This window comes from Ruegeria sp. BB9 (assembly GCF_056539345.1).
Genome location: NZ_JBQFUU010000003.1, coordinates 556,565 through 612,714, shown reverse-complemented (window position 1 = coordinate 612,714; position 56,150 = coordinate 556,565). Strand labels below are relative to the sequence as shown.

Below are 56,150 nucleotides of genomic sequence, written 5' to 3'. Positions count from 1 at the left end.
GCTTGCCCAGCGCGCCGCGGACCGCAGACGGCATGGACGGGATCAGGATCGAGGTGGAGTCGCGCAAGATCTCGGTCAGAACCCCGCCCGCCCCAAGGGTCAGGACATAACCATGCGCCGAGTCGCGGGTGACGCCGATCAACAGCTCGACCACCCCGGCCGGGGCCATTTCCTCGATCAGGACCTCATCGGTGCCGAATGATATCGCGATCTCGGGCAAACCCTGCGCGGAAACGCCCAGTCGCACCGCGCCATGTTCGGATTTGTGCGCCAGACCAACGCCTTTCACCGCGAAGGGTCCGCTCAGACCGTCCACCGCCTTTTCCGCCCGATCCGCCCGCGCGACGACCGAGCGGGGAACCGGCACGCCGAAAGCGGCCAGGTCGGCCTTGGCCTGGGCCTCGGTAAGTATGGTTGTGGCCTCAACGGGGGCGGGCAGCAGAACCGGCTCCTGCGGCTCGGGACGCGGGCGTGCTGCAGCGCGTGTCGCCGCCAGCGCCTCGCGCAGCCCGCCAAAGGGCACGACACCGCCCGCCATCAACCGCTTGGCCACGCCCTCGGGCATCAGTTCCGGCAAGGTCGCGGCCACGGCAAAGGGACGGCCGGTTTCGCGGGCGCAAGTCAACGCCGCGCGGGTGGCGCAGTCCCAATCGGTGGCATCGGTGTGAGGGTAATCGACGATCGAGATCGTCATCGCCACATGCGGCCCCGTCATCGCCGACCACGCCCGTGCCATCGCGTCAGCGTCGCGCCAGATATAGGTGTGGTAGTCCAGTGGATTGGCCAGCGCCACCATCGGCCCCAGCGCCGCGCGCAGGCCCGAAACCTGATCTACGGTGAGCGGCGGAAAGTGCAGGCCGGTTCCTTCGGCCATGTCGGCGGCCAAGCTGGCCTCGCCACCGGAACAGCTGATCGTCGCCACTCCGGTCCCGTCCAGCGGCCCGGTGACATGCAACAGTTTCAGTATTTCCAGAAACTCGGGCACGTCGTTCAGCCGCGCGATTCCCAGCCGGTCCAGAAACGCCTGCGCCCCGGCATCACTTCCCGCCAGCGACGCAGTGTGCGAAATGGTCGCCGCCTGCGCCTGTGCTGACCGCCCCACCTTGAGGGCCACGATCGGTACGCCCCGGTCACGCGCCTTGGCCGCCAGCGCTTCCCATTTGCGTAGGTCGCCGAAGCCCTCGACATGCAGGCCGATGGCGGTGATCCGGTCATCCTCCAGCAGCGCCATCGCGATTTCGGCCTGATGGGTCTGCGCCTGATTCCCGCAGGTCAGCATAAAGGCCAGCGGCAGCGCCCGGCGCTGCATGGTCATGTTGATGGCGATGTTCGAGCTTTGCGTCAGTATCGCGACGCCCCGGTCCACCGGGCGCATCCCGTGCTGGTCGGGCCAGATCGCCACCCGGTCCAACCCGTTGACGAAGCCGTAACAGTTGGGACCGAGGATCGGCATGTCCCCCGCTGCAGCCACAAGCTGCGCCTGCAGATCGGCCCCGTCGGCGTCCTCGGCCAGCGCTTCGGTAAAGCCCGAGGCGAAACACACCGCGCCGCCCGCGCCGATGCGGGACAGAGCCTCGACCGCCTCGATGGTGGCGCGGCGATTGATGCCGACAAAGGCCGCGTCGGGCGCTTGGGGCAGGTCTTCGACCCTGGCAAAGACGCGCTCGCCCGCCACCTCGTCGGCCTTGGGATGCACCGGCCAGACAGGGCCGGTGAACCCTAGTTTTCGCACCTGGCGGATGACCTCGGCGCACCATGCGCCCCCGCCAATCACCGCCAGCGAGCGGAACCCCAGCATCCGCCTCAGCGCGGCGAGCTTTCCCGGCGCGAGCGCACCCGCCGCGCCGCTGAGGCCCGGCGTCATGTTCACGCCCCCAACGCGCGCAGCAGGTCGCGGCTGATGATGTGGCGCTGGATCTCGCTGGTGCCGTCCCAGATTCGCTCGACCCGGGCATCGCGCCAGAAGCGTTCCAGCGGATAGTCATCCATCAGACCCATTCCGCCATGCACCTGGATCGCCGCATCGGTCACCCGCGCCAGCATTTCCGAGGCATAGAGCTTGGCCGAGGCGATCTCGCGATTGGCGGGCAGGCCCTTGTCCAGCCGGTCGGCGGCGGCCAGGGTCAGCAGGTCGGCGGCGTCGATCTCGGTGATCATGTCGGCGATCTGAAAGCTGACGCCCTGAAACTTGCCGATCTTCTGGCCAAACTGTTCGCGGGTGGCGGCATAGTCCAGCGCATAGTCGAAGGCCCGGCGGGCGCGGCCCACGCACATGGCCGCCACGGTGATGCGAGTGGCATACAGCCAGGTGTTCATCACCTCGAACCCGCCATCGACCTCGCCCAGCACCTGCGCGTCGGGCAGGCGGCAGTCGTCGAAATCTAGCACCATGTTCTTGTAACCGCGATGACTGACCGATTTGTAGCCGTCGCGGATGGTGAAGCCCGGCGTGCCGCGATCGACCAGAAAGGCGGTGATGCGCTTCTTGGGACCTTTCGGCGTCTGATCCTCGCCCGTGGCAATGAAAACGATGATGAAATCGGCATGTTCCGCGCCCGAGATGAAATGCTTGGTGCCGTTCACCACCCAATCGCCGCCATCGCGCGCGGCCGAGCATTTCATGCCCCGCACGTCCGAACCCGCGCCCGGTTCTGTCATCGCCAGCGCGTCCATCTTTTCGCCACGCACGGCGGGCATCAGATAGCGTTCGATCTGATCCCCCTGACAGGCCATCAGGATGTTCTGCGGCCGCCCGAAGAAGTGGTTCAGTGCCATCGACCCGCGCCCCAACTCGCGCTCGACCAGCGCGAATTCCAAGTGGTTCAACCCGGCACAGCCAACGCTTTCGGGGAAGTTGCAGGCATAGAAGCCCAGCTCGATCGTCTTGCGCTTGATCTCGTCAGCGATCTCTTTCGGCACCTCGCCGGTGCGTTCAACCAGCTCTTCGTGGGGATAGATTTCCTTTTCCACAAAGCTGCGGACGGTCGAGACGATCATCTCCTGCTCGTCGGTCAGGCCATATTGCATCGCGGGTCTCCGGTTTCTGGGCGTGCGATAATCCTGACGCGGCTTGAGGTCTCAATAATGCAGAACTAGACTTCGATCATGCAGAAATGGAGCAAATCACCCGCCGCACCGCAGCGATTCGGGGTACTTCTGTTCGACGGGTTCTCGAACCATTGCCTGGCCAACACGGTCGAGCCGCTGCGCGCGGCCAACACGCTGTCGGGGCAGCGACTGTATGACTGGCAATTCCTGTCACTGGATCCGAGGCCGGTCACGTCATCCTCAGGGTTGCAGGTGGCGCCCCACGCGGCGCTTACGGATGCGGATGGGGATATGCTGTTGGTGATGCCCTCCTACGGGTTTCAGGCACATGGAGGTTGGCGCACCCAGGCGGGGTTGCGTGCGGCGACGCGGCGCTTTCGCACCCTCGCCGGGCTGGACACCGGCAGTTGGCTGCTGGCCCAGGCCGGATTGCTGAACGGCCACCGCGCCACGATCCATTGGGAGGAGCTGACCGCGTTCACCGAGCGATTCCCCGAAGTCGAGACCTGCCGCGAGCGATATGTCATCGACGGTGACCGCATCACCTGCTCGGGCGCGATGGCCGCCTTCGATCTGGTGATGCACCTGATCGGGCAGGATCACGGTCAGGCGCTGGCACTGGAAGTCGCGCAGCTGTTCATGACCCGCGACTCCGCCCGGTCACATTCCGGCGGCGCTGGCTCGGCCAGTTCGCATGTCAACAAAGCGCTGGCACTGATGCAGGAAAATCTCGAGACCCCTCTGCCGATCCCCGAGATTGCCCGACGCGTGGGACGGTCGCAAAAAGCGCTGGAATCCCGAATGCGGGCGGACCTGGGGGCCGGGCCGGCCAAGGTCTATCGTCGGATGCGTTTGAACCTTGCGCGCAAGCTGGCCGCGGAAACCGACCTGAGTGTTGCCGAAATCGCTCTGCGCGCGGGTTATGAGGACCCCAGCGCGCTGACCCGCGCCTTTCGGGCCGAGTTCGGTCTCAGTCCACGAGCCCTGCGCAGCCGGGCCCGCTAGGTATACATCTGTTTCTTGTAGGCCCGCGTCCGCGTCGTCGCCTCGGCCGATCCGTCATGGTAGGTGCCGAACCATTTGTCGAACGGAATCTCGGACGTGCCGTAGTTGCACTCGAAATACCGGTGGTGCAGCTGGTGAAAGAAATCGCCGGCCCGCGCGGCGTCCGTATCCCCCGCTTTCAGCTTCTCGAACCCCGAATGGGACAGGACCGGGCTGATCTGCTGGAAATAGACATGGAACAGCAGGTGCAGCGGGTTTGAGGGCACGATCAGGTGGATGAAATAGGTCGTGAAGTACAGCAGGTTCTCGTACCAGTGGTTCGAGATGCCCGACCACGGCCCAACATTGACGTTGCGGTGATGTACCGCGTGCACATGCTTGTACAGTTTCGGATGATGCTCCAGCCGGTGCACCCAATAGAAATGCAGACCCGACCACATCGGGATGAACAGCATCCAGATCACGCACCAGACCGGCGCGCTGGTCCAAGTGACTGTTGGCGCATACCCGTTGGCCATTGCCCAGTAGATCACCCATTGATAGACGGTCGCCACCGTCATGGCGCTGCCCAGCGTCCACCAGATGTTGTCCCAGACCTGATTGCGGAAGGTGAAGGTTCCGTTGTCGCGGGTCAGGTCGCGGCGATCGAACTTTTTGTACATACCCTGCCCCTTGCGCATGTACAGCCACCAGTGCAGCCCGCCCGCGACAAGGATCTGAGGCACCATGTTCAGCAGCCAGACGCGGAACATCCAGCCCGGCGCAAAGCTTTGCATCGCATCGAGCGGCGGCAGGAACAACACATAAGCCGCCAGCGCCAGCACCAGGCACAGGGTCAGCGCGGTGATCTGCAACCATGCACCGCCGTACCATTTCACAACCGCCATCGGTCTGGGCGGCCAGCTGAACAAAGGGTTCAACGCCACAGGGTCAGACGGCCGATAGTGCCAACGGGCGGCTTCGGGATCATGCGATGCATCGGTCATGACAAAACCCTCTAGGTGGCGTAGTCCGAGCCTTCGGAGTCCAGAACGGCCTTGATCTCGCGCAGATGCGCAGCGGCCTGATCGGGATAGTCGTCCAGTTCCTGCGCGGTCTTTTCCGCGATTTCATCCGACAGCACCCGCAATGGCAGGCCCGTCTGAAGGGCGCGGATATAGGTCTCGGCGGCGCGCTCGAAATAATAGAGTCTATTAAAGGCATCGGCCGCATCGCTGCCGATCACCAGCACCCCGTGGTTGCCCATGATCATGACCTTCTTTTTCGGGTCCTGCAGCATTCCAGCGCAACGCTCACCCTCGCTTTCAAAGGCCAAACCGCCGAATTCGTCATCAATGACATAGCGGTTGAAAAAGGTCGCAGTGTTCTGGTCGATCGGCGGCAAGTTGCTGTCGGCCAGCGAGGCCAGGACGGTGGCAAAGATCGAATGCACATGCATCACGCAACGCGCATTGGGGCATTTGCGGTGAATCGAGCCATGCAGACCCCATGCGGTGGGGTCCGGTGCGCCGGGCTTGCTCATTGTGTCGGGATCGTTGGCATCAAGCAGCAGCAGGTCCGAGGCACGGATGCGCGCGAAATGCATCTGGTTCGGGTTCATCAGGAACTGCGTGCCATCCTCGTTCACGGCAAGGCTGAAGTGATTGGCGACCGCTTCGTGCATGTTCAACCGCTCGGTCCAGCGGAAGGCGGCGGCCATGTCCACGCGCTCCTGCCAATGGTCGATATTCCGTTTCAGACTGGTGACGCTCATCCGGGGGGCTCCATTCGGCTTGGACAGGTGGCTGGTGAAAACCGTGCCGGGCCGGGGCGCAATTGACCAACGAAAAAATCGCCGCTTTGGCATAAGCCCAGCTTATGGCAGGGTTATGCGATGAGAAACCCGCTCCCCCCCCTCGGTTGGCTGCGCACGTTCGAGGCCGCGGCCCGCCACCTGTCGTTCACCGGCGCAGCGCGTGATCTGAACATGACGCAAAGCGCCGTCAGCCAGCAGATCAAATCGCTCGAAGGCTATCTGGGCCAACCTCTGTTTCACCGGCGCCCCCGCGCATTGGGGCTGACCGAGGCCGGAATCACCTATCTGCCCGTCGTACGCGAGGCGTTCCGGACGCTGGTGCGTGGCACCCAGGCCGTGACCGGGCAGCAGGAAAATACCGTTCAGGTGCAGTGCAACATCACCTTCTCGGTGAACTGGCTGGCCCCCCGCCTGCCCGCCTTCCGCGTGCTGCACCCCGATGTCCGCCTGAACATCTTCACCGAGTTGTGGGAGCCGCGCGAGATGGCCGAAGGCGCGGCGGTGGAAATCCGTTATTCCCTGCGCCCGGCCGACACGGTCCGAACCGAGCTTTTGCGCAGCGATCACTATTACCCGGTCTGCGCCCCCGGTTTCCCGGTCACGCTGGAGACCCTTCAGCGGCAACCGCTCTACGATTGCTCAAACCTGCTGTCGAACTGGGCCAGTTGGGCCGAAGATCAGGGTCTAAACTGGGAGAATCCGCCGATTACCTATGCCACGACCTATATGGTCGGCCTGTCCGTCGCGATGGCCGGAGGCGGGCTGTGTCTGGCCCATGACACGATCGCCAGACGCCTTCTGGACGATGGCCGCCTAATCGCGCCGTTCGAGCATCGCGCACCGATGCCCGAGGCCTATTACCTGCTGCTGTCGCCCCAGGCCGAGGAGACCCCGGGTGCCGTGGCCTTTGCCGAGTGGATCAGGGCGGAAATCGCGGCCGAGCAACACCGCGCCTGACTTTCAACCGTCCTTGGGGCGGCTGGCGACCCAGGCATAGCCGTTCTCGCACAGGATATAGGTCTCGCGCAGGCCATGGGGCTTGTCGGTCGGCTCCTGCAGGACGACTGCACCAGCGGACCTGGCGCGCTCCGCCGCCTCGTCCGGGTCGGTGTCGTACAGGTGGATCTCGATCCCGCCACCGCGTGGGGGCGTTTCGGGAACCAGCCCCAGCAGCGGGTTGGAATGATAGGTGCCGTCCGAATGCAACTGAAACACCTGAGCGCCATAGGTGACGATGGCGAAATCCGCCGTCACCTGATGGGATTTCAGGCCAAAAACAGTCTCTAAAAATGCGCATTCCGCCGGGACATCGCGCACCAGCAGGTTCAGCCCGATCCCGCGCAGGCTGCGGCCGAAACTGTCGGCATCCATGGTTTCGTAATCCATGTCCCTACCAGACCCCGCATCGCGGCGCGGATCAAGCATTTGCTGCCCCGCAATCGGTCGGATGACGGTTTCATGAAGGTGGCACGGCAGGGGTTGCACCTTCCGATGCATTCGGGAAAGTTGTGCCATGGAATACGCACCCTTCCCATCCTGGCCCGACGTCGCCCCCCGCCTGATCGCCGTTGCCGCCGGCCGCGAAGCCGCCGACATGGTCATTCGCGGCGGGATCTGGATCAACGTGCACAGCCGCGAGGCGCTGCCCGATCACTCCATCGCCATCGCCGAAGGTCGCATCGCCTATGTCGGCCCCGACGCTGGCCATTGCATCGGCCCCGACACGCAGATCATCGAAGCCAAGGGCCGCTACATGATCCCCGGCCTGTGCGACGCGCATATGCACATCGAATCCGGCATGCTGACCCCGGCCGAATTCGCCCGCGCGGTGATCCCGCATGGCACCACGTCGATGTTCACCGACCCGCATGAGATCGCCAACGTACTGGGGCTGGACGGCGTGCGGATGATGCATGACGAGGCGCTTATGCAGCCAGTCAACATCTTCACCCAGATGCCGTCCTGCGCGCCCTCGGCGCCGGGGCTGGAAACCACCGGCTATGAGATCACCGCCGAAGACGTGGCCGAGGCGATGACCTGGCCCGGCATCATCGGGCTGGGCGAGATGATGAACTTTCCCGGTGTGATCAACGCAGACCCCAAGATGCTGGCTGAGATCGCCGCCACCCAGCGCGCGGGCAAGACGGTGGGCGGACACTATGCATCCCCTGATTTAGGGCCTGATTTTGCAGCCTATGTCGCCGGCGGCCCGGCGGATGACCACGAAGGCACCTGCGAGGCCGACGCCATTGCCCGCGTGCGGCAGGGGATGCGGTCGATGATGCGGCTGGGCTCGGCCTGGTATGACGTGGAAAGCCAGATCACCGCCGTCACCGAAAAGGGGCTGGACCCGCGCAACTTCATCCTGTGCACCGATGACTGCCACTCGGGCACGCTGGTGAACGAGGGTCACATGAACCGCGTCGTGCGCCATGCCATCGCCTGTGGCTGCGACCCGCTGATCGCCCTGCAGATGGCCACGATCAACACCGCCACCCATTTCGGGCTTGAGCGCGAGATCGGCTCGATCACGCCGGGCCGCCGGGCGGACGTGATCCTCAGTTCGAACCTGACTGAACTGCCGATCGAGATGGTCGTAGCGCGCGGACAGGTGGTGGCCGAAAATGGCGCGATCACGGTGGATTGCCCGCATTACGACTGGCCCGACCGGGCACGCAACACGGTGCATCTGGGCCATGCCATGACCGCCGCCGATTTCGAGATCCCCGCGCCAAACGGCGCCAACCGCGTTTGCGCCAACGTGATCGGCGTGGTCGAGAACCAGGCCCCTACCCAGGCGCTGAAGGCCGAGCTGCCGATCATCGGCGGGCTGGTCGAGGGCGAAGGTGACGTCTGCCAGATCGCGCTGGTCGAACGGCACCGGGGCACGGGCGGCGTCACCAACGCATTCGTGTCGGGCTTTGGCTATCAGGGCCGAATGGCCATGGCCTCGACCGTGGCGCATGACAGCCACCACATGATCGTGGTCGGCACCGACCGCGAGCAAATGGCGCTGGCCGCCAATCGTCTGGCCGAAGTGGGCGGCGGCATCACCATCTTCCGTGATGGCGAAGAGCTGGCGCTGGTCGAACTGCCCATTGCGGGCCTGATGTCCGACAGCCCTGCCGCGGACGTCGCGGCCAAGGCGCAGAAAATGGTCGAGGCGATGCAGGCCTGCGGCTGTCAGTTGAACAACGCCTATATGCAGCACTCGCTGCTGGCCCTTGTCGTCATCCCCGAACTGCGGATATCCGATCTGGGACTGGTGGATGTCCGAACATTCGAAAAAATTGACCTTCTGGAACCCCTCGCATGACAAAAATAACAACTCCCGACCCACGGGACCCCGAGATTTTCACCGATGCCGCCGCAGCCGTTGCCCGGCTGGAAGAGCTGTATAACGAGGCCACCGCCTTTCTGTGCGAAAGCTTTGCCGAGGCGATGGAAAGCGGCGCGCCCAAGGTCCGGTACAGAGCCTATTACCCGGAAATCCGTATCCGTACGGCGTCTTACGCGCATGTGGACAGCCGCCTGAGCTTTGGTCACGTGTCCGAGCCGGGGGTTCACGCCACTACCGTGACCCGGCCGGATCTGTTCCGGTCCTACCTCACGCAGCAGATCGCGCTGCTGATCAAGAACCACAACCAGCCGGTGACCATCGGCCCTTCGACCACACCGATGCCGGTGCATTTCGCCGTGGCCGGCAACCCCGATCTGGTGGTGCCGCATCAGGGTGCGGCCGGGTTCACCCTGCGCGACGTGTTCGACGTGCCCGACCTGACCACCACCAATGACGACATCGTCAACGGTGTGCACGAACCGCAGGATGGCGTCGGCCCGCTGGCCTTGTTCACCGCGCAGCGCATCGACTATTCGCTGGCCCGGCTAGCCCACTATACCGCCACCGATCCGGACCATTTCCAGAACCACGTTCTGTTCACCAACTACCAGTTCTATGTCTCGGAATTCGAGAACTACGCCCGCGCGCAACTGGCCGACCCGAACAGCGGCTATACCAGTTTCGTCTCGACCGGGAATGTCGAGATCACCGACCCCGACGCGCCGCTGGAACAGCCGCTGAAACTGCCGCAAATGCCGACCTATCACCTGAAACGCGCCGACGGGTCGGGGATCACGCTGGTCAATATCGGCGTCGGCCCATCCAACGCCAAAACCGCCACCGATCACATCGCGGTGCTGCGACCACACGCCTGGCTGATGGTCGGCCACTGTGCGGGGCTGCGCAACACGCAGGCTCTGGGGGATTTCGTGCTGGCCCATGCCTATCTGCGCGAAGACAAGGTGCTGGACGACGATCTGCCCGTCTGGGTCCCGATCCCGCCGCTGGCCGAAGTTCAGGTCGCGCTGGAACGCGCCGTGGCAGAAGTGACCGAGCTGGAAGGCTATGAGCTGAAGCGGATCATGCGCACCGGCACGGTGGCTTCGGTCGACAACCGAAACTGGGAACTGCGCGACCAATCCGGCCCGGTGCAACGGTTGAGCCAGTCGCGCGCGATCGCGCTGGACATGGAAAGCGCCACGATCGCCGCAAACGGCTATCGCTTCCGCGTTCCCTACGGCACTTTGCTGTGCGTATCCGACAAGCCCCTGCATGGAGAATTGAAGTTGCCCGGCATGGCGTCCGAGTTCTATACAACCCAGGTCAGCCGCCATCTGGCGATCGGAATCCGCGCGATGGAACACCTGCGAGGCATGCCGCTGGAACGTTTGCACAGCCGGAAATTGCGCTCGTTCGACGAAACGGCCTTCCTCTGACGCAAAAAAGCAACGAAATCCCCATATTTTTTGGGGTTTCGGTGCTACTATTCGTTGTGTTCGCCCACAATATCCCGTTACAGTTACGCGGTGAGGCCCAATAGATCGGGCACGTTAAGGAGACCAAGAAATGGCAAAGCCTATGACGAAGACTCAGCTGGTTGCTGCTCTCGCTGAGGAAATGGGAACCGACAAGAAATCCGCGAACGCGGCGCTGGAGGCGATCACTGGCCTGATCACCCGCGAAGTTTCGGCCGGAGGCGCTGTGACCCTGCCGGGCGTCGGCAAGATCTACTGCCGCGAGCGCCCCGAGCGTCAGGTGCGCAACCCGGCCACTGGTGAGACCTTCACCAAAGAAGCCGACAAGGTTGTGAAGATGACCATCGCCAAGGCCCTGAAGGACAGCGTCAACAGCTGATCCGCGCCTTAGGCAAAACGATCAAGGGCCGCGATTTCGCGGCCCTTTTTCTTTGGTATTTGTTTACCGGGTCCGTTGGACCAGACCCGGTGTTCTCGTGGGTCGAGGTCAGTGAACAGTCTCGACCTTGTGGAAATCCAAGTCCCGATCTTCGGGCATCGAGTCGATGCTCATCACCTCTTTGCGCTTGGCGATCAGGATATAGACCACGCAGGCGAGGTAGAGGCCAACCACCACGGCGCCAATCCACTGAATCTGCAGCCACTGGCTCTGGAACAGAAGCGTCAGCACAAACAGAAGCACCACATTGCCGGCAACATAGGCCGTCTTGCCGAAGCGTTCGACCGTCATGTTCAGGTTGTCGGTATAGAGCCTGATCAGCGAGTCCAGTGAGTTGATCACGAATGTCACGCCGACGATCACCATCGCGATGTTGGTGATGCCTGCGGTGCTGATGCCGTTCAGGTGATAGTAGTAAAGCACGCTGAACCAGATCGCCAAGGGGATCGACGGAAAGATCAGCAGCGCCGCCAGCAATTGCCAGGTGGTCAGCCCTCCGACAAAGCGCGAGGTGAACTGACCGATCATGATCGACCAGGCAAACCACCAGAACAGGTAGAAGGCGTGATAGTCGGTCAGAGGCAGTACGAACTTGTGGATATTGGCGAAATACGCCCCGATATTGCTGCTGGTTTCCACGAAACCCGCAACGCCCATACCGGCCGCGGCCCACATGCCAAGGATCAGTGCCAGGAACAGAAACGTCGAGCCGACAGAAAGAATCCGCACGTATTTCAGGTCAGTCGAGGAATAGGCCGCGGCCAGAATGACGACAAATACGATGATGTAAAACGTGGTCACCACGGACTCGCCATCACCAACTTCGGGCAGGTATCCGGGCAGGTAGATCAGGAACAGGCTGGCGGTGAAAGCGCAGGTCCCGATGATCACCACATTGTTGATCAGCTTGACCACCGGGATCTCAAAGAACTGCACTCGGGGCTCGATGACGCAGAAATAGAAGGCCGTCAGGAAATAGAAGGCCCAGATCAGGAAACCCCAGAACCCGAACTCGACCGCCAGCGGGTTTGCGAACGCATAGGCCGGATCTTCGGCATAGCCTCCGAATTCGGTGAGCGGGAACATGATCAGCCCGACATCCAGACCGGATGTGAACAGGATCGCGATGAAAGTGAACAGATGTACAGGTGTCACGCCCACGCACCGCAGGTTCCACCATTTCACGACGAAGAACGCTACCAGCCCAAGAGCAAGCAGAACCCCGAATGACAGGATGTATTCCAGTAGCACCGACAAACCTCCCTTTAGATGTCAGATCAACGAGCGGATATCTTTAATTGGCTAGTCAATCAATAAAACCGACACCCAGGAAAAACTTGCGCGCACCATGTGTCTTTTTTGACGCTCGGGCGCTTGTGGCCTGCGGGAAAATCGGAAACAGTCGCCGCACATTCAAACAGGAGCGGTCATGGATCTGCGCGCCATCGCCATGGGGCTGGCCTTTGCCTTCATCTGGTCGTCGGCCTTTACCTCGGCGCGGATCATCGTCGCGGATGCTTCGCCGCTGTTTTCACTGGCGGTTCGCTTCCTGATTTCCGGCATCCTGGGTGTCGCCATCGCCGCGGCCATGGGCCAGAGCTGGCGCCTGACGCGGTCGCAATGGTACGCGACCATCCTATTCGGAATCTGCCAGAATGCCCTGTATTTGGGTCTGAATTTCTATGCCATGCAAACGGTCGAGGCCTCGGTCGCGGCGATCATCGCCTCGACCATGCCATTGCTGGTGGCTCTGGCCGGTTGGCTGCTGTTCGGGGAACGGTTGCGCCCGCTGGGTGTTCTGGGTCTGCTGGCCGGGTTCGCCGGCGTGGCCCTGATCATGAGCAGCCGGATCAGCGCCGGGATCGACCTGTTCGGCGTTGCCCTCTGCGGGCTGGGCGCGCTGGCGCTGACCTTCGCCACGCTGGCCGTACGCGGGGCGACCTCAGGCGGGAATTTCATGATGGTCGTCGGTCTGCAGATGTTCGTCGGCTCGGCGGTTCTGTTCGTCGCCGCCCCGTTGTTCGAGACGATCTATGTCCGTCCAACCTGGCCGCTGGCGCTGGCCTTCACCTACACGACCCTGTTCCCCGGCCTGCTGGCCACGTTGATCTGGTTCTTGCTGCTCAACCGGATCGGGCCGATCCGCGCGGCGACCTTCCATTTCCTCAACCCGGTGTTCGGGGTCACGATCGCCGCGATTCTGCTGGGTGAACGGTTGGGCGCAATGGACGCCGTTGGTGTTGCGGTCACCACGCTGGGCATTCTGGCCGTGCAGTTGTCACGCCAGCCGGTTCAGCGCAGCAGCGCCTCGACCTGACGGCGCAGCTTGCGGGAGTCAGGCCGTGTCGTCGACCCAAAGGTCGCCACGACCTCGCCATCGGGGCTCAACAGGATCTTGTTGAAATTCCAGTTGGGCACAAACCCGGTTTCAGCCGCGACCGCCTTGTAGAACGGGTGCGCCTGCGGACCGGTGACGGGGGTGATGTCGGTCATGGGCAGGGTCAGGTCATAGTTCAGCTCACAGAACTGCTTGACCTCACTGGCGGTTTCCAGTTCCTGGTTGAAGGAATCCGACGGGACCGCCAGAACCACCAAACCTTCGGGTCCATAGGTGTCCTGCAGCTTTTGCAGCCCGGAATACTGCCCGGTAAACCCGCATTGCGAGGCCGTGTTGACCACCAGAACCGGCTGGCCGCGCCAGTCCGACAGCGACAGCGTGCCGCCATCGATCGAAGGGAACTCTCCGGACACGGGCGCGGCCTGCACCGTTCGACCGATCAACAACAAGGCAGACAACAGCAACATTCTGAACATGGCGTGACCTCCTCTTTGGTAATGATACGCTCGAAACACGGCGGCAGATCACCTGCACGATCGCGCGAGCCGGATGAAACAGGGCTTTGCTTTTGTCGCGGCGCACCCCAAATATCTCGGCAACGTATGCAATGCCGGAGGACCCATGCCCAAATATACCAAAGATCCATCGGTTGTCGCTTCCCTGTCGCCCGAGGAATTCCACGTCACCCAGCGCAACGGGACCGAACGCCCCGGCACCGGAAAACACCTGAACAACAAGGAACCCGGCATCTACGTGGATATCGTATCGGGCGAGCCGCTGTTCGCCTCGACCCACAAATACGAGTCGGGCTGCGGCTGGCCCAGTTTCACCAAACCCATCGTGCATGACCACGTCACCGAGCTTGAGGACCGCTCGCTGGGGATGATCCGGACCGAGGTCCGCTCGAAACACGGCGACAGTCACCTGGGCCATGTGTTTCCCGATGGTCCGCTGGATCAGGGTGGGCTACGCTATTGCATCAACTCCGCCGCGCTGCGGTTCATCCATCGTGACGACATGGAGGCCGAGGGCTATGGCGAATACCTCGATCAAGTGGAGGACCCGAAATGACCGAACAACGCGCCGTTCTGGCCGGAGGCTGCTTCTGGGGCATGCAGGACCTGATCCGCAAGCTGCCCGGCGTTCTGCGCACCCGCGTCGGATATACCGGCGGCGACGTGCCCAACGCGACCTATCGCAACCACGGCACCCATGCCGAAGGGATCGAGATCTGGTTCGACCCCGCAAAGATCACCTATCGCGATCTGCTCGAGTTCTTTTTCCAGATCCACGACCCGACCACCGTGAACCGTCAGGGCAATGACATCGGGATGAGCTATCGCTCGGCCATCTATTACTGCGACGAAACGCAGAAACAGATCGCGCTGGACACGATCGCCGATGTGGATGCCAGCGGGCTGTGGCCCGGCAAGGTCGTGACCGAGGTCGAACCCGTCGGCGATTTCTGGGAGGCCGAGCCCGAGCATCAGGACTACCTTCAGCGTATCCCCAACGGCTATACCTGCCACTTTCCGCGCCCGGACTGGGTTCTGCCCAAACGCAGCAGCGCTGCCGAATAAAGTTCAGCCGACGGCCACCCGCGGGCGGCCGCTGGCTTCGACGGTCAGCATCGCCTCGACGAAGACATCCTTGCCTTCGATCCGGGCGGTGCGGATGTCGCGGTTGACGATCACGCGGATATCCTCGGCCCCGGCCTCGCGCACGGCGCTTTCGGTCTCGCGCCGCAGTTCGGCCTCCAGCAGGGCCAGCGCGGGTTCGGGTGTGGGGAAATCCTGCGGACCTTCATTCAGATGCACGCGGTACCGGCCTTCGGACGGAGCGGTCACCGTGCCCGCCCGCCGCATGGTCAACCGCCCCACGACGGCCCCGATCGCGTTGGCCACCCCGGCATGGTCGGGCAGCACCATCGCACAGCGCAGACGCTCACCGACCGCCGGGTAATAGCTCGGCGCCGAGGCACCCAGCCCGACCACATCCACGTTCAGCGTCGTATCCAACGCCAGCAGACCGCGATGCCCGCGCAAGCCCCGCCGGGTCAGCACATGGCGCGCCAGATCCTCGGGCGGCAGGCCGAACGCCTCGGCCTCTTCCGCAAAAGCAGTCTCTAACAAGGTCAAAACGGTCTGTTCGGTCAACTGATCCACGATCATACCGGCCAGTTCGTCGGCCGAGCCCGCCAGCCGGTCGCCCGACCCCACACGTCGGCGCGCAATCAGCTCCAGCGCCTTGCGCGCGGCACCCTTATCCCAATCGGACAGGCGCCCCAGAACGTGGCTGGCATCAGACGGCGTCACCCCCGAGACCTGAACGATCCCGCGATCCACCAACCGGGTCAGAGCGCCGTTTTCCATCCGCGTGCGCAGCAGGGCGCTCAGGGGCAGAACCCTGTCCCCCAGCCGCTCCAGCAGCCCCGCCTCGCGCGGTCCCAGACCCTCGGCGTGGATGCCGGGCACGCGGCGGGCGAAACGGGTGTCGTGCTCGCCCACCGTGGTCGCGCGCAACTGCTCGTCCAGCGCGGCATGGACCACTTCGGGCGCCTCAGACGCGATCAGCGACACCGGCAGCACCCGGCGCGGACCCAGGAAAACGCCGCCGCGCAGGCCTTCGGTCACCACATGCACCTGGCTGTCACCGCCCAGACCATGCGTGCGCATCGCCACCGCCTCGACCATGGTGCGGAACCCGCCGACCCGTGCGCCCGCCGGGTCGATCGCCGGCTTTCCGTCGCGGATCAGAGCCACATCGGTCGTCGTCCCTCCGATATCCGACACCAGTGCGTCCTGAACTCCGGTCAGCCAGCGCGCCCCCACGATCGAGGCCGCCGGACCGCTGAGAATCGTTTCGATCGGCCGCTCCCGCGCCTGCTCGGCGCTCATCAAGGCGCCATCCCCGCGCACCACCATCATCGGCGCGTCGATGCCCAGCTCGAGCAGAACATCCTGCGCCCGGCCGATCAGACGGTCGATCATTCCGATCAGACGTGCATTCAGCACCGCCGTCACCGCACGTTTCGGCCCATTCAGCTTGGCCGACAACTGATGCGAGCAGGTCACCGGCGCGCCGGTCTTTGCGGCGATGATCCGCGCGACCTCAAGCTCATGCACGGGGTTCCGCGTGGCGAACTGGGCCGCAACCGCAAACCCGGAAATCCCGGACTGCTGGTCCAGAAATTCGCGCAACGCCCCTGTATCCAAAGGCGCGGCCTCGGCCCCGGCATGGCTGTGCCCGCCCGCGATCACCAGCGCCGGGTCACCCTTCAGCGCATCGCGCAGCCCATGCCTGTCCAGATCGCCGTCCCGAAATCCGACATAGATCAGCGCGACGCGCCCGCCCTGCCCCTCGACCAGCGCGTTCGTGGCCAGCGTCGTCGACAGCGACGCCATCGAGATCTGAACGGGCGCGACCTGCGCCTGGTCCAGCACCGCCCGGATCGCCCGCCCGACGCCGATCGCCAGATCCTCGCGTGTGGTCAGTGACTTGGCCGAGGCGATCACCTCTTCCTCGTCCCGGATCAGCACCGCATCGGTGTAGGTTCCACCGGTATCCACGCCCAAAGCCAACGCCATCGGGATCTCCATCCTGTTCGCAGTCACGGGTGTAGCGGTTTGAACCGACGCGTCCAGCCTGTTTGCGGCATTCACGACAGTTGTTCGACCGCCCAGCGCGCCGCGTCCGCGACCGTGGGGTCGGGATCCTCGGTCAGCGCCTGCGCGACCGGGATCAACGCCGACGACCCGGAATTGCCGATGGCATACAGAACGTTGCGCACGAACCGGTCCCGCCCGATCCGCTTGATCGGTGAGCCCGAGAATCTGGCCCGGAACGCCGCATCGTCCAACCCGGCCAGTTCCGCCAGCGGCGGCGCCATCAGGTCTTGGCGCGCGGCATAGCGGATGTCGCTGGCCGCCACCGCGAACTTGTTCCACGGGCAGGCGGCAAGGCAATCATCACAACCGTAGATGCGGTTGCCCAGCTTGCCGCGCAACTCCTGATCCACCGGCCCCTTGTGCTCGATGGTCAGATAAGAAATGCAACGCCGTGCATCCAGCTGATAGGGCGCCGGGAAGGCATCCGTGGGGCAGGCATCCAGACAGGCCCGACACGACCCGCAATGATCCACTTCCGGCGGATCCGTCGGCAAGTCCAGGGTGGTGAAAACAGACCCTAAAAAGGCCCAATTGCCCCATTCCCGGCTGACCAGATTGGTGTGTTTGCCCTGCCAGCCCAACCCGGCCGCATGGCCCAAAGCCTTCTCGGGCACCGGCGCGGTATCGACGAACACCTTCACCTCGCCCCCGGCCTCGGCGATCAGCCACCGGGCCAGCCGCTTCAGCCGCTTCTTGACCAGATCGTGGTAATCCCTGTTCTGCGCATAGACCGAGATCGCCCCGCGATCGGGTCGCCCCAGAACCTCGGTCGGATCATGATCCGGCGTGTAACTCTCGGCCAGCATGATGACCGAGCGCGCCTCGGGCCACAGCTGCGCCGGATCGCCCCGCCAATGGGCCCGCTCGGCCATCCAACCCATCTGCCCGTGATAATCCGCCGCCAGAAAGGCGGCCAACCGCGCAGGCACCTCGGGCACGTCCCAGGGTCGGCAGATCCGGCACGACACGAACCCCTCGGCCCGGGCCTGCGCCACCAACCTGTCCTTCAATGCCGTCGCGCTGTTCATCTGGCCCAAAATATCCTCTGGGGTGAATTGGCCCAACGGGCCAAGAGGGGGCAGACAGCCCCCTGCCCCAACCTATCAGAAATCCAGGTCGGCGTAATGGGCGGGCGGGCGGAAGCCCGGCACCTGATCCGCCAGGATCGACCGGAAGGCCGGGCGCGACTTGATCTTGGCGTACCAGTCCTTGACCACCTGGCTGCGATTCCAGTCCACGTCCGAAATATAGTCCAGCGCCGACAGATGCGCGGCAGCCGCGAAATCGGCCAATGTCATCTGATCTCCGGCCAGCCAGCGCCGCTGATCCAGCAGCCAGGCCATGTAATCCAGGTGGAATTTGATCGCCCGCGCGCCTTCCTTGACGTTCTTGCTGTCGGGATAGCCCTGACCGGTCACTTTCTTGTTCACTCGCTCGTACAGCAGCTTGGATGTCACCTCGTGGTGGAATTTGTCATCAAACCAACTGACCAGTCGGCGCACCTCAAACCGGGCTTCCGGAGTTTTCGGCATCAATGCGGGTTCCGGCCGCGTCTCTTCGATGTATTCGCAGATCGCTGCGCTTTCTGACATCACCCGGCCATCCAGCCGCAGAACCGGGACCTTGGCCGCAGGGTTTCTGCGCAAGAAGTCCGGGGATTTTTCCCAGTACTTTTCCTCGACCAATTCGACTTCGATCTTCTTTTCCGCCAGTGACAGGCGGACTTTTCGACAAAAGGGGGACAGGGGAACGTGAAACAAACGCGCCATGTGGATCCATTCGAACCAATTGAGTACCGCTCAGCAATAGCCGCTGACGGGCAGAAGTTTCAATCCTCGAAGCAATCTGCGCGACCATCTGCGCGGATGGTGGCCGCTCCATCGCGGATCGCGGCGGCTCGTCTGCGGGTGTAAACCGACGGGTCCGTGACCGAACGGTTGCGCGGTGACGGAAGGATTGCCGCCAGACGCGCCGCCTGCACCGGGCTGAGTTGGGCGGAACTGACACCAAAATTCTTCCGGGCGGCCGCCTCGATCCCGAACAGGCCCTCACCGGTCTCAGCCACGTTCAGATACACCTCGAGTATGCGCTTCTTGCTCCAGAAGATTTCGACGACCGGGGTCATGGAGGTCTCAAGCGCCTTGCGCACCCAACTGCGCCCCTGCCACAGAAAGACATTCTTGACCACCTGCTGAGAAATGGTCGACGCCCCGCGGTTGCCACCATCTTCAAGCGCATCGCGGATCGCGTTCACGTCAAAACCCCAATGCAGGCAGAAATTCGCATCCTCGGCCGCAACGACCGACCGGGCCATGTGCGGAGACATATCCTCGATCGCGACCCATTCCCGGTCCACCTTGCCCAGGCGGCGCCACTCGGACCAGATCGTATGGGTGATCGGCGGGTTGACCACGGTGTAAAGCAATACAAGCGCCACGAACGCCGCGGCCAGGGCACCGATGACACGCAGTACCCACCGCCGAATCCGAACGATGAGCGTTTCCGTTTTCCGAGACCGGGTTGCCTTTTTGGACTTACCGCGGGATTTGCGCGCTGCTTTCTTCGCCATGTTCCTGCTATACGCCGCAGCACCGGTATTTGGAACGGAATTATGACGCGATCAGCCGCCCTTCGCGCGGGCGCACCACCGGACGAGCGGTTTTCGGACCACCATCTTCCACCACTCCCAATTGCGGGAACAGGCGCAACAGCTCGGCTTGGGTTTCCCGGTCAGACCGCGTAGCGGCGTGACCGGGATAGTAGCTTTCGCTTTTGGCGCCGTTGGCGATGACGATCTCGTGCTGGTCGAACAACAGGTGGAAATACTCGATCTCGCCGCCTTCGACCGGGGTCACCGTCGTGCCATTGACCAGGGAATGTGCGGCAATCAAAACCTCGGGGTGGCCGTAGAAATAAGCCGCGCGCCAATCGTCGATCAGCATCCGGTGCTGCGGCGAGAACAGAGTGTCACGGTCCAGTCCCAGAACCCCTGCGGCAAAGCGGATGGGTGCGGCGTTGCCCTCGGCCGCAACGGTGGTTCTGCCGACCCAGATCAGAGCCTGCGCGCCTTTGTCGACCGTCGTGACCAGGTCACCGGGCTGCAGATCCTCGACGCGGCGCAACCCATCCGGAGTCTTTATCATCGTTCCGGCGGTAAAACACGGCGGCCCAAGCTCACCCGGAACCACAAGGGGACCCTCGGTATTGACGAAAGTCGTCGAGACAAGCGTCCCCTCTTGCAGCACCTGACCGTCCGTCGGGGTGAATACCCTACTGCCATCAGCCAGATAGAATGTGATTCCCGTGTAGGTGACGTTGCCCACACCGGACACGTTGATCGTCACCGTATCGCCCGGCCAGGATCGGGTAACATCGATGCCGTTGACAGAGTCATTGTCGGAACTGTCGATATCGCCATCGTCGTTCTGGTCGACCAGATTGTACTTCTCAACCGTCAGAAGGGTCCCCGTTGCCGGCGGGCTGGCCGGATCCATGGCAAAGAACTGGTCAAGATAGGTCGTGGGCATGCGACGACTCCCAGGCGTAATTGGTGGCAAGCGGAAGCATTGGCGAAATTTCCAAACTTTCCGTGTACAGGCCTAGCGACACACAATGTTTTTTCAAGAAATCCGGAAACGGGGGGACACAAAACGAAAACCCCGCGTGTCTTTTCAAACACGCGGGGCAGGTTTCACAGGCAGTCTTACTCGGCCGGAACCGCCGCTGCCTCGTGGCTCAGCGGGTGGCTGAGCTTGTTCAGCATTTCCTTCGGACAGACCTGCAGGAAGTTCGACAGCTCGACATCCCAGTGCTGCAGGATGTCGGCGGCCTTGCGGCTGCCGGTTTCCGCTGCGTGACGTTCTATCAGCGATTTCAGCTGGGTCTCCCAATGCTCGACCGTTACGGGGCAGGTCACCAGGGTTTCCATGTTCATCAGCAGCTGCGCCTTGCCTTCGGGGTCGTACAGATAGGCCATGCCGCCCGTCATCCCCGCGCCAAAGTTCGCGCCGATGTCACCCAGGATCACCGCAACGCCGCCGGTCATGTACTCACACCCGTTCGAGCCGCAGCCCTCGACCACCACGGTGGCACCCGAGTTGCGCACGGCGAACCGCTCACCCGCACGGCCGGCCGCGAACAGGTACCCGTCGGTCGCGCCGTACAGGACCGTGTTGCCGATGATTGTATTCCGGTCGGCCTGCAGCGGGCTGACCTGCGGCGGGCGTACGACGATGGTGCCGCCCGACAGGCCCTTGCCCACATAGTCGTTGGCGTCACCCGACACTTCCAGTTTGAGCCCCGGCGCGGCGAAGGCGCCCAGCGACTGACCGGCCGAGCCCTGCAGCTTGACATGCAGGTGGTCCGGCTGGAACGTGTTGCGCATTCCGAAATTCTGCACGATGTGGCTGGACACGCGGGTGCCCACTGTCCGGTGCGTGTTCTGCACGGCATAAGACAACTGCATCTTCTCGCCATCTTTCAGGAACCGCGCCGCGTCGCGCACGATTTCAGAGTCCAGCGTATCGGGCACCGCATTGCGCGGCTTGTCACGGTCATAGACGATGTTCTGTGCGCCATCGACGGTGATCAGCAGCGGATTCAGGTCCAGATCGTCCAGATGCGCCGACCCGCGGCTGACCTGCGCCAGCAGATCGGCCCGGCCGATGATCTCGTCCAGCGACCGCGCGCCGATGCTGGCCAGAATCTCGCGCACTTCCTGCGCATAGAAAGTGATCAGGTTCACCACCTTGTCGGCATTGCCGGTGAACTTCGCGCGCAGGCTCTCGTCCTGCGTACACACGCCCACCGGGCAGGTGTTCGATTGGCACTGGCGCACCATGATGCAGCCCATCGCAATCAGGGCGGCGGTGCCGATGCCGTATTCCTCGGCCCCCATCATCGCCGCCATGACGATATCGCGCCCGGTGCGCAAACCGCCATCGGTGCGCAGGGTCACCCGCTCGCGCAGGTTGTTCATCGCCAGAACCTGGTGCGCCTCGGTCAGGCCCATCTCCCACGGCAGGCCGGCATATTTGATGCTGGTCGCGGGCGATGCCCCGGTGCCGCCATTGTGGCCCGAGATCAGGATGATGTCGGCCTTGGCCTTGGCCACCCCGGCGGCGATCGTGCCCACGCCCGAGGACGCCACCAGCTTGACCGTCACCTTGGCGCGCGGGTTGATCTGCTTGAGGTCATAGATCAGCTGCGCCAGATCCTCGATCGAGTAGATGTCGTGGTGCGGCGGCGGCGAGATCAGCGTCACGCCCTTGGTCGAGTGACGCAGGCGCGCGATCAGATCGGTGACCTTCATGCCGGGCAGCTGGCCGCCCTCGCCGGGCTTGGCACCTTGGGCCACCTTGATTTCCAGCTCTTCGCACTGGTTGAGGTATTCGGCGGTCACACCGAACCGGCCCGAGGCCACCTGCTTGATCTTGGCCGAGGGGTTGTCGCCATTCGGCTCGGGCACGAAGTGTGCGGGATCTTCCCCACCTTCACCCGAGTCGGATTTCGCGCCGATCCGGTTCATCGCCACGTTCAGCGTCTTGTGCGCCTCGGGGCTGAGCGCGCCCAGCGACATGCCCGGCGTGACGAACCGCTTGCGGATCGAGGTGATCGACTCGACCTCCTCGATCGGGATCGGCTTGCCAAGCGGTTTGAAATCCATCAGGTCGCGCAGATGGATCGGCGGGTTGGCCTGCATCTTGGCCGAATACTGCTTCCACAGCTCGTAAGAGGCGCGGTTGCAGGCCATCTGCATCATGTGCATCGAGGTCGCTTCCCACGCATGGGTCTCACCCGATTTGCGGGCCTTGTAGAAGCCACCGATGGGCAGAACGTCCAGGCCACTCTCCCAGCCTTTGGCATGGATTCCTTCGGCTTTGGACTGAATGCCGGTGACGCCGATGCCCGAGATCCGGCTGGTCATGCCGGGGAAATATTCGGCCACCATGGCGCGGCTCAGGCCCACGGCCTCGAAATTCAGGCCGCCGCGATAGGACGAGATCACCGAAATGCCCATCTTGGCCATGATCTTCAGCAGGCCCTGGTCGATCGCCTCGCGGTAGCGCGCGACGTTTTCGGTCAGGCTGCCTTCGAGCAAGCCGCGTTCGATCCGGTCGGCCAGCGAATCCTCGGCCAGATAGGCGTTGACCACGGTCGCGCCACAGCCGATCAGCACCGCGAAATAATGCGGGTCGATGCATTCCGCCGAACGCACGTTGAGCGAGCAGAAGGTCCGCAGACCCTGACGGATCAGGTGCGAATGCACCGCGCTGGTGGCCAGGATCATCGGCATCGCCACTTTGCCGGGGCCGGAATACTGGTCGGTCAACACCAGGTGACCCGCGCCAGAACGCACGGCCTCCTCCGCCTCCGAGCGGATGCGCGCCAGCGCGGCGCTCAGCGCGCCGGTGCCGGGTTCGAAGGTACAGTCGATCTCGGCCAGCGGCGCATCGAAATTCGCCACCAGTTCTTCCCACTGGGCGTTGCCGACAAAGGGGCTTTCCAGCACAACGATCTCGGTCTGGCTGCTGTCCTCGTCAAGCACGTTCTTGAGGTTGCCGAACCGCGTCTTCAGCGACATCACGCGGTATTCGCGCAGGCTGTCGATGGGCGGGTTGGTCACCTGGCTGAAGTTCTGGCGGAAGAAATGGCTGAGCGGCCGGTACTGTTTGGACAGAACCGCCGAAGGCGTGTCGTCGCCCATCGAAGCGATCGCCTCTTTGCCGTCCTCGGCCATCGGTGCAAGGATCTGCTCCAGCTCTTCGACCGTGTAGCCCGCCGCGATCTGGCGCTTGCGCAGCTCTTCACCCGAGAACAGCGGCTTTTCAGTCACCTTGGCCAGCTTTTCGTCCAGATCGTTGATCTTGCTGACCCAGTCCCCGAACGGCAGCGTCGCGGCCAGCTTGTCCTTGATCTGCTTGTCGCGATACAGCTTGCCCTTCTTCATGTCGACGGCCAGCATCTGGCCGGGGCCCAGCGCGCCTTTCTCGACAACGCTGGCCTCGTCGATCGGAACCATGCCCGCCTCGGACCCGGCGATCACCAGTCCGTCGCCGGTGACCACATAGCGCATCGGACGCAGGCCGTTGCGGTCCAGCCCGGCGCAGACCCAGCGCCCATCCGTCATGGCCAGCGCGGCAGGGCCGTCCCACGGCTCCATCACCGAGTTGCAGTAGGAATACATGTCGCGCCAGGCTTGCGGCAGTTCCACCGCCTGTTTCGACCAGCTTTCCGGCACCAGCATCGTCTTGGCCATCGGGGCCGAGCGGCCTGCGCGCACCAGAACCTCGAACACCGAATCCAGCGCCGCCGAATCCGAAGACCCGCCCGCGATGATCGGCTTGATGTCTTCGGCATAGTCGCCAAAGGTCGCCGAGGCCATGCGGATCTCGTGGCTTTTCATCCAGTTGATGTTGCCCTTCAGCGTGTTGATCTCGCCGTTATGCGCTAGCATCCGGAACGGCTGCGCCAGCCACCATTGCGGGAAGGTGTTGGTCGAATACCGTTGGTGATAGATCGCAAAGGCCGACTCGAAACGCTCGTCCATCAGGTCGGGGTAGAACACGGCGACCTGCTCGGCCAGCATCATGCCCTTGTAGATGATCGACCGGCAGCTGAGCGAGGCCAGGTACAGACCCGAAATCCCCGCGGCGGCGGCGGCTTTCTCGATCCGGCGGCGGATGACGTACAATTCGCGCTCGAACGTGTCCTCGTCGACGCCCTTGGAATTCGAGATCAGGATCTGCTCGATCTCGGGCCGGGTCGCGTTTGCCTTTTCGCCCAGGCAGGTCACGTCCACCGGCACATGGCGCCAGCCATAGATGTAATAGCCCATCCGCAGAACTTCGGTTTCCACGATGGTCCGGCAGCGCTCCTGCGCGCCGAAATCGGTGCGCGGTAGGAACACCTGCCCCACGGCGATCAGCTCGTCCATCTTGGGCTCGTGCCCGGTGCGGCGGATCTGGTCATAGAAGAAGGGGGCCGGGATCTGCACATGGATGCCCGCGCCGTCGCCGGTCTTGCCGTCGGCATCCACCGCGCCGCGGTGCCAGATCGCCTTGAGCGCATCGATCCCGGCCTCGACCACCTTGCGGCTTTTCTTGCCGTCAACCGAAACCACCAGACCGACCCCGCACGAGGAATGCTCTTCCTGCTCGGAATACAGGCCATTTTCGGCCATCCACTTGCGCTTGGCTTCCTCGGCCCGGACCCAATCGGCATCATATTTCGTCATTGGCTGTCTCCTTCTTCCGATGGGGCGTACATGGCCATGACCTCGGCTTCGGTCATCTGGCGGCGTTCACCTGCGAACGCGTAACCCTCGGGCTTCTTGTCGATGTAAAGTTCAAGTTTCAGCGTGTTGCCAGCCGCGTTGTCGAACAGGCCGGCCGCGATCTGTGTCTGGCCGTGCATCTCGCCCGGCAGGGTGATCCGGTACCACAGGGCCGAGCCGCATTCTTCGCAGAAGGCACGTTCGGCCCAGTCGGACGAGGTGAAGGTCTTGACCGGCCCCAGCGCCGCATAGCCCGGCTGGGCCGGAAAGGTGACCAGCGCGCTGCTGGTCCAGCGGCGGCACATGTCGCAATGGCAGGCGCCCAGCGCGTCGCGGGCGGGGGTCGCGGTCACGGTGACCGCGCCGCACATGCATTGGCCTTGCAATTCGGGCATCCTGTCCCTCCTGTCGCTGGGCTGCGGGTTCACTCGGCCGCAAGCGCGGCCTTGCCGTTGAACCGGTCGATGATGGCCTGCGCGCAGTCACGCCCGTCGCGGATCGCCCAGACCACCAGCGAGGCACCGCGCACGATGTCACCGATGGCATAGACGCCGTCCATCTCGGTCTCGCCGGTTTCGAACGCGGCCTTGATGGTGCCCCAGCGGGTCACGGGCAGGTCGGGCTGGCCGAACAGGGTGGGCAGGTCCTCGGGCTCGAAGCCCAGCGCTTTGATGACCAGATCGGCCTCTTCGACGTAATCTGCGCCTTCAATCACTTCGGGGGCCTGGCGGCCGGTGGCATCGGGCTGGCCCAGGCGCATCTTCTGCACCATCACGCCGGTGACCCGCTCATCGCCGACAAACCCCTCGGGCGCGCTGAGCCATTCAAAGATCACGCCCTCTTCCTCGGCGTTCTGTGTTTCGCGCTGCGAGCCAGGCATGTTCGCCCGGTCGCGGCGATACAGGCATTTGACCGAGGTCGCGCCCTGGCGGATCGAGGTGCGGACGCAATCCATCGCCGTATCACCGCCACCGATCACGACCACCTTCTTGCCCTTGGCGTTCAGGCGGCCATCGTCAAACTCGGGAACCGCGTCACCAAAGCTTTTGCGGTTCGAGGCAGTCAGGAAATCGATCGCCTTTTCGATACCGGGCAGGCCACTGCCGGGCATGGACAGATCCCGCGACTTGTAGACGCCCGTCGCAATGATCACGGCGTCATGTTTGGCGCGGATATCGGCGAACTTGGCAGCGTCGACGTCACAGTTCAGTTCAAAAGTGACGCCGCCCTCGGCCAGCAGGTCGTTGCGGCGTTGAACCACGTCCTTTTCCAGCTTGAAGCCCGGAATGCCGTACATCAGCAGGCCGCCCGCGCGGTCATAGCGGTCATAGACCGTGACCTGGATCCCGGCCCGGCGCAGCATGTCCGCCGCCGCCAGACCACCGGGTCCGCCCCCGATGATGCCGACGCTTTCGGGGCGTTCGGCGGTTGGAGCGACAGGTTTGACCCAGCCTTCCTCCCACGCGGTGTCGGTGATGTATTTCTCGACCGCACCGATGGTGACAGTGCCATGGCCCGATTGCTCGATCACGCAGTTGCCTTCGCACAGTCGGTCCTGCGGGCATATACGTCCGCAGATCTCGGGGAAGGTATTGGTGGCCTGGCTGGTCTGATAGGCTTCTTCAAGCCGTCCGGTGGCGGTCAGGCGCAGCCAGTCCGGGATGTTGTTGTGCAGCGGGCAGTGCGACTGACAATACGGCACACCGCATTGGCTGCAACGGCTGGCCTGCTCGGCGGCTTTTTCCGCGGCGTATTCGGCATAGATTTCATGAAAGTCCGCTCTGCGATCGGTTGCGGCGCGCTTTTCAGGCATGTCACGATCGATCTGCACAAATTTCAGCATCGGTTGCTTGGCCACGGTCAGACTCCATGAATTGGCTTGGTCGGATTTCTTTATGCGAAGCCAATTCGGATGAAAAGTCAATTATGCTGACCTAAATTGGAAAAAATCGGAAAGATCGATCTCTTTGGGCGACTTTCTGTTCATTTTTAGGACCACTTCGGACCTAAATCCTGACTTTCCTTTTGCTGATCGCGCTTATACGCCTTGAATGCAAAGAACACGGGCGCAAACACGGGCGGGCAGATGAGTTTTTTTCAGCTGATTCTGGTGGCGATCATCCAGGGGATCACCGAGTTTCTGCCGATTTCGTCATCAGGCCACCTGATCCTGCTGCCAAGCCTCACCGGAATGGAAGACCAGGGACTGGCCATCGACGTCGCGGTGCATGTGGGCACATTGGGCGCGGTGGTTCTGTATTTCTGGAGCGACGTGAAACTGGCCCTTGCGGGCCTGCCACGTGCTTTGCGCGGGCGCATCGACACCCCACAGTCCCGACTGGCCCTGGCGTTGATCGTAGCCACCATCCCGACCGTCATCGTTGGTGCCATCCTGCACCTGACCGGCCTCAGCAGTGCGATGCGGTCCGTGGCGGTGATCGGGTGGACGATGCTGGGCTTCGGATTGCTGCTGTATTGGATGGACCAGAAAGGCCCCCAGACCAAAGAGGCCGCGGACTGGGGGCTGCGCGACGCGGCTATTTTGGGTCTGTGGCAGGTCCTGGCGCTGATTCCCGGCACCTCTCGGTCGGGGATCTGCATCACCGGCGCGCGGCACTTGGGATATACCCGCGAGGACGGCGCGCGCATCGCGATGCTGATGTCGATCCCCACAATCATCGCCTCGGGTGCGTTGCTGTCGCTGGACGTGATCGGGCAGGCCAACGCTCAGCTGGCCAAGGACAGCGCCATTGCAGCCGTATTCGCCTTTGTTTCGGCCCTGTTGGCGCTGAGCCTGATGATGCGTCTGCTACGCAGCGTCAGCTTCACGCCATATGTGATCTATCGCGTGATTCTGGGTACGATCCTGCTGATTGTCGCTTACAGCTGATCAGATGCGCAGGTTCCGGGCCGAGTTCTGGATGTCATCGTACTGACCCGACGGGCGGAATTTCCACAGGTATTCCGGCAGAACCGATTCCAGCGAAGCAGGCTCGATCCCCAGATCGGCGAAACCTTTCGCTCCTTCGGACACCACATTGTCTCGGCGCAGGTTCTTCAACTGGTCGCGGGTCAGGATGTTGTTCGGAAACAGCTGGAAGCTGACGAATTTCAGCATGTCCAGAACCCCGGCCATGATCCGCCCACCCCAGAACGGCAGACCGATGATGATGCGGCGGCGGTGGATCACCTCGAGCATCTGCTGCATCAGTTCGCGGAAGGTCTTGGCCTCGGGTCCACCCAATTCGTAGACACCCGGTGCGGCCTGACCCAACACGCCCTTGACCACGGCCTGCGCCACATCATCGACAAACACCGGCTGGAACGGGGTGTCGGCGCCAAAGATCGGAAGAAAGGGCGAGATACGGGTCATGCCGGCGAAACGGTTGAAGAACTGATCTTCGGTCCCGAAGATCACCGAGGGCCTCAGGATCACGGCATCGGGCATATGGGTCAGCACAGCAGCTTCGCCCGCAGCCTTGGTGCGTGCGTATTCGCTGTCGGAATTCGCGTCAGCACCGATGGCCGAAATATGGACCATACGGGAAATGCCTTGCTCGGCCGCCAGACGGGCGATGCGGCCCGCGCCTTCGTCTTGCACGGCGCCAAATCCATTCTTGCCCAGTTCGTTCAGAACGCCCACGCAGTTGACGACCGCATCGGCACCATGCATCGCACTGGCCACCGAGGCATCGTCGCGGATATTGCACAGAATTGGCTCGACCTGGCCGACGACGCCATAGGTCTTGACGAAGATCGCCTCGTTCGGACGGCGGACCGCCACCCGTACACGCCACCCTTCGTTGGCCATGCGTCGCGCGATATAGCGGCCGACGAATCCCGATCCACCGTAAATCGTGACCAGTTTGGACATGGTTGGGCTCCTGCTGTGTAGGTCTTGTTCCGATCTACCGCTCCAAAGCCCGGCAAACAAGGCGCAATAACGCCGCGCATCAGGCGAAAAACATTGCCGGAACCGGCGGGATCGCGCCGCGGGAAGGTGGCCGAAAAAAAACTTTCGAAATTCCGTTCGAATCCTGTTGACGCCCTCGGCGAGTAGGCTTAAACGCCCCTCCACGACACCTGCCCAGGTGGCGGAATTGGTAGACGCGCTAGCTTCAGGTGCTAGTGTCCGTATGGACGTGGAGGTTCGAGTCCTCTCCTGGGCACCATATCCCCGAACAGATATGACGACCGCGCAAACCACCCTCGAACGGGTGGTCGGCTCTCATTCCGTCTTCTGCAATTCCTCCATCTCGCGGCGACGGATCTTTGCCTGAGACCGCACCCGCTTGATGAATTGCTGGGGAAGGTCCGGTCCGCGCAGCGCCGCGTAGGCCTCGCTGGTCGGGTCGCCGATCAGGTCGGCGTATTTGACCCATGTGCAGAAGGCGAAGACATCGCGCAGGCTCACATGCCCACGGGTGTTGCTGTCCCGGGTCTGTGCCGGAAGCTTGATCGACCTGAAATAGGCCTTTTCGATAGCGGGCCATTGCGGATCGGGAACGAACTCGGGCGCGTCATCGGTTTCCGGAAATTTGAATGCTGGATACTTCTGCCCGTATTCCGAACATCCGTGCGAGATCTTGCTGCTGATTCCTTCAATCCCATGCTTGGCCTGAAGATCGCGGAACGCCTGCAGGCAGGCGCGCACGTCATCAACGGTGTCGCAATAGATATAGGCCTTGTACGGAAATTTGATCCCGTCGCGCAGCTCGATCATGCATTTGCGGGCGTTGTCATTGGGTAGATCCAGCTTAAGCAGCAGGGCATAGGTCTGGAACATTGCACGCAGGTCATGCGGCAAAATCTGCACCTTGTAGCAGTCATTGCACAGCGCCGGGATGGCGCCGGTCTCTTTGAAGAAGTCCAGAAAAACTCCGCAATAGGCGTTCTGCCCGCGTACCTTGATAACGCGCCCGGAAAAGACCTGCCCGATCGGCACCGCTTGCGAAACGCCGCGGCTTCGCAATGCAGCCAACCATGCGCGGTACTGTTTGACCATGTGCTCGGGCTCAAATAGATCCGCCTGCCAATCGGCGCCCAGCGAGGTAACGATGTCCGCTTGTGCGGCAGAAAATCGCCCGGCCGAACCCGGAGCCTTGGGCGCATGTTCCAGCCGTGTGACCAGCTGACGAATCGAATTGAGATCACCTGGCTTCATCACCAGCCAATTCTCAAGTTCGGCAATTTTCGAGGTGGGGGGCACCATTGTCTCCTGCTGCATCAGCACCAAACACTATGCAGGTGCATACCCCCCTCACGCAATTCGTCAACCGGAACGGCGCCGGGCGCCTGCGTCAGGCAGCGGTTTGCGCGGCAACGACTTCGCCGAACCGGGTGAAGAACTTGCCCGAGAGCTTCTTGGCCGTTCCGGCAATCAGACGACTGCCCAACTGGGCGATCTTGCCCCCGACATCGACCTTGGCGGTATAGGTCAGAACGGTCTCATCACCATCTTCGGTCAGCGTGACGTCCGCACCACCCTTGGCAAAACCTGCGGCTCCGCCCTTGCCCTCGCCCACCAGCGAAAACCCGTCGGGTGCGTTGGTCTGGTCCAGCGTCACCTCGCCAGCGAAACGCGCCTTCACCGGACCGATTTTCAGAACCACCTTGGCCTCAAGCTCGTTGGGGGCGGTCTGGGTCAGCTCTTCGCAGCCGGGGATGCATTCCCGCAGAACCTCGGGATCGTTCAGCGCGCGATAGACCGCGTCCCGGGGGGCCGCGATGCGAATTTCGTCAGTCAGTTCCATTGGGTATTCCTCTGCTCAGCAACATCTGGGAAAGACGCGTAGCGCCTGTTCCGCGGCATCCTCGGGGGTTTGAGCGGGCCGGGGCGGCCATAGCCGCGCCACCCAGCTACGCAAGTTTTTCATCATGAGTTGTCTCCTCGGCGGTGTTCGCATTTCGCCAGCGCACGATCTCGGCCAGAATCGACAAGGCGATTTCGTGCGGATCAATGGCCCCGATATCCAGCCCCGCGGGCGACTTCAGGCGCGCAACTTTTTCGGCGTCCATGCCCTGCGATACCAACCTGTCCGTCAGAACCTTCGCCTTGCGCTGGCTGGCCACCATCGACACCCGCCTTGCCGGCGTACCCAGCGCCGAGGCCAACGCTGCCCTGTCGTTCTGGCCTTGCGAGGCGACGACCACAAAATCGCGGGGCTCAACCCCCAACGCATCCACGTCGTCTGGGTCGAAACACGATTGCGCCGCTTCGTCGCTGGTCTCGAACGACACGAACACGCGCAACCCGGCCAATGCCGCATGAGCCGCCAACGCATGGGCAATCGGGGTATCGCCAAAAATCACCAGGCGGGGTGCGTGTTGATAGGGTTCGACCAGCAGATCGACCGTACCGCCGGATGGGCAGCCACTCTTGAAGGTCTGAACGCCATCCGGATCGGTCATTGCCACCACCTTGTCCGAGGGTTTCACGCGGATCATCCGCGACGCACCGCTGGCCAGCGCTTCCTGTGCCGAGGCGCGCACCGCACGCTGGACACAGGCTCCGCCCAAATGGCCGAGGATCCGCCCGTCCCGGGTGATCGCCGCCTTGGCGCCCGCCTTGGCCGAGGTCGCATCTGCCGTCCGCACCACCGTTGCGACGCAGAACGCCTCGCCGCTGCTGCGCAACTGGTCAATCGTGTCGAAAATGTCGAAACCAGGCATGATCGGTTCCTCTCACAACTTTTGAAACTCGGGCTCCAACGCGGCCAGCGCGTCGAGCGTGTTTGCCGGAAGGTGCGCATCAAGATGGGGCAAGGCGGCCTGCATGGCGGCGGCAACGGGCTGATAATTCTCCCAACCTTTCAGGGGGTTCAGCCAGACGATCCGGCGCGCCTTGCGCCGGATCCTCGCCAAAGCCGCGCCCAGCGCCTGCGGGTCAGAACTGCAATAGCCATCCGAAAGGATCAGCACGATGGTGCGCCCATTCAGCGCCCGTGCACCATATCCGTCCAGAAACCTTTCGAGACTGCCGGAGATGTCCGTGCCGCCGCCAAAACCTTCGGCCATCAGCGACAACCGCCCAGCGGCGCGCAAGGTGTCGTGGTCCCGCAATGCATCGGTGACCCGCATCAACCGCGTGTGAAACAGATAGGCATCCGCATCCGTTCCGCTGGCCACAAGGCCCTTGAGAAAGGCCAGAAATATACGCGAATAGACGGTCATGGACCCGCTGACATCGCACAGCGCGACGATCCGCATCGGGCGTGGCGGTCGGGCACGGCGAAACAGCTCCAAAGGCTCGCCTCCGCGCGCAAGGCTCGCCCGCTGGATGCGACGCATGTCCAGCGCCGGACCCCGCCGCGCCTGTTTGCGCCTGCGCGAACGTCGATCCCGGATCGCCCGCGCCAGGGCGAGGGCCGCGGCTTCGGCCCGGCGCAGGGATTGCTCATCCATCAACTCGCGCAGATCCCGGCGTGACAGGTTGTCGGTCCGTGTTGCGATCAGCTTCCCGTCCGTTCCTTCGGCCTGTCCATCCCCGGAATCCGGGGTGCTGGCATCCTGCGCGTCGGGGGAATCGTCAGCGGAATCTCCGCGATCTTCGGTCTGCCAGATCATCGGCTTGGCCGACTGGACCCTGACATGGGTGTTCTGTGCGACACCGCTCCGCTGCTTGCCCGCGTTGAACCAATAGGCATCGAACAAATCGTCAAAGCGCCGCCAATCCTCGGCATCCCCGGACATCAGGGCACACAAGGCATCCCGCGCCTGTCCGACATCGGTGGCCTCGACCGAGGCCAGTGCGGCCAGCGCATCTCCGGTCTCACGCGGTCCGACCCGCAAACCGTTCCCGCGCAGATGCGCCACGAATCCTGCCATACGGTCGGCCAATCCGTGCGCTCGCGATGGAAACCGTGTTACCTGCATCACGCGACCTTTCCGATCAGGCGATCCATCACCTCGGGTGGAACGGCATCATAGTCCGCAGCGGTCTTCAGCAGACAGACCAGTGTGGCCTGTACGGCCTCGGGCGTTTGGGACAGATCATTCACGCCAAGACCCGACAGGGCCGCGGCCCAGTCGAGCATTTCGGCAATGCCGGGTGTCTTTTCCAGATCTTCCTTGCGCAGGTTCTGAACCACTCCGATGATCTGCCGCGCCAGCAGCCCTTCGACTTCGGGCATCCGGGCCCGCAGTATGGCCATTTCGGTCTCGCCGGACGGATAGTTCAAAAAGCTGTAAAGACACCGCCGCCGCAGCGCATCCGAAAGATCGCGCGTCCCGTTTGCGGTCAGAATGACGATGGGTCGCGTTTTGGCGGAAATCGTCCCCAGTTCCGGGATCGTGATCTGAAAGTCCGACAGGATTTCAAGCAGGTAGGCCTCAAATTCTTCATCGGCCCGGTCGATCTCATCGATCAGCAGAACGGGCGGATCATCGGCGCTGATCGCCTCCAGCAACGGCCGCTTCAGCAGATAGTCGTCGGAAAACAGTTGGGCCTCGCTGGTTCCGCCGCGCGCCTCGGAGGCTCGGATGGCCAGCAGCTGCCGCTGGTAGTTCCACTCATAAATCGCGTGACTGGCGTCCAACCCTTCGTAACACTGCAAGCGGATCAAACGGGCGTCGCGCCACGCCGCCAGCGCCTTGGCCACTTCGGTCTTGCCGACACCGGCCGGACCCTCCAGCAGCAGAGGTCGTCCCAGGGTCTGGGCCAAATGCAACGCCATCGCCAATCGGTCGTCGGCAACATAGCCCTGTTGGGCCAAACCGTTCTGAACGTCACTCAGTGTCACACCAGGGTCCAATCTTCGTTTGACCAAAATATCTCGAGGGGGTCGGAGGGGGTCAGCACCCCCTCCATTCGGTCGGACCGGGCCCCGCCGGTCCGAAACCGGTTACCCGTGCATCCCCAAGCCGTTGGCGATCTTCCAGATCCGCCAATGGTCATGCGGCATGTGGCTCTGAACCAGGCCAAACGGCCGGAACGCATCGTGCACCGCATTCGAGAACGCCGGCACGCCGCCCACATTCGGGCTTTCGCCGACACCCTTTGCGCCGATCGGATGATGCGGCGAGGGGGTCACCGTGTGATCCGTCGTATAGTTGGGCGTTTCCCACGCGGTCGGCAGGAAGAAGTCCATCAGCGTGCCGGTCTTGACGTTGCCCATCTCATCATAGGCAATCTCTTGCCCCATCGCGATGGCCAGCGCCTCGGTCACACCGCCATGAACCTGACCTTCGATGATCATCGGGTTGATCCGGGTTCCGCAATCGTCCAGCGCATAGAACTGCCGGACCTCCCATTCACCGGTATCCACATCGATCTCCATGACACAGATATAGGCGCCGAACGGATAGGTCATGTTGGGCGGGTCATAGTAGCTGACGGCTTCCAGACCCGGCTCCAACCCCGGGATGGCCTGGTTGTAGGCGGCAAAGGCGATCTCTTTCATCGTCTTGAACCGCTCGGGGGCGCCTTTGACCGCGAACCGGTCCACGTCCCATTCGACATCGTCGTCGTGAACCTCAAGCAGATAGGCCGCGATCATCTGCGCCTTGGCGCGGATCTTGCGTGCAGCCATGGCTGTTGCAGCCCCCGCAACCGGCGTGGACCGAGAGCCATAGGTGCCCAAGCCATAGGGCGCGGTGTCGGTGTCCCCTTCCTCCAGCGTGATGTCGTCGGCTGGAAGACCGATCTCACTGGCGATGATCTGGGCAAAGGTCGTGGCGTGACCCTGGCCCTGAGAGATCGTGCCCAACCGCGCGATGGCTGACCCGGTCGGGTGGATGCGGATTTCGCAACTGTCGAACATCCCCAAGCCTAGAATATCGCAGTTCTTCACAGGCCCTGCCCCGACGATTTCGGTGAAATGCGTCAGACCAATCCCCAGAAGCTTGCGCGTCTTGCCGGCTTTGAAATCCTCGATCCGCTGGGCCTGCTCGGCGCGCAAGCCGTCATAGTCGACCGCTTTAAGCGCCTTGTCCCAGGCGGTGTGGTAATCGCCCGAGTCATATTCCCATCCCAGCGCCGACTGATAGGGGAACTGATCGGCCTTGATGAAGTTGATCCGGCGCAGCTCGGCCGCGTCCATGTTCAACTTGATGGCCAGAACCTCGATCATCCGCTCGATGAAATAGGCGGCCTCGGTCACGCGGAAGGAACAGCGATAGGCCACACCCCCCGGCGCCTTGTTGGTATAGACGCCGTCCACGGCCAGATAGGCGGTCGGGATGTCGTAAGACCCGGTGCAGATGTTCATGAACCCGGCCGGGAACTTGGTCGGGTCAGCGCAGGCGTCGAACCCCCCGTGGTCCGCGGTTGTATGACACCACAGGCCCGTGATCTTGCCGTCTTTGGTGGCGGCGATCTTGCCCTGCATCCAGTAGTCGCGGGCAAAGGCGGTGGACATCAGGTTTTCCATCCGGTTCTCGACCCATTTCACCGGCTGACCGGTGACGATCGAGGCCACGACCGAGCAGACATAACCCGCATAAGCGCCCACCTTGTTGCCAAAGCCGCCACCGATATCGGGGCTGATCACCCGGATATTGTGCTCGGCCAGGCCCGAAATCAGGGACACGACGGTGCGGATCGCATGCGGCGCCTGGAAGGTGCCGTACAGCGTCAGCTTGCCGGTCACCTTGTCCATGCTGGCCACGCAGCCGCAGGTCTCAAGCGGACAGGGGTGGGTGCGGTGGTAGTAGACCATTTCCTCGGCCACCACATCGGCTTCGGCCAGAACGGCTTCGGTCGCGTCCTTGTCGCCCTGTTCCCAGGTGAAGATGTGGTTGTGATGCTTGCGCGGCCCGTGGGCGCCTTCTGTCTGACCCTCGAGATCCTCACGCAGCACCACGTCGGACTTCAGCGCCTCGAACGGGTCGGTCAGAACCGGCAGTTCCTCGTATTCGACTTCGACCAGTTCGACAGCATCCGCGGCGACATAGCGGTCTTCGGCAACCACATAGGCCACCTCCTGGCCCTGGAACAGAACCTTGCCATCGGCCAGCACCATCTGCTTGTCGCCGGCGAGCGTGGGCATCCAGTGCAGACCCAGCGGCGCCAAGTCCTCGGCCGTCAGAACGGCCACGACACCTGGCACGGCCAGAGCGGCCTCTTTGTTGACGCTGACAACCCGGGCATGGGCATAGGGTGAACGGACAAAGGCGCCGAACAGCATTCCGTCCAGCTTGATGTCATCGACGTAGTTGCCCTTGCCTTGGGTAAAGCGCACGTCCTCGACGCGTTTGCGCGAGCTGCCCATCCCCTTGAGGTTGGCGGCGCGTTCTTCGGGGGTCATGGTCTGGTCGTTCATTCCGCGGCCTCCTTCTGCGCGTTCAGCATGTCAGCCGAGGCCGAGATCGCCTTGACGATGTTCTGGTACCCGGTGCAGCGGCAGAGATTGCCGGCCATGCCAAATCGGATTTCTTCTTCGGTCGGGTTGGGGTTTTCCTGCAGCAGGCGATGCGCACGGGTGATCATGCCCGGCGTGCAGAAACCGCACTGCAGCCCGTGATGCTCGCGGAACATTTCCTGCAGCACACCAAGGCTGCCGTCGTCATTGGTCAGCCCTTCGACGGTCGTGATATCGGCCCCGTTCACCTGCGCCACGAAGGTCGTGCAGGATTTGACGGATTTGCCATCGATATCCACGGTGCAGGCACCGCAGTGGCTGGTTTCGCAACCGATATGCGGGCCGGTGATCTTCAGATCCTCCCGCAGGAAGTGGATCAGCAACGTGCGCGGCTCGGCCAGGCCCTCGACCTGCTTGCCGTTCACGGTGAGTTTGACATGCATCTTCGACATCTGTGTTCCTCCCCTCAGCCCGCGCGGCTCTGCGCACGGTCGATGGCGCGGCGCAGCATCACGGCGGCCACGTGTTTCTTGAATTCGACGGGCCCGCGGTTGTCGGCCACCGGGTCAATCGCCTCGAGCATCGCGGCCACGCAGCCGTCGACATCGCCCGAAGCCAGTGCCGCGCTGGCCGCGTCAGACCAGACGGGCGTGTCGGACAGGTTGGTCATCGCCACCGATGCCTGACCGTTGCCAACCATCACTGCGGCGGCCGCGGTTGCGTAGTCGCCGATCTTGCGTTTCTGCTTTTCGTAGGCCTGCCCGATACCGGGGCCGGGAACAGGGATGGAAATCCGTGTCAGGATCTCCTCGTCCTCGCGGGCGGTAAAATAGGCCGCCTCGTAGAAATCGCGGGCCGGGACGCTGCGGGTGCCGTCAGGGCCGGACAGTTCGAACGACGCGTTCAGGCACTGCATCAGACCCGGCATGTCATTGCCCGGATCCCCGTTGGCTACGTTCCCGCCGACCGTTCCCATGTATCGCACCTGCGGATCCGCGATCTGCAGAGCCGCTTCGCGGATCAGCGGGATCGCGTCGGCCAGACCGTCATGGGTGATCAATTCGTGCTGCGTGACCATCGCGCCCAGGGTCACGGTATCGGACCCGACTTCGATGCCTTTGAGTTCCTCGATGGCCTGCAGGTCGACCAAATGGCCCATCTCGGCCATGCGCAGTTTCATCATCGGGATCAGACTGTGCCCGCCTGCGATCACGCGCGCCTCGTCCCCGTGTTCCTGCAGAATGCCGATGGCCGAGGCGACGTCGCCTGGCCGGTGATACTCGAAACCGGCTGGTATCATGTTTTCCTCCCTTGGCCCGTTCAAGTCGGGGCCCTGGGAATAAGGAAAGTCCTGAGGGCGTGCGCAGGCTATCGCGCAGGAACGGGGCGCGCGGGTTGTTTCACGAAATGCGAATGGGCTGCACGAGTTGCGATCAGAGGCCCAGCGCCTCGCGGATGTCCGTCAGGCGGGATCGGCTGACCGGCACCTTGCTGAGCGCATCGACCTGGTCGAAATAACAGGTGCCGTTGTCCTTGTGCCGCTCAAACCGGGAAACGTGTCTGGGGTTCACGAGGTAACTTCGGTGGGCCCGCAAAAAGCCGTCTGGTTTCAAGCGGGTTTCGGCCTCGGTGATCGACCATGGGCAGAACAGTTTCTCGGCGCCCATGTACAAAACGGTGTAGTGCCCCTCGGCCCGAATGGCGGCGATGCGCGCCGGTTCGGTGAAAAAGGTCTGGCCCTCGCGCTCAAACGGGACGCCGGCGCGCAGAGCCGGCTGCGGCGCTTCGGCCGCCGGCTCGGGCCCGATAAAGGTGATCCCGGTCAGCAGGAATGCCCCGCAAATCAGGAACACCGCAACGGTCACCCCCATCGCAAGAATCTGGTTGTTCAAAGCCGGGCCCGCGCCACCTGCATTGTCACTGGCGGTAAAATCGGTCAGGCCCGTGGCGACGAAGTGCATGGTGAACACAGCCAGGCCGAAACAGACGGTGCCCAGCAGGATATTGCGCTGGGTGCGATTGTCGTAGGCAACCCAGATCGCCAGCACTGACAGCACCACCGAAGCCACGGTCGCGATCGCAACGTCTGATGCGGTGTAGACGGGGCGGCACAGCTCCATCCCGGCCATGCCGATATAGTGCATGACCACGATACCAAGACCCACGATAATGCCCGCGCCGACAATCGTGCTCGGGCTACGCGCGCGGAAGTGCAACAGCAGCAACGCCAGCCCGACCATCAGAATGGCGACCAGGGCCGAGATCAGGGTGATCAACGCGTCATAATAAAAAAGGATCGGCAGTTGCAGGCCCAGCATGGCCACGAAATGCATCGACCAGATGCCGCCGCCCAGAATGACCGCGGCCAAGGCGACAACGAACTTCCGCCTCTGGTCATCCAGCTTTGAGGCGCCATGCGTCAGATACAGGCCCGTGAACCCGGCCATGAGTGCGACGGCCAACGAGGCCGCCACGAGCCAAGCGTTATGCGAGTAATCCAGCATTTCGGTTTGCACGCCCTCCCCGACGCGAGAGTGACGTTAGCAAAGCGACGTGTCTGGGACAATCGGCAGGCGGACCCTGCGGGTCACGGGCTGGCAAAAGATCCGCCGCCCGACCATTTCGGCGGGCGGCGGGCAGGCAGATCAATCGCTAATCGCGCCTTCTTCGTCACGACGCTGGTGCATCTTGGCCTTGACCCGGGCGCCCACGATCAGGGGCAGGACAAAGCCGATGATCGCGATTGTCCACAACCCGATGGACAGCGGGCTGTCGATCAGCGTCCACCAGTTGCCATTGTCGATGGTCACGGCGCGACGCAGGTTGTTCTCCATCGCGTTGCCCAGCAGGGTACCCAGAATGATCGGCACCAGTGGCACGTCCAGCTTGCGCAGGACCCAGCCCATCACGCCGAACCCGATCATCACCAGTAGGTCAAAGCTGGACCCGGAAATGCCGTAGATGCCGACAAAGCTGACCATGGCCACGATCGGCATCAGGATGCGCGACGGGATCATCAGCACGCGGGTGAACAGGCCCACCATGGGGATGTTCATGGCCAGCAGCATGAAGTTGGCGATGAACAGCGCCGCGATCAGGCCCCAGACCACATCCGGGTTCTGCGTGAACAGCAGCGGCCCGGGCGTGATGTTCAGCGCCAGCAGCACCGCCAGCAGCACCGCCGTGGTACCCGATCCCGGAACGCCCAGCGCCAGCATCGGTACCAATGCGCCTCCGGCGGCGGCGTTGTTGCCAGCCTCGGGCGCGGCCACGCCGCGCGGATCACCGGTGCCAAAGGTGTTTTTCTTGTCCACCAGCCGCTTTTCCATCGAGTACGAAATGAACGACCCCAGTGATGCCCCGGCCCCGGGAAGAACCCCGGCGATGAAGCCCAGGAACGAGGTGCGCAGCATCGTCGGAGTGCAGCTCTTGATCATCGACATCGGAGGGTAGAGCTTGCCGATTTTCAGCTTGCTGCCCTCGGCGTCAGACCCGCCATGCCGGTGTTCGAGGAAAATGAACACCTCGGACAGGGCGAACAGGCCGACGATGGCCACCAAGAAATCGATCCCGTCGTACAGATGCACCTCGCCATAGGTAAAGCGCGGCACGCCCGTTTGGGTATCAACACCGATGGTCGCCAGCCCAAGCCCCAGCGCGGCGGCAAAGGCCGATTTGGCCTGGTTGGTCGACGACACACCGCCCAGCGTCATGAACGCCAGCGCGAAAAGGGCAAAATATTCGGCCGGGCCGAACAGCAATGCCACTTTGACCAGCTGAGGCGCCAGCAGGATTAGGCCCCAGGTCGCCAGGAACGCGCCGACGAACGAGGCGATACCGGACAGCGAAAGAGCCTCACCCGCCAGGCCTTTCTTGGCCATGGGATGCCCATCCAGACAGGTCATCATCGCAGGCTCGTCGCCGGGGATGTTCAGCAGGATCGACGAGATCCGCCCCCCGTACATCGCCCCGTAATAGACACTGGTCAGCAGGATCAGCGACGGTGTCGCGCCCAGCCCCAACGTGAAGGCCAGCGGGATCAGGATGGCCACGCCGTTCGACGGGCCCAGCCCCGGCAGCGCGCCCATGACCGTGCCCAGAAAGCAGCCCAACAGGGCCAGCATCAGGTTCTGCCAAGTCAGCGCGATGGCGAACCCATCGGCCAAGGATGCAAAAGTTTCCATGATCGCCCCCTAGAAACCCAGCGGCCCTTTGGCCAGCGACAGGCCCAGAACCAGATGGAAAATGACGTAGATGCCAACCGAGGTGCCCACGCCGACCAGAACGCTTTCGATTGGGCCGGACCCCAATCGCCAGGCCAGGTAGGCCGCGGCAAAGGCCGTTGCGATGACGAAGCCCAGCTCGGGCAGCAATTCGGCATACAGGATCATGACCACCACCGCGGCGGCGATCTCGACCAGACGGCCAAGGGCCGGCCATTCCGGCTCGGCGTCCGGGCGCAGGGCGATCACCGCGCTAGACACGCCCAGAATGGCGGCGATGATCAAAGGAAAGGCCTTGGGCCCAACGGCATCGGACAGAAAGCTTTCTTCGATCGCCAGCGCGGATATCGCGAAACCAATGGCAAGAAGAAGTCCGACAACCCCGAAGATGCGGTCACTCATCGGTGTCTCCTGTTGTTCGGGTAGAAAAAGTGCGGGCGCCACGCTGTCGCGGCACCCGCCTGCACGTGAGTGGTGCGGTTACTTGATGATCCCGATCTCTTTCGAGATGGTCTGGATCTGACCGACGGACTCGGCAACGAAGTTCTGGAAGTCCTCGCCCTGCAGGTCCAGCGGAGCCAGACCGTTGGCGGCCATCACTTCTTTCCACTCGTCCGACGCATACAGGTCACCGATTTTTGCGACCCAGTCGTTGTAGGCCTCGTCCGACATGCCGCCTGGAGCATAGAAGCCGCGCCAGTTGGCGCCGATGGCATCCACACCCTGTTCCTTGGCGGTCGGGAAGTCGGCGAATTCGCCGGGCAGACGCTCGGGCGCCAGAACCGCGATCACCTTGATGTCGCCGGAATCCACGAAACCCTTGGCTTCGGAAATGTCACCGGTGAAGGCCTGGACCGAGCCGGCCAGCAGCTGGGTCACCGCCTCGCCGCCGCCGTCAAAGGCGATGTACTTGACCGCGCGGACATCGTCGATGCCATAGGCGTTGGCCGCAATCAGCACCTTCAGGTGGTCCCAGCCACCCACGGCCGAGCCGCCCGCGACCGAAACCGAGGACGGGTCGGCTTTGATCTGGTCCAGCAGCTCGGGCAGGGTGTTGACCGGGCTGTCGGCAGCCACGGCGATCACGCCATAGTCGGCGCCGATCGCGGCCAGCCAGCGGACCTGATCCATAGTGTTGCCCGGATAGGCGCCCTGGGCCAGACGGGTTGCAGTTGCGGCACTTGCGGCGACAATCAGGTTGTTGTCGTCATTGCGCTTGTTCACCACCTCGGCAAAGGCCACGCCACCGCCGCCACCGGCCAGGTTCACGACCTGCATGGTCTGGTCGATCAGGTTCAGATCCTGCAGCGACTTGCCCACCTGACGGCAGGTAAAGTCCCAACCACCACCGGGGTTGGCCGGTGCAATGCATTCCTGAGCGCTGGCGGCAAAGCCGGTCAGGGCGAATACGGCAGCGGCTACGATGCCGCCGGTTCCAAACAGTTTCATTTGGTTCTCCTCCTAGGGTCTTCTTGGCCTGCTGTTACACAGACGAAACCGGTCCCTGCAGGGAGCCGGGCGCGCAGCCCTTCCTTGCAGGTTGTTTTTCTTTAACGAATAATGCTGTCACGAACCTGTCATGTTCCGACGGGCGTTCGGGGGGATAATGCGTGTATTGATGATCGAAGATGCCGAGGATCTGGCCGAGGGCGTCGTGGCCCATCTGGGCCGGTCCGGTGTCGTGTGCGATCTGGCGACCTCGGTCGAGGCCGCGCGCGATTTCCGCGCGGTCCAGGGCTATGACGCGATCCTGCTGGACATCAACCTGCCCGACGGGTCAGGCTTGGGCTTTCTGGACGAAATCCGTGGCGGGGGTGACCGCATTCCAGTCTTGATGCTGACCGCACTGACTGCGGTCGAGGACCGGGTCGCCGCGCTGGACAAAGGGGCCGACGATTACCTGGGCAAACCCTTCGACCAGCGCGAGCTCGAGGCGCGGCTGCGCGCGCTGGTGCGCCGAGATGCCGACCGTAAAAGCGAACAGATCACGCTGGGCCCGCTGGTTTATGCCCCCAAGGACCGCAGCGCCACGCTGGGCGGCAAACGCCTGAACCTGACCGCACGCGAGGCCGCCGTGCTGGACGCCTTGATCCGGCACGAGGGGCAGTTCCTGTCTAAGGCGCGGCTGTACGACTCGCTTTACGGGTTCGAGGATGCCGATGTGGGCGTGAACGCGATCGAGCTGTATATCGCCCGGCTGCGCAAGAAATTCTCGGGCAGCGGTGTGACCATCACAACCCAGCGCGGGGTCGGGTACCGGATCGGCCTGCATGGTTAGGCCGCCCCTGCCCCACAGCCTGACCGCCCGGGTGCTGAGCGCGGTGATGCTGATCCTTGTTCTGGGCGGCGTGCTGGTCGGCCTGTCGATCTGGGCCAACGGCCGGCTGGCGGCCCGTCAGGCCTATGACCGGCTGCTGCTGGGCGCGGCCAGCGACATCGCCGAATCCGTGCGCATCCAGGACGGCCAGCCCATCGTTGACCTGCCGGTTTCGGCCTTTGAACTGCTGGCCCAGGCCCCGGATGACCGGATCTATTACGCGGTGCGCGGGCCCGACGGGCGCTTCATCACCGGGCTGGACCCGGACACGGTGATCGCGGCCCCGCAGCCCGTCAGCCAGTCGGCCCAGTATTTCGCGGCAGACCTGAACGGGGAACCGGCCCGGTTCGTCCGTTTGCCCCGCCTGTTCGCCGAGCGCGACTTCTCGGGCGAGGTCGAAATCGTGGTCGGGCAGACCTTGCTGGCGCGGCGCGCGATGACCGCCGGGCTGATGCTGGACGCGCTGCTGCCGATGGCGGTGGCGGGTGCCTTGCTGCTGATCATGTCGTGGTTCGTCACCCGCTCGGCGCTGCGCCCGCTCGAGGCGATGTCGGATGACCTGATCCGCCGCGACCCCTATGACCTGACGCCCGTGGCCAGCGACGGGCTGCCGCGCGAATTGCAGGTCATGATTGCGGCGATGAACCGGTTCATGGGACGGCTGGACCGGCAGGTACTGTCGATGCGCAACCTGATCGCCGACACCGCCCATCAGTTGCGCACCCCGGTCGCGGCGATCCGGGTGCAGGCCGAAATCGCGCAGGCGGATCCGGATGCCCCGGCTCGCCACCGCGCGTTGGACCGGCTGCTGAACCGTACGCGGTCGCTCGGGACACTTCTGGATCAGCTATTGTCGCGCGCGATGGTCATCCACCGCATCGACAGCGCCCCGCGCCTGCCGGTCGATCTGCGCGAAGTGGCGCTCGAGGCGCTGGAGCAGAGCGACCACGAGGTGATCGCCCCCGGTGTCGAGGTGCATCTGAAAATCGGGGAAGACCCGGTCTGGGTGCGGGGCGATGCATTCTCGCTGGGCGAGGCCACCAAGAACCTGCTGGGCAACGCGCTGCGCCACGGCAAGGCCCCGGTCAGCATCGGGGCCAGCCTGGACGGTGGCCGCGCCGTTCTGTGGGTGCGCGACAGCGGCCCTGGGCCGGACATGTCGGTCTCTGCCCGACTGGGCGACCGGTTCAACCGCAACGCAGGCTCGGGCGAGGACAGCAGCGGTCTGGGCCTGTCGATCGTCAAATCCACCGCCGAAGCCTTTGACGGCACCGTCGAGATGACCCGCACAGATAACGGGTTTCGCGTATCGCTCAGCTTTCCGGCGGCCACCGAAGGAACAGGCGCATGATACGGTTTCTGATCGCGCTGGCCCTGTGCGTGCTGATGCCGGGTACCCGCACCGCGGCGCAGGAGGCGGTGACCGAATTCGGCACCGGGCCCACCCCCCTGCTGGTGCGCTCGACCACGGATATCGGGATCATTCGCCCGGTGATGGAACAGTTCGCGGCGCAAAACCCCGACCTGACCATCACCTATGAACAATGGGGCTCGAACGCGCTGTTCCAGCACAGCAAGACGGCCTGCAAGACCGGCGACAGCCCGGCCGATGCGGTGTTCTCCTCGGCGGTCCAGCAGATGGTTTGGTTGGTGAATGCCGCCTGCGCCCACCGCTACAGCTCGGCCCTGACGCAGGCCCTGCCCCCAGCCCGGCGCTGGCGGGACGAGCTGTGGGGGATCACCACCGAACCCGCCGTCATCGTCTACAACAAGGATCGTCTGGACGATCTGGAGGTGCCGCGCAGCCGCTTTGCCCTGCTGGACGCGATGCGCACCCGCCCCGACCTGCTGCGCGGCCGCGTGGCGACCTACGACATCGCGGCCTCGGGGCTGGGGTATCTGTTTGCCTATGGAGACAGTCTCGAGGCCACCACCTTCGGGTCACTGATCGAAGGTTTCGCGCGCATAGATGCCATCGCCACCTGTTGTTCCGCCGAGATCATTCGCGACGTTGCCGAGGGCCGGTTCCTGATCGCCTACAACGTGCTTGGCTCTTATGTCGCGAATGCCCAGGACCCCGCGGTTGGGGTGATCCTGCCCGAGGACTACACCCTCGTCCTGTCCCGCGCCTTTCTGATCCCGAAGAATGCAGGCAACAGTGCCGCCGCAGCCCGTTTGCTGGATTTCCTGCTCTCTGCCCGGGCGCAGGACTTGCTCGCAACCTCGGGGCTTGTGTCCCGAATGGACTCGGTCGAGACCGGACTGACGCCCAGCGCACGACGGTTCATCCCTCTGTCGCCTGCCCTGCTGGTGGCCAGCGACCCGAACCGACGGGCGGAGTTGTTCAAACTGTGGAACGACGCGTTTGACGTCGAAACCGCCCGCTAGGCGAGTTTTGGTCCGGCGTCTTCGGTCTCAGGCTCTTCGGGTACCTGATCTGCCATGCTGGCGTCGACAATCTCAGGCTCGGGGATATCCTCGATCTCGGCGTCCTCGGCCATATCCGACCGGTCTTCCAGAGTCCCTACGATCAGAGGCAGCATGTGAACACCCGTCGCCGTGGCGATCTCGGGGGTTTTGGGAGTCTGCCAGCTGAGCGTGTCAAAGCTGTGACAGTTGGGGCAGACCGGCGCCCATTCAGCCTGGATGTCATGGCAGTTGTCGCAGACCCATTGCGGCCCGCGCGGCGCATTCAACGCTTTGGCCAGCCAGCCCTGAACCACCGCGTCCGAGGCCCCTTCGCCACGCTCGATGGCAGCCATCAGGGTATAGGCTCGGGCATCGGCACCTTTCTCGACCACATCTCCAAGCGCCCGGCGGGCCTCGGGAAAATCTTCGGCGACGATGTTCAGCTCGGCCAGGATCAGGCGGGTTTCCAGATGTTCGGGATGGATGCGCGTCAATGCCGTAAAGCGCTTGACCCGCTCCTCGGCGGTTTCGTCGGGCACGATCTCGACAAAGGCATGGGCCAGATCCGGATGCGGCTGTGCCTCCCATGCTTTTTTGAGAATCTTTGTCGCGGCGCGCGGCTTGCCCTTGGCGATGTAGGCCCGTGCGGCCATGGCGGCCGCCGGCACCAGGTCGGGTGAGAGGCGGTTCGCCTCGATCGCGCGCTCCTGCTGTTCGACACTGGCGGTTTCATCCAGAATTCCTTTGGCCTCGGACAGGGCCAGAACAGCGTCGCGCCGCTTGAACACATCACGCGGCAGCGCGCCGGACTTCAACTTGGCGGTCAGGGTCGACCGTGCGCCGGCCCAGTCCTGCGCCTTGGTCTGCAGTTTCAGAAGCACATCCTGCGTTTCCTGATGCCGCGGCTTCAGCGCCAGTGCCTTTTCGGCGAGTTTGCGCGCGGTTTCATCGTCGCCCTCGGCCAACTTCTGTTTCATGATTCCGCGCACGCCGACGAACCGTGTGGCCTGATCCGTCACCAGTTTCTTATAGGTTTCCGAGGCCTTCTTGGTGTCACCGACCATTTCCGCTGCCTGGGCCACCAGAAGGTTCGTCAGTTCCGGCTTGTTCAGCAGCCGTTCTGCCTTGTGCGCCATCGTCATGGCCGTCCGCCCTTCGCCCGAAGCCAGCGCCATCAATCCGTCAGCCAGCGCCTGATAGCCCCGTTTCTCGCGGCTGCGGTCGAAATAGCGCGAAAGGGCAGTCTCATCACCGTTGAGGAATTTCAGGGTCGCAATCAGCAGATTGAGCAGCTTGAAAAACAGCCAAACCGCCAGAACCAGCAGGCCCAGCGCAATCACCGACTGCAGCGGGCTGAGCGTGACCTCGGTTCCCATCGCGGTGATCTGGATGCCACCGCTGGTTTCCATCAGAACGCCTGCCCCCATGGCCAGAAGGCCGACGATCGCGACAAAAACCAGGATTTTCAACAATGACCAGAGCATGGCAGGCCCCTCAGTTCGAGTTCACGCTTGTCACAAGCGCATTGGCGGCTTCGACCGCGGATTGGCGGGATTTGGCAGCCGCGATCCATTCGGCCATGGCTGGCTGCGCCGCTTCCGGTAGCGCGCCCAGCTCGGTCAAAGCCGTGCTGATGTCACCTTTGCCCAACGCAGCCTCCGCTCGTGACAGGATAGCGTCGGGATCATTGCCATCTTTTGGCGAGACGGACCGGGCGCCGGTCTGTCGCTGAAGAAAGGCGACAAGGCCCGTTCCTTTGTCGGATTCGCGCGCATCGGCCAGCGCAGTTCGGGCGGCGGGCGCAAAACTCTCGCGCAGATCCGTCAGTGTCGGCACACCTTCGCCAGCCGGAGCGGACAGGGCTTCTGGCACCTGCACGCTGCCGGTCTGCAACTGGGCCACCAGATCGGCATAGGGTGCGCCGGCATCCAATTGACCCTGAATCTTGGACAGCACGGCCAGATTCTCTGCCGCCTGTGCCCGGGCCTGGGCTTGCGCATCCAGGGTTTGCGCTTCGGCGACCATCTTTTCGACTTCGGCACGCTGGGCGGCCAGTGAGTCCTGCAGCTTTTTCAGCTCGGCCTCGACGGCCGCAACGGTCTCGGGCGAGGCCGCATCGGTCAACGGACGCGCCTCAAGCTGTGCGAGGCGTTGCGCCAAGGGGTCGAGCTTGCCGGACAGATCGTCGACATTGGATTTGAGCGCGGAAAGGTCGCTTTCGATCGGCGTCAGCTTGGCGCTCAGCGCCGCGATATCTGCGGACGGGTCGGGAACTTCAGACAATTGCTTGCTCAGGTCGGCGAGTCGCTGAGCCTGGTCGGACAGCTTGGTCTCAAGCGCCGCAATCGCCTCGGACGGATCGGACCCTGCCGGCCAAAGCAGATCGCTGCGTCCCGCGGCGAACCCCAGCGCCGCCGCGATAACGCCACCAATCAGCGCCGGCATGAACCCGCTTCGCTTGGCCTCAGATTGCTGATCGGTTGCCGTAGCCCGATCGGCTTCGGCTTCGGCTTCGGCTTCGGCTTCGGCTTCGGCTTCGGCTTCGGCTTCGGCTTCGGCTTCGGCTTCGGCTTCGGCTTCGGCTTCGGCTTCGGCTTCGGAAGGGCTTTGTTCAACCCGATCTTCCGGGTCAAGCGTGTAGGCGTCAGTCTTGGCGTCGACCGCTTCGGGCACCTCATCGACCTTGGGGTCGTCGGCCGGTTTCTGGTCTGTGTCTTTCTTGGCAGCCACCGTCACTTCCCCCTGTCGATTCCCATAAAACCTGACGCGCAGACGCGTCCAAGTTAATCCGCGCCCATCGCACCCTCAAGCCGGATCGCGTATTTAACGAGTTTTTTCACGGCTTTCCGCATTTTCTTGGGCGTCGGGCGTTTGGCAATCCGCAAACGGGCAATCGCCAAGTTTTCAAGGGGCTCGGCGGTCGGGCCGCTCATCGCGGCGACCAAAAGCGGTGCCGGTCCGGGCCAAAGGTCGGCAAATTGTCGCGCGGTTCGCGGCGAGAACAAGGGGGCAATCACAGGGGCCGAACCAGCCGCAGCCGCCCGGGCCTCGGGCGTCAAAGGCAGCAGCAGCTGGCGATAAACCGGCTGTTCCCGCACGGTCAGGCCCAGTTCGGTCAGCCGGGCCGCGATGTTTCCCCGGCTGTGTTCGCCGCGCAGATGCAGCAGCGGGCTGTCCGGGCGCTCTTTGAGCAGTTTGGCGACCAGTTCCTCGGCGGTTTCGCCGGCCATTCGGGCCTCCCACCCGGCCTGGCGGGCCATTTCGGTGGTGGCCGGCCCCACGCAATAGGCGGGTAGATCCCGGCGCACATCCTGCGCCGCGGCGGCCGCCACGCCATTGGCCGAGGTGAAGATCAGGCCCCGAATTCCAGTCGTGTCCACCGCCTGTTCCATCGGTCGGATATCCAGCAGCGGGGAATAGATCACCTGAACCCGCGACCGTATGCGTTCGGGCAGCTGCGCCACGAACCTTTCCGAGGCGGCGCGGGGGCGGGTCATCAACAGGTACACGGGCGGGCGATCGGGCCTTGAGGATTGTTTGCTGCGGCGCGGGGTGATACCCCGCGACCAGATCATGATGCAATGGTTCAGGCCGATGGTGCAAACACTTACCGTTCTGGGATTGGAAAGCAGCTGCGACGACACGGCGGCGGCCGTGGTGCGGCAGACCGAGGGCGAACCGGTGCAGGTTCTGTCTTCGGTCGTGCATGGCCAGACGGACCTGCACAGTGCCTTTGGCGGCGTAGTGCCCGAGATCGCGGCCCGCGCGCATGCCGAAAAGCTGGATGTCTGCGTGCAGCAGGCTTTGGAGCAGGCGGGCCTGACCCTGCAGGACATGGACGCTGTGGCCGTAACCGCCGGGCCAGGGCTGATCGGCGGGGTCATGTCCGGCGTGATGTGCGCCAAGGGGATCAGCGCGGCCACCGGTCTGCCGCTGATCGGCGTCAACCACCTGGCCGGCCATGCGCTGACCCCGCGCCTGACGGACGGGATCGCCTTTCCCTACCTGATGCTGCTGGTGTCCGGCGGGCACTGCCAATACCTGATCGCCCACGGCCCCGAGCGGTTCACCCGGCTGGGCGGCACCATCGACGACGCCCCCGGCGAGGCCTTCGACAAGACCGCGCGCCTGTTGGGCCTGCCCCAGCCCGGCGGCCCCTCGGTCGAGGCCGAGGCGCGCGATGGCGACCCCAAACGCTTTCGCTTCCCGCGGCCGCTGCTGGACCGGCCCGGATGCGATCTGTCCTTTTCCGGGCTCAAGACCGCCTTGATGCGGATGCGCGACCAGATCGTGGCCGACAAGGGCGGGCTGACGCGTCAGGACCGCGCCGATCTGTGCGCCGGGTTCCAGCAGGCGGTCGTGGATACGCTGGCCGAAAAAACCCGCCGCGCCATCGCCCTGTATCTTGAAACCAACCCTGCCGAGCCGGTGATTGCCGTGGCCGGGGGCGTTGCCGCCAACACCGCAATTCGGACGTCGTTAGAGTCTGTTTCGGCGGATGCCGGCGCGCGGTTTACCGCCCCGCCGCTACACCTTTGCACCGACAATGCGGCAATGATCGCCTATGCAGGGTTGGAACGGTTCCGGCTGGGCGCGCGCGACGGGCTGGACCTGACCGCCCGACCCCGCTGGCCGCTGGATCAAACCAGCCCGGCCATGCTGGGCGGTGGGCGCAAGGGGGCCAAGGCATGAGTGTCTCGGTCCTTGGGTCGGGCGCCTTCGGCACCGCGCTGGCGATTTCGCTGGCGGGCAAGGGTCCGGTCACCTTGTGGGCCCGGTCGGACGAACAGGCGCAGACGATGCAGGCGACCCGCCGCAATGACACCCGCCTGCTGGGGGTCGCCCTGCCCGACGCCATCACCGTGACCGCCGAAATCACCCTGGCCTGTCAGAGCGACGTGTTGCTGCTGGCGGTGCCCATGCAAAAGCTGCGCGATGTCCTGTCGGACCATGCGGCAGACTTGCAGGGTCGCAACCTTGTGGCCTGTTGCAAGGGCATCGAGCTATCCACCGGCCTGGGTCCGATTGCCGTGATCGAACAGGTGCTGCCCAGCGCCTGCACCGCCCTGCTGACCGGGCCCAGCTTTGCCGATGACATTGCCCGCGGGTTGCCGACGGCGCTGACACTGGCCTGCGCCGACGTGGATTTGGGCACCCGGCTGCAACAGGCCCTGACCACCGCCAACCTGCGGCTCTACCGAACCACCGACGTGACCGGGGCCGAACTGGGCGGCGCACTGAAGAACGTGATGGCCATCGCCTGCGGAGCCTGCATCGGCGCGGGTCTGGGGGACAGCGCCCGCGCGGCCCTGATGACCCGCGGCTTTGCCGAGATGCAGCGCTTTGCCGCGATGCGCGGCGCCCGGCCCGAGACCCTGATGGGCCTGTCGGGTCTGGGCGATCTGGTCCTGACCTGCTCGTCCGACCTGTCGCGCAACTTCCGGTTCGGCCTGTCGCTGGGCCGCAGCGAGTCCTTTGACGCCGCGACTACCGTCGAAGGCGTGGCCACGGCAAATGCAATGGCCGCCATCGCCGCGGCCGAGGGGCTGGACATGCCCATCTGCCAGACGGTGGCGCAGCTCAGCCGTGGCGCCTACAGTGTCGCCGAGGCCCTGCAGTCCCTGCTCAATCGCCCACTCAAGGAGGAATGACATGCTTATCGCCCTGATCGCCCGCGACATGGACGGCGCCCTGCGGACCCGTCTGGACAACCGCGCCGCGCACCTGGCCTATATCGAAGAAACCGGCGTGGTCGCACAGGCCGGGCCGTTGCTGGACGGCGATGCCATGATCGGGTCGCTGGTCATCCTGGATGTCGAGGACTTGGCCGCCGCACAGGCCTGGGCCGACAACGACCCCTATGCCAAGGCCGGTCTGTTCGAATCGGTCGAGCTGATCCCGTGGAAGAAGGTCATCGGCTGATGGCGTATTGGCTGTTCAAATCCGAACCTTCGACCTGGAGTTGGGACCAGCAGGTCGCCAAGGGCGACGCGGGCGAGGAATGGGACGGGGTGCGCAACTATCAGGCCCGCAATTTCATGCGGCAGATGAAGCTGGGCGACCGGGGGTTTTTCTATCATTCGCAGAAGGACAAGGCGATCGTCGGCATCGTCGAGGTCTGCGCCGAGGCCCACCCCGACAGCACCACCGACGACGACCGGTGGGACTGCGTGGACATCAAGGCGGTGCGCCCCTTCGTCAAACCGGTCACGCTGGACCAGATCAAGGCCGATCCACGGCTGGCCGACATGGTGCTGGTGAAAAACTCGCGCCTGTCGGTGCAGCCCGTCTCGGATGCTGAATGGGCGGTGATCTGCGAACTGGGCCAGACCCGGCCGGATTGAGAAAAAAGGGAAGGCCCTGACGATGCAGAACCTTCCCTACCCCGCGTGCTCCCTACTCACCACACGCAAAGAAATCTCTGGTTCTGACCGTCCTGGTCACGGGTTGAACGTAGCCCAAGGCGCGGCGGTTTTTCAAACATGAAATCAATAGATTATGATTCAAATGCAAAACGCCCGCCGAACCAGTCGGGCGGGCGTTTCCGAATGTCGCGGCGGGATCAGCCGTAGACGGACTCCTTGCCGAAATGCTTGGTCAGCATGTAATAGACCACCGCACGGTATTTGTTGCGCTCGGACATGCCATAGGTCTCCATGACCTTGTTGATCGCGGCCATCAGCTCGGGGCCATCCGACAGGCCCAGTTTCTTGATCAGGAAGTTGTTCTTGACCGTTTCCAGCTCACCTTCCTGGCTGGCAGCCACGGTTGCGGCGTCCGCGTCATAGATGGCCGGGCCGCATCCAATGGTAACCTTGGTCAGCAGGTCCATGTCGGGGTCCATCCCGCACTTGTTCTTCAGATCATCCGCGTATTTGGCGATCAACTCGTCACGTTTTCCCATTGTCCTCTCCTGTGTGGGTTGGGTTCCGGCCTTTGCGGCGCTGGCTGAACGGTAACGGCTGACAGCTTTTCAACAAAGGGAAAAATCCGACGGTTTCCCCCCAAGGCAGGGATACGCGCACCCGCGGGTTGATCATTGTTTCACTTTTATTTAACATTTTAGTTAATCTTTGAGTCGAGGAGACTGCCATGACCATCGCCCTACCGAACGAAAGCGCCGAATACCGAACCGCCCGAAATGCTCTGTTGGCCGCCGAAGCCGATCTGCGTGCGCGGGTCGAGGAAGTGGCCGCGCTGCGCCGGACCTTGCCCAAGGGCGGCCAAATCCCGCAGGATTACGCTTTTCGGGACCTCGGGGGCAAAATTGCCCCGATTTCAAGCCTGTTCGGTGATCATGACACTCTGGTCGTGTATTCGCTGATGTTTGGCCCCAAGGCGCAGGACCCCTGCCCCATGTGCTCGGCCTTTCTGGACGGGCTGACCGGGCAGGTCGCACATCTGACCCGAAAAACCGCCTTTGCGGTCGTGGCGCAGAATACACCGGATGCCTTGGCTGCGCTGAGCCGGCGCATGGGCTGGCAGGATCTGCCGCTGTATTCCGCGTTGGATACAACGTACCAGCAAGACTATCTGGCCGAGACCGAGGACGGAAACCAGTTGCCGATTCTGAACGTGTTTCAACGCGATGCGGATGGCATTCACCATTTCTGGAGCTCCGAGCTGTTCTTTCAGCCCAGCGACTGGCATCCACGCCATGTCGATGCTGCCTGGCCCTTATGGAACATTCTGGACCTGACGCCGCAGGGGCGCGGCGATTTCGTGCCGCCGCTCCGCTGAGCGCAACAAAAAAGGCGGCCCAAATGGCCGCCTTCTCCGCGTATTTCTGACGGATCAATACCGGTAATGCTCGGGCTTGAACGGGCCTTCGGGCGTAACGCCGATGTAATCCGCCTGTTCCTTGTCCAGCTTGGTCAGCTTGACGCCGATCCGGTCCAGATGCAGGCGTGCAACCTTCTCGTCCAGGTGCTTGGGCAGGATATAGACCTTGTTCTCGTACTGGTCGCCTTTGGTGAACAGTTCGATCTGGGCCAGAACCTGATTGGTGAACGAGGCCGACATCACGAAGGACGGGTGTCCGGTGGCATTGCCCAGGTTCAACAGACGGCCTTCGGACAGCAGGATGATGCGGTTGCCCGAGGGCATCTCGATCATGTCCACCTGGTCCTTGATGTTGGTCCATTTGTGGTTTTTCAGGCTGGCCACCTGAATCTCGTTGTCGAAATGGCCGATATTTCCGACGATGGCCATGTCCTTCATCTCGCGCATGTGCTCGATGCGGATCACGTCCTTGTTGCCGGTGGTGGTGATGAAGATGTCGGCGGTCGAAACCACGTCTTCCAGCAGAACCACCTCGAACCCGTCCATGGCGGCCTGCAGGGCGCAGATCGGGTCGACCTCGGTCACCTTCACGCGGGCGCCCGCGCCGCGCAGCGAGGCGGCCGAGCCCTTGCCCACGTCGCCATAACCGCAGACCACGGCAACCTTGCCGGCCATCATCGTGTCAGTGGCGCGGCGGATACCGTCGACCAGCGATTCCTTGCAGCCGTACTTGTTGTCGAACTTCGACTTGGTGACGCTGTCGTTCACGTTGATCGCCGGGAATGGCAGGTGGCCGTCCTTGACCAGCTGATACAGGCGGTTGACGCCGGTGGTGGTTTCCTCGGACACGCCCTTGATCTGATCGCGCACCTTGGTGAACCAGCCCGGGCTTGCGGCCATCCGCTTTTTGATCTGCGCCTTGATGACCTCTTCCTCTTCCGAGGACGGGACGGGGATGATGTCCTCGCCCGCTTCGGCGCGCGCGCCCAGCAGGATGTACAGCGTGGCGTCGCCGCCATCATCCAGGATCATGTTCGGGCCATCTTCGAACAGGAAAGACTTGTCGAGATAGTCCCAGTGCTCTTCCAGAGTCTGACCCTTGATGGCAAAGACCGGAATGCCCGCCTCGGCGATGGCCGCCGCCGCGTGGTCCTGGGTCGAAAAGATGTTGCACGACGCCCAGCGCACATCCGCGCCCAGCGCGACCAGCGTTTCGATCAGCACGGCGGTCTGGATCGTCATGTGCAACGACCCGACGATGCGCGCCCCTTTCAGCGGCTTGCTGTCGCCGTATTCCGCACGCAAGGCCATCAGGCCCGGCATTTCGGTTTCAGCGATATCCAGTTCCTTGCGGCCGAACCCGGCCAGTGAAATGTCTTTGACGATGTAGTCGCCAGCCATCAGATGCTCCATTCCGATCAACAACGGTTTGGGCAGGCCCTAACACCGTTGGGGAAAAGTGGCAATGTGGGTGGCAGTGGACCGCGAGCGGCGCTCAGGTCAACTGGGCGTCCCCTCGGCTTGAATCTTTGGGATCGCTTCAAAGAAATCGGTGCCGGCGGCGACAATGCAGCTGATGCCGTTGGCGTGGGTCACCAGAACGGTATAGGTCCCGCTTTCGCGTGAGGCCCATACCTCCATGACCGTTTGTCCGCCTCGCGAGTTCTGCAAGCCGCCAAAGGCAAGCTCCTCTGAATAGGTTTGCTGCAGTTTGGCGATCACATCTCCGCGCAAGGCGCAGTTCTGTGCCAATGCAGGCGGCGCGGCCGCAGCCATTCCAAAGACAAGTGCCAGTCCGAATACACGCTTGAACATGACAGGCTCCTTTCGGTTGGGTTTCAATCCGAGAGGGGCACACTGGGAGGAGCGCGTGCCCCCCTCAGTCTTCATGTCGTGATCACAAGGTGCCGGTTCAAAGCACGATTGCTCAAGAAATTGTTGGCAGCCAGTGATCAGGATGGCTTAAGCATAGCATAAAACCGGGTCGCGGGCACGGTGGACAACATGGGGCATGGCAGAATGGCAACACAACCCAGGGCATGGCAACGGATGCTGTCGGGCCGCAGGCTGGACCTGCTGGACCCGACACCGGTGGATATCGAGATCGAGGATATCGCCCATGGGCTGGCTTTCGTGGCGCGCTGGAACGGCCAGACGGCGGGCGATTTCGCATATTCCGTGGCCGAGCATTCCCTTCTGGTCGAAGAGCTGTTCGGCCGGATCGCCCCCAAGGCGCCGGTGAAATGGCGGCTGGCGGCGCTGCTGCACGATGCGCCGGAATATGTGATCGGCGACATGATCTCGCCGGTGAAGGCGGCGGTCGGCCCGGGCTATGGCGCGCTGGACGACCGGCTGGCGGCAGCGATCCACATCCGCTTCGGCCTGCCCGCCGCGGTGCCGAAAACGGTGAAACGTCAGATCAAGAGAGCCGACCGGATCAGCGCGTGGATGGAGGCCACCCAGATCGCGGGGTTTTCCGAGGCCGAGGCAACCAAGTTCTTTGGCCAACCGGACGCGGCGGTGATGGAGGGGTTGCAGATCACCCTTAGGCCGCCAGTTGATGTGCGGCAGGCGTATACGGCGCGGCATGCGGAACTGTTGGCGGAGCTATGAAACTCGAATGGTAACGGAATCTTGCTGGCCCCCAGCCACATAATTGCCTTTGCGGCGCCCACGCAGTCCGTTTGTCTAAACTCCGAAGAACGGCCTCATTTACTCAATATCGTACCGCAGAGA

Annotated in this window: 52 protein-coding genes and 1 tRNA gene (1 of these 53 cut by a window edge); 19 read left to right on the top strand and 34 right to left on the bottom strand. The window is 63.2% G+C overall.

Annotation, left to right across the window (positions count from 1 at the left end; genetic code table 11):
- Together ACR0FC_RS13865 and ACR0FC_RS13860 are read right to left on the bottom strand one after the other, a co-directional pair.
- Window positions 1-1,864: the 5' portion of an acetate--CoA ligase family protein gene (locus ACR0FC_RS13865; protein WP_170340565.1), read on the bottom strand. Its footprint begins 200 nt before the window's first position; the window shows 1,864 of its 2,064 coding nt (coding positions 1-1,864); it begins with the start codon at window positions 1,862-1,864; its stop codon lies beyond the left edge, outside the window.
- Window positions 1,865-1,866: 2 nt separating this feature from the next.
- On the bottom strand, window positions 1,867-3,027 hold the full coding sequence (locus ACR0FC_RS13860; protein WP_170340567.1) for an acyl-CoA dehydrogenase family protein: 1,161 nt from the start codon (window positions 3,025-3,027) through the stop codon (window positions 1,867-1,869).
- A gap of 78 nt (window positions 3,028-3,105) precedes the next feature.
- Here ACR0FC_RS13860 and ACR0FC_RS13855 point away from each other — a divergent pair, with 78 nt between their 5' ends.
- On the top strand, window positions 3,106-4,053 hold the full coding sequence (locus ACR0FC_RS13855; protein WP_170340569.1) for a GlxA family transcriptional regulator: 948 nt from the start codon (window positions 3,106-3,108) through the stop codon (window positions 4,051-4,053).
- On the opposite strand, the gene ACR0FC_RS13850 is transcribed toward ACR0FC_RS13855, so the two are convergent.
- On the bottom strand, window positions 4,050-5,039 hold the full coding sequence (locus tag ACR0FC_RS13850) for a sterol desaturase family protein (RefSeq protein ID WP_170340570.1): 990 nt from the start codon (window positions 5,037-5,039) through the stop codon (window positions 4,050-4,052). The genes ACR0FC_RS13855 and ACR0FC_RS13850 overlap by 4 nt on opposite strands.
- Before the next feature lie 11 nt (window positions 5,040-5,050).
- Window positions 5,051-5,806, bottom strand: a complete 756-nt coding sequence (locus ACR0FC_RS13845; RefSeq protein WP_170340571.1) for a class II aldolase and adducin N-terminal domain-containing protein — start codon at window positions 5,804-5,806, stop codon at window positions 5,051-5,053.
- A 120-nt stretch (window positions 5,807-5,926) separates the two neighbouring features.
- On the opposite strand from ACR0FC_RS13845, the gene ACR0FC_RS13840 reads away from it, so the two are divergent.
- Window positions 5,927-6,805 carry a LysR family transcriptional regulator gene (locus tag ACR0FC_RS13840; protein ID WP_170340572.1) on the top strand — a complete coding sequence of 293 codons (879 nt, stop codon included), beginning with the start codon at window positions 5,927-5,929 and terminating at the stop codon, window positions 6,803-6,805.
- 3 nt (window positions 6,806-6,808) lie between these two features.
- Here the strand turns inward: ACR0FC_RS13840 and ACR0FC_RS13835 are convergent, their stop codons facing one another.
- On the bottom strand, window positions 6,809-7,234 hold the full coding sequence (locus ACR0FC_RS13835) for a VOC family protein (RefSeq protein ID WP_170341441.1): 426 nt from the start codon (window positions 7,232-7,234) through the stop codon (window positions 6,809-6,811).
- A 127-nt stretch (window positions 7,235-7,361) separates the two neighbouring features.
- Here ACR0FC_RS13835 and ade point away from each other — a divergent pair, with 127 nt between their 5' ends.
- The 3 genes from ade to ACR0FC_RS13820 all read left to right on the top strand — a co-directional run bounded on the left by ade (window position 7,362) and on the right by ACR0FC_RS13820 (window position 11,042).
- Window positions 7,362-9,164 carry an adenine deaminase gene (ade, locus tag ACR0FC_RS13830; RefSeq protein WP_170340574.1) on the top strand — a complete coding sequence of 601 codons (1,803 nt, stop codon included), beginning with the start codon at window positions 7,362-7,364 and terminating at the stop codon, window positions 9,162-9,164.
- Window positions 9,161-10,624: an AMP nucleosidase gene (locus ACR0FC_RS13825; RefSeq protein ID WP_170340576.1), complete on the top strand. Its 1,464-nt coding sequence runs from the start codon at window positions 9,161-9,163 to the stop codon at window positions 10,622-10,624. Before ade ends, ACR0FC_RS13825 begins: the two co-directional genes overlap by 4 nt.
- 130 nt (window positions 10,625-10,754) lie before the next feature.
- Window positions 10,755-11,042 (top strand): HU family DNA-binding protein, encoded by a 288-nt coding sequence (locus tag ACR0FC_RS13820; RefSeq protein WP_170340577.1) that lies wholly within the window; start codon window positions 10,755-10,757, stop codon window positions 11,040-11,042.
- 108 nt (window positions 11,043-11,150) lie between these two features.
- Here the strand turns inward: ACR0FC_RS13820 and ACR0FC_RS13815 are convergent, their stop codons facing one another.
- Window positions 11,151-12,347, bottom strand: coding sequence for a BCCT family transporter (locus tag ACR0FC_RS13815; RefSeq protein WP_170341442.1), 1,197 nt, complete (start codon window positions 12,345-12,347; stop codon window positions 11,151-11,153).
- A gap of 184 nt (window positions 12,348-12,531) precedes the next feature.
- Between ACR0FC_RS13815 and ACR0FC_RS13810 the strand changes: the two genes are divergently transcribed.
- Window positions 12,532-13,419 carry a DMT family transporter gene (locus ACR0FC_RS13810; protein ID WP_170340579.1) on the top strand — a complete coding sequence of 296 codons (888 nt, stop codon included), beginning with the start codon at window positions 12,532-12,534 and terminating at the stop codon, window positions 13,417-13,419.
- On the opposite strand, the gene ACR0FC_RS13805 is transcribed toward ACR0FC_RS13810, so the two are convergent.
- Window positions 13,395-13,916 carry a glutathione peroxidase gene (locus tag ACR0FC_RS13805; protein ID WP_170340580.1) on the bottom strand — a complete coding sequence of 174 codons (522 nt, stop codon included), beginning with the start codon at window positions 13,914-13,916 and terminating at the stop codon, window positions 13,395-13,397. The two genes, ACR0FC_RS13810 and ACR0FC_RS13805, sit on opposite strands and share 25 nt — an antisense overlap.
- 145 nt (window positions 13,917-14,061) lie before the next feature.
- On the opposite strand from ACR0FC_RS13805, the gene msrB reads away from it, so the two are divergent.
- Both msrB and msrA read left to right on the top strand, forming a co-directional pair.
- On the top strand, window positions 14,062-14,511 hold the full coding sequence (gene msrB, locus ACR0FC_RS13800; RefSeq protein ID WP_170340582.1) for a peptide-methionine (R)-S-oxide reductase MsrB: 450 nt from the start codon (window positions 14,062-14,064) through the stop codon (window positions 14,509-14,511).
- Window positions 14,508-15,020 (top strand): peptide-methionine (S)-S-oxide reductase MsrA, encoded by a 513-nt coding sequence (gene msrA / locus ACR0FC_RS13795; protein WP_005979692.1) that lies wholly within the window; start codon window positions 14,508-14,510, stop codon window positions 15,018-15,020. The genes msrB and msrA overlap by 4 nt, the downstream gene beginning before the upstream one ends.
- A 3-nt stretch (window positions 15,021-15,023) precedes the next feature.
- Here msrA and ACR0FC_RS13790 read toward each other — a convergent pair whose 3' ends face one another.
- From ACR0FC_RS13790 to ACR0FC_RS13755, 8 genes are all read right to left on the bottom strand, one after another.
- On the bottom strand, window positions 15,024-17,027 hold the full coding sequence (locus ACR0FC_RS13790; RefSeq protein WP_170340584.1) for a hydantoinase/oxoprolinase N-terminal domain-containing protein: 2,004 nt from the start codon (window positions 17,025-17,027) through the stop codon (window positions 15,024-15,026).
- Window positions 17,028-17,098: 71 nt separating this feature from the next.
- Complete coding sequence (queG, locus tag ACR0FC_RS13785; protein WP_170340586.1) at window positions 17,099-18,136, bottom strand: tRNA epoxyqueuosine(34) reductase QueG; 1,038 nt, start codon at window positions 18,134-18,136, stop codon at window positions 17,099-17,101.
- Window positions 18,137-18,211: 75 nt separating this feature from the next.
- The gene (gene fzlA / locus ACR0FC_RS13780; protein WP_170340588.1) at window positions 18,212-18,877 is read right to left on the bottom strand and encodes an FtsZ-binding protein FzlA; all 666 of its coding nucleotides are present in this window, start codon (window positions 18,875-18,877) and stop codon (window positions 18,212-18,214) included.
- Between the two features lie 59 nt (window positions 18,878-18,936).
- Window positions 18,937-19,677, bottom strand: a complete 741-nt coding sequence (mtgA, locus tag ACR0FC_RS13775; protein ID WP_170340590.1) for a monofunctional biosynthetic peptidoglycan transglycosylase — start codon at window positions 19,675-19,677, stop codon at window positions 18,937-18,939.
- A gap of 40 nt (window positions 19,678-19,717) precedes the next feature.
- Window positions 19,718-20,635 (bottom strand): Hint domain-containing protein, encoded by a 918-nt coding sequence (locus ACR0FC_RS13770; RefSeq protein WP_170340591.1) that lies wholly within the window; start codon window positions 20,633-20,635, stop codon window positions 19,718-19,720.
- A 176-nt stretch (window positions 20,636-20,811) separates the two neighbouring features.
- Window positions 20,812-25,344 carry a glutamate synthase large subunit gene (gltB, locus tag ACR0FC_RS13765; protein WP_170340593.1) on the bottom strand — a complete coding sequence of 1,511 codons (4,533 nt, stop codon included), beginning with the start codon at window positions 25,342-25,344 and terminating at the stop codon, window positions 20,812-20,814.
- Entirely contained in the window at window positions 25,341-25,778 is a 438-nt protein-coding gene (locus ACR0FC_RS13760; protein WP_005979708.1) for a GFA family protein, read from the bottom strand. The genes gltB and ACR0FC_RS13760 overlap by 4 nt, the downstream gene beginning before the upstream one ends.
- A 29-nt stretch (window positions 25,779-25,807) precedes the next feature.
- Window positions 25,808-27,241: an NAD(P)-dependent oxidoreductase gene (locus ACR0FC_RS13755; RefSeq protein ID WP_170340594.1), complete on the bottom strand. Its 1,434-nt coding sequence runs from the start codon at window positions 27,239-27,241 to the stop codon at window positions 25,808-25,810.
- Window positions 27,242-27,469: 228 nt separating this feature from the next.
- Between ACR0FC_RS13755 and ACR0FC_RS13750 the strand changes: the two genes are divergently transcribed.
- Window positions 27,470-28,273 carry an undecaprenyl-diphosphate phosphatase gene (locus tag ACR0FC_RS13750; RefSeq protein ID WP_170340596.1) on the top strand — a complete coding sequence of 268 codons (804 nt, stop codon included), beginning with the start codon at window positions 27,470-27,472 and terminating at the stop codon, window positions 28,271-28,273.
- Here the strand turns inward: ACR0FC_RS13750 and ACR0FC_RS13745 are convergent, their stop codons facing one another.
- Window positions 28,274-29,257, bottom strand: a complete 984-nt coding sequence (locus tag ACR0FC_RS13745; RefSeq protein ID WP_170340598.1) for a complex I NDUFA9 subunit family protein — start codon at window positions 29,255-29,257, stop codon at window positions 28,274-28,276. It abuts the gene before it with no gap.
- Window positions 29,258-29,468: 211 nt separating this feature from the next.
- On the opposite strand from ACR0FC_RS13745, the gene ACR0FC_RS13740 reads away from it, so the two are divergent.
- A tRNA-Leu gene (locus ACR0FC_RS13740) sits at window positions 29,469-29,555 on the top strand.
- A gap of 56 nt (window positions 29,556-29,611) precedes the next feature.
- Here the strand turns inward: ACR0FC_RS13740 and ACR0FC_RS13735 are convergent.
- From ACR0FC_RS13735 to ACR0FC_RS13680, 12 genes are all read right to left on the bottom strand, one after another.
- Window positions 29,612-30,592 (bottom strand): hypothetical protein, encoded by a 981-nt coding sequence (locus ACR0FC_RS13735; protein WP_170340600.1) that lies wholly within the window; start codon window positions 30,590-30,592, stop codon window positions 29,612-29,614.
- Between the two features lie 91 nt (window positions 30,593-30,683).
- Entirely contained in the window at window positions 30,684-31,136 is a 453-nt protein-coding gene (locus ACR0FC_RS13730) for an SRPBCC family protein (RefSeq protein ID WP_093963846.1), read from the bottom strand.
- 106 nt (window positions 31,137-31,242) lie between these two features.
- Window positions 31,243-32,055 carry an XdhC family protein gene (locus tag ACR0FC_RS13725; protein WP_170340602.1) on the bottom strand — a complete coding sequence of 271 codons (813 nt, stop codon included), beginning with the start codon at window positions 32,053-32,055 and terminating at the stop codon, window positions 31,243-31,245.
- Window positions 32,056-32,067: 12 nt separating this feature from the next.
- Window positions 32,068-33,258, bottom strand: coding sequence for a vWA domain-containing protein (locus tag ACR0FC_RS13720; protein ID WP_170341443.1), 1,191 nt, complete (start codon window positions 33,256-33,258; stop codon window positions 32,068-32,070).
- A complete protein-coding gene (locus tag ACR0FC_RS13715) occupies window positions 33,258-34,058 on the bottom strand; it encodes an AAA family ATPase (protein WP_254430801.1) in 801 nt (266 codons plus the stop codon). Before ACR0FC_RS13715 ends, ACR0FC_RS13720 begins: the two co-directional genes overlap by 1 nt.
- 168 nt (window positions 34,059-34,226) lie before the next feature.
- Window positions 34,227-36,644, bottom strand: a complete 2,418-nt coding sequence (locus ACR0FC_RS13710) for an aerobic carbon-monoxide dehydrogenase large subunit (RefSeq protein WP_170340606.1) — start codon at window positions 36,642-36,644, stop codon at window positions 34,227-34,229.
- Window positions 36,641-37,135 carry a (2Fe-2S)-binding protein gene (locus tag ACR0FC_RS13705; RefSeq protein WP_093963851.1) on the bottom strand — a complete coding sequence of 165 codons (495 nt, stop codon included), beginning with the start codon at window positions 37,133-37,135 and terminating at the stop codon, window positions 36,641-36,643. Before ACR0FC_RS13705 ends, ACR0FC_RS13710 begins: the two co-directional genes overlap by 4 nt.
- 14 nt (window positions 37,136-37,149) lie before the next feature.
- The gene (locus tag ACR0FC_RS13700; protein WP_170340608.1) at window positions 37,150-37,983 is read right to left on the bottom strand and encodes an FAD binding domain-containing protein; all 834 of its coding nucleotides are present in this window, start codon (window positions 37,981-37,983) and stop codon (window positions 37,150-37,152) included.
- Between the two features lie 133 nt (window positions 37,984-38,116).
- On the bottom strand, window positions 38,117-39,187 hold the full coding sequence (locus ACR0FC_RS13695) for an MHYT domain-containing protein (RefSeq protein WP_170341444.1): 1,071 nt from the start codon (window positions 39,185-39,187) through the stop codon (window positions 38,117-38,119).
- A gap of 141 nt (window positions 39,188-39,328) precedes the next feature.
- On the bottom strand, window positions 39,329-40,867 hold the full coding sequence (locus ACR0FC_RS13690) for a tripartite tricarboxylate transporter permease (protein ID WP_093963852.1): 1,539 nt from the start codon (window positions 40,865-40,867) through the stop codon (window positions 39,329-39,331).
- A 9-nt stretch (window positions 40,868-40,876) separates the two neighbouring features.
- Window positions 40,877-41,308 carry a tripartite tricarboxylate transporter TctB family protein gene (locus ACR0FC_RS13685; protein WP_170340610.1) on the bottom strand — a complete coding sequence of 144 codons (432 nt, stop codon included), beginning with the start codon at window positions 41,306-41,308 and terminating at the stop codon, window positions 40,877-40,879.
- A gap of 78 nt (window positions 41,309-41,386) precedes the next feature.
- Window positions 41,387-42,355 carry a Bug family tripartite tricarboxylate transporter substrate binding protein gene (locus tag ACR0FC_RS13680; RefSeq protein ID WP_170340611.1) on the bottom strand — a complete coding sequence of 323 codons (969 nt, stop codon included), beginning with the start codon at window positions 42,353-42,355 and terminating at the stop codon, window positions 41,387-41,389.
- Between the two features lie 157 nt (window positions 42,356-42,512).
- Here ACR0FC_RS13680 and ACR0FC_RS13675 point away from each other — a divergent pair, with 157 nt between their 5' ends.
- The 3 genes from ACR0FC_RS13675 to ACR0FC_RS13665 are packed head-to-tail and all read left to right on the top strand — an operon-like array spanning window position 42,513 to window position 45,611.
- Window positions 42,513-43,184, top strand: a complete 672-nt coding sequence (locus ACR0FC_RS13675) for a response regulator transcription factor (RefSeq protein WP_170340612.1) — start codon at window positions 42,513-42,515, stop codon at window positions 43,182-43,184.
- Complete coding sequence (locus ACR0FC_RS13670; RefSeq protein ID WP_170340615.1) at window positions 43,177-44,574, top strand: sensor histidine kinase; 1,398 nt, start codon at window positions 43,177-43,179, stop codon at window positions 44,572-44,574. Before ACR0FC_RS13675 ends, ACR0FC_RS13670 begins: the two co-directional genes overlap by 8 nt.
- Window positions 44,571-45,611, top strand: a complete 1,041-nt coding sequence (locus ACR0FC_RS13665) for an ABC transporter substrate-binding protein (protein ID WP_170340617.1) — start codon at window positions 44,571-44,573, stop codon at window positions 45,609-45,611. The genes ACR0FC_RS13670 and ACR0FC_RS13665 overlap by 4 nt, the downstream gene beginning before the upstream one ends.
- On the opposite strand, the gene ACR0FC_RS13660 is transcribed toward ACR0FC_RS13665, so the two are convergent.
- From ACR0FC_RS13660 to ACR0FC_RS13650, 3 genes are read right to left on the bottom strand one after another with little or no spacing between them, the layout of a single operon-like run.
- Window positions 45,608-47,116, bottom strand: a complete 1,509-nt coding sequence (locus ACR0FC_RS13660) for a heme biosynthesis protein HemY (protein WP_170340619.1) — start codon at window positions 47,114-47,116, stop codon at window positions 45,608-45,610. The genes ACR0FC_RS13665 and ACR0FC_RS13660 overlap by 4 nt on opposite strands.
- A gap of 10 nt (window positions 47,117-47,126) precedes the next feature.
- Entirely contained in the window at window positions 47,127-48,362 is a 1,236-nt protein-coding gene (locus ACR0FC_RS13655; protein WP_480656822.1) for a COG4223 family protein, read from the bottom strand.
- 53 nt (window positions 48,363-48,415) lie between these two features.
- Window positions 48,416-49,129, bottom strand: coding sequence for a uroporphyrinogen-III synthase (locus ACR0FC_RS13650; RefSeq protein ID WP_217358625.1), 714 nt, complete (start codon window positions 49,127-49,129; stop codon window positions 48,416-48,418).
- Window positions 49,130-49,226: 97 nt separating this feature from the next.
- Here ACR0FC_RS13650 and tsaD point away from each other — a divergent pair, with 97 nt between their 5' ends.
- The 4 genes from tsaD to ACR0FC_RS13630 are packed head-to-tail and all read left to right on the top strand — an operon-like array spanning window position 49,227 to window position 51,976.
- Window positions 49,227-50,324 (top strand): tRNA (adenosine(37)-N6)-threonylcarbamoyltransferase complex transferase subunit TsaD, encoded by a 1,098-nt coding sequence (gene tsaD, locus ACR0FC_RS13645; RefSeq protein WP_170340625.1) that lies wholly within the window; start codon window positions 49,227-49,229, stop codon window positions 50,322-50,324.
- Complete coding sequence (locus ACR0FC_RS13640) at window positions 50,321-51,283, top strand: NAD(P)H-dependent glycerol-3-phosphate dehydrogenase (RefSeq protein ID WP_170340626.1); 963 nt, start codon at window positions 50,321-50,323, stop codon at window positions 51,281-51,283. The genes tsaD and ACR0FC_RS13640 overlap by 4 nt, the downstream gene beginning before the upstream one ends.
- A 1-nt stretch (window position 51,284) precedes the next feature.
- Complete coding sequence (locus ACR0FC_RS13635; RefSeq protein ID WP_170340628.1) at window positions 51,285-51,554, top strand: YciI family protein; 270 nt, start codon at window positions 51,285-51,287, stop codon at window positions 51,552-51,554.
- Window positions 51,554-51,976, top strand: a complete 423-nt coding sequence (locus tag ACR0FC_RS13630) for an EVE domain-containing protein (RefSeq protein ID WP_170340630.1) — start codon at window positions 51,554-51,556, stop codon at window positions 51,974-51,976. Before ACR0FC_RS13635 ends, ACR0FC_RS13630 begins: the two co-directional genes overlap by 1 nt.
- A 218-nt stretch (window positions 51,977-52,194) precedes the next feature.
- On the opposite strand, the gene ACR0FC_RS13625 is transcribed toward ACR0FC_RS13630, so the two are convergent.
- Entirely contained in the window at window positions 52,195-52,536 is a 342-nt protein-coding gene (locus tag ACR0FC_RS13625) for a DUF2853 family protein (protein ID WP_170340632.1), read from the bottom strand.
- 188 nt (window positions 52,537-52,724) lie between these two features.
- Between ACR0FC_RS13625 and ACR0FC_RS13620 the strand changes: the two genes are divergently transcribed.
- On the top strand, window positions 52,725-53,372 hold the full coding sequence (locus ACR0FC_RS13620; RefSeq protein ID WP_170340633.1) for a DUF899 family protein: 648 nt from the start codon (window positions 52,725-52,727) through the stop codon (window positions 53,370-53,372).
- Window positions 53,373-53,426: 54 nt separating this feature from the next.
- Here ACR0FC_RS13620 and ahcY read toward each other — a convergent pair whose 3' ends face one another.
- Together ahcY and ACR0FC_RS13610 are read right to left on the bottom strand one after the other, a co-directional pair.
- Window positions 53,427-54,815: an adenosylhomocysteinase gene (gene ahcY, locus ACR0FC_RS13615; protein WP_170340635.1), complete on the bottom strand. Its 1,389-nt coding sequence runs from the start codon at window positions 54,813-54,815 to the stop codon at window positions 53,427-53,429.
- A 99-nt stretch (window positions 54,816-54,914) separates the two neighbouring features.
- Window positions 54,915-55,229, bottom strand: a complete 315-nt coding sequence (locus ACR0FC_RS13610) for a hypothetical protein (protein WP_170340637.1) — start codon at window positions 55,227-55,229, stop codon at window positions 54,915-54,917.
- Between the two features lie 204 nt (window positions 55,230-55,433).
- Here ACR0FC_RS13610 and ACR0FC_RS13605 point away from each other — a divergent pair, with 204 nt between their 5' ends.
- Entirely contained in the window at window positions 55,434-56,027 is a 594-nt protein-coding gene (locus tag ACR0FC_RS13605) for an HD domain-containing protein (RefSeq protein WP_170340639.1), read from the top strand.
- The last annotated feature ends 123 nt before the right edge of the window (window positions 56,028-56,150 follow it).

Excerpts from the sequence above, each read along its gene's own strand:
- ACR0FC_RS13860 (WP_170340567.1), bottom strand. The coding sequence starts at position 3,027 with ATGCAATATGGCCTGACCGACGAGCAGGAGATGATCGTCTCGACCGTC.
- ACR0FC_RS13855 (WP_170340569.1), top strand. The coding sequence starts at position 3,106 with ATGCAGAAATGGAGCAAATCACCCGCCGCACCGCAGCGATTCGGGGTA.
- ACR0FC_RS13850 (WP_170340570.1), bottom strand. The coding sequence starts at position 5,039 with ATGACCGATGCATCGCATGATCCCGAAGCCGCCCGTTGGCACTATCGG.
- ACR0FC_RS13845 (WP_170340571.1), bottom strand. The coding sequence starts at position 5,806 with ATGAGCGTCACCAGTCTGAAACGGAATATCGACCATTGGCAGGAGCGC.
- ACR0FC_RS13840 (WP_170340572.1), top strand. The coding sequence starts at position 5,927 with ATGAGAAACCCGCTCCCCCCCCTCGGTTGGCTGCGCACGTTCGAGGCC.
- ACR0FC_RS13835 (WP_170341441.1), bottom strand. The coding sequence starts at position 7,234 with ATGGATTACGAAACCATGGATGCCGACAGTTTCGGCCGCAGCCTGCGC.
- ade (WP_170340574.1), top strand. The coding sequence starts at position 7,362 with ATGGAATACGCACCCTTCCCATCCTGGCCCGACGTCGCCCCCCGCCTG.
- ACR0FC_RS13825 (WP_170340576.1), top strand. The coding sequence starts at position 9,161 with ATGACAAAAATAACAACTCCCGACCCACGGGACCCCGAGATTTTCACC.
- ACR0FC_RS13820 (WP_170340577.1), top strand. The coding sequence starts at position 10,755 with ATGGCAAAGCCTATGACGAAGACTCAGCTGGTTGCTGCTCTCGCTGAG.
- ACR0FC_RS13810 (WP_170340579.1), top strand. The coding sequence starts at position 12,532 with ATGGATCTGCGCGCCATCGCCATGGGGCTGGCCTTTGCCTTCATCTGG.
- ACR0FC_RS13805 (WP_170340580.1), bottom strand. The coding sequence starts at position 13,916 with ATGTTCAGAATGTTGCTGTTGTCTGCCTTGTTGTTGATCGGTCGAACG.
- msrB (WP_170340582.1), top strand. The coding sequence starts at position 14,062 with ATGCCCAAATATACCAAAGATCCATCGGTTGTCGCTTCCCTGTCGCCC.
- msrA (WP_005979692.1), top strand. The coding sequence starts at position 14,508 with ATGACCGAACAACGCGCCGTTCTGGCCGGAGGCTGCTTCTGGGGCATG.
- ACR0FC_RS13790 (WP_170340584.1), bottom strand. The coding sequence starts at position 17,027 with ATGGCGTTGGCTTTGGGCGTGGATACCGGTGGAACCTACACCGATGCG.
- queG (WP_170340586.1), bottom strand. The coding sequence starts at position 18,136 with ATGAACAGCGCGACGGCATTGAAGGACAGGTTGGTGGCGCAGGCCCGG.
- fzlA (WP_170340588.1), bottom strand. The coding sequence starts at position 18,877 with ATGGCGCGTTTGTTTCACGTTCCCCTGTCCCCCTTTTGTCGAAAAGTC.
- mtgA (WP_170340590.1), bottom strand. The coding sequence starts at position 19,677 with ATGGCGAAGAAAGCAGCGCGCAAATCCCGCGGTAAGTCCAAAAAGGCA.
- ACR0FC_RS13770 (WP_170340591.1), bottom strand. The coding sequence starts at position 20,635 with ATGCCCACGACCTATCTTGACCAGTTCTTTGCCATGGATCCGGCCAGC.
- gltB (WP_170340593.1), bottom strand. The coding sequence starts at position 25,344 with ATGACGAAATATGATGCCGATTGGGTCCGGGCCGAGGAAGCCAAGCGC.
- ACR0FC_RS13760 (WP_005979708.1), bottom strand. The coding sequence starts at position 25,778 with ATGCCCGAATTGCAAGGCCAATGCATGTGCGGCGCGGTCACCGTGACC.
- ACR0FC_RS13750 (WP_170340596.1), top strand. The coding sequence starts at position 27,470 with ATGAGTTTTTTTCAGCTGATTCTGGTGGCGATCATCCAGGGGATCACC.
- ACR0FC_RS13745 (WP_170340598.1), bottom strand. The coding sequence starts at position 29,257 with ATGTCCAAACTGGTCACGATTTACGGTGGATCGGGATTCGTCGGCCGC.
- ACR0FC_RS13730 (WP_093963846.1), bottom strand. The coding sequence starts at position 31,136 with ATGGAACTGACTGACGAAATTCGCATCGCGGCCCCCCGGGACGCGGTC.
- ACR0FC_RS13725 (WP_170340602.1), bottom strand. The coding sequence starts at position 32,055 with ATGCCTGGTTTCGACATTTTCGACACGATTGACCAGTTGCGCAGCAGC.
- ACR0FC_RS13720 (WP_170341443.1), bottom strand. The coding sequence starts at position 33,258 with ATGCAGGTAACACGGTTTCCATCGCGAGCGCACGGATTGGCCGACCGT.
- ACR0FC_RS13715 (WP_254430801.1), bottom strand. The coding sequence starts at position 34,058 with ATGGCGTTGCATTTGGCCCAGACCCTGGGACGACCTCTGCTGCTGGAG.
- ACR0FC_RS13710 (WP_170340606.1), bottom strand. The coding sequence starts at position 36,644 with ATGAACGACCAGACCATGACCCCCGAAGAACGCGCCGCCAACCTCAAG.
- ACR0FC_RS13705 (WP_093963851.1), bottom strand. The coding sequence starts at position 37,135 with ATGTCGAAGATGCATGTCAAACTCACCGTGAACGGCAAGCAGGTCGAG.
- ACR0FC_RS13700 (WP_170340608.1), bottom strand. The coding sequence starts at position 37,983 with ATGATACCAGCCGGTTTCGAGTATCACCGGCCAGGCGACGTCGCCTCG.
- ACR0FC_RS13695 (WP_170341444.1), bottom strand. The coding sequence starts at position 39,187 with ATGCTGGATTACTCGCATAACGCTTGGCTCGTGGCGGCCTCGTTGGCC.
- ACR0FC_RS13690 (WP_093963852.1), bottom strand. The coding sequence starts at position 40,867 with ATGGAAACTTTTGCATCCTTGGCCGATGGGTTCGCCATCGCGCTGACT.
- ACR0FC_RS13685 (WP_170340610.1), bottom strand. The coding sequence starts at position 41,308 with ATGAGTGACCGCATCTTCGGGGTTGTCGGACTTCTTCTTGCCATTGGT.
- ACR0FC_RS13680 (WP_170340611.1), bottom strand. The coding sequence starts at position 42,355 with ATGAAACTGTTTGGAACCGGCGGCATCGTAGCCGCTGCCGTATTCGCC.
- ACR0FC_RS13675 (WP_170340612.1), top strand. The coding sequence starts at position 42,513 with ATGCGTGTATTGATGATCGAAGATGCCGAGGATCTGGCCGAGGGCGTC.
- ACR0FC_RS13670 (WP_170340615.1), top strand. The coding sequence starts at position 43,177 with ATGGTTAGGCCGCCCCTGCCCCACAGCCTGACCGCCCGGGTGCTGAGC.
- ACR0FC_RS13665 (WP_170340617.1), top strand. The coding sequence starts at position 44,571 with ATGATACGGTTTCTGATCGCGCTGGCCCTGTGCGTGCTGATGCCGGGT.
- ACR0FC_RS13660 (WP_170340619.1), bottom strand. The coding sequence starts at position 47,116 with ATGCTCTGGTCATTGTTGAAAATCCTGGTTTTTGTCGCGATCGTCGGC.
- ACR0FC_RS13650 (WP_217358625.1), bottom strand. The coding sequence starts at position 49,129 with ATGACCCGCCCCCGCGCCGCCTCGGAAAGGTTCGTGGCGCAGCTGCCC.
- tsaD (WP_170340625.1), top strand. The coding sequence starts at position 49,227 with ATGGTGCAAACACTTACCGTTCTGGGATTGGAAAGCAGCTGCGACGAC.
- ACR0FC_RS13640 (WP_170340626.1), top strand. The coding sequence starts at position 50,321 with ATGAGTGTCTCGGTCCTTGGGTCGGGCGCCTTCGGCACCGCGCTGGCG.
- ACR0FC_RS13635 (WP_170340628.1), top strand. The coding sequence starts at position 51,285 with ATGCTTATCGCCCTGATCGCCCGCGACATGGACGGCGCCCTGCGGACC.
- ACR0FC_RS13630 (WP_170340630.1), top strand. The coding sequence starts at position 51,554 with ATGGCGTATTGGCTGTTCAAATCCGAACCTTCGACCTGGAGTTGGGAC.
- ACR0FC_RS13625 (WP_170340632.1), bottom strand. The coding sequence starts at position 52,536 with ATGGGAAAACGTGACGAGTTGATCGCCAAATACGCGGATGATCTGAAG.
- ACR0FC_RS13620 (WP_170340633.1), top strand. The coding sequence starts at position 52,725 with ATGACCATCGCCCTACCGAACGAAAGCGCCGAATACCGAACCGCCCGA.
- ahcY (WP_170340635.1), bottom strand. The coding sequence starts at position 54,815 with ATGGCTGGCGACTACATCGTCAAAGACATTTCACTGGCCGGGTTCGGC.
- ACR0FC_RS13610 (WP_170340637.1), bottom strand. The coding sequence starts at position 55,229 with ATGTTCAAGCGTGTATTCGGACTGGCACTTGTCTTTGGAATGGCTGCG.
- ACR0FC_RS13605 (WP_170340639.1), top strand. The coding sequence starts at position 55,434 with ATGGCAACACAACCCAGGGCATGGCAACGGATGCTGTCGGGCCGCAGG.